This is a genomic window from Variovorax humicola (assembly GCF_037889915.1).
Lineage (GTDB): Bacteria > Pseudomonadota > Gammaproteobacteria > Burkholderiales > Burkholderiaceae_C > Variovorax > Variovorax humicola.
Map to the genome: position 1 here is coordinate 55,595 of NZ_JBBKZV010000027.1, position 41,105 is coordinate 96,699.

44 protein-coding genes and 7 pseudogenes (1 of these 51 cut by a window edge) are annotated in these 41,105 nt (G+C 66.3%); 24 read left to right on the forward strand and 27 right to left on the reverse strand.

Annotated elements, in window-relative coordinates; translation table 11 throughout:
- Nucleotides 1-207, forward strand: partial view of an alanine racemase gene (locus tag WKW80_RS28540; protein ID WP_340366966.1) — the final stretch only. It extends 867 nt beyond the left edge of the window; only the last 207 of its 1,074 coding nucleotides appear in the window; the start codon falls outside the window, past its left edge; the stop codon is at nucleotides 205-207.
- 94 nt (nucleotides 208-301) lie between these two features.
- Complete coding sequence (locus WKW80_RS28545) at nucleotides 302-1,051, forward strand: SDR family NAD(P)-dependent oxidoreductase (protein ID WP_340366967.1); 750 nt, start codon at nucleotides 302-304, stop codon at nucleotides 1,049-1,051.
- Between the two features lie 515 nt (nucleotides 1,052-1,566).
- Here WKW80_RS28545 and WKW80_RS28550 read toward each other — a convergent pair.
- The 8 genes from WKW80_RS28550 to WKW80_RS28585 all read right to left on the reverse strand — a co-directional run bounded on the left by WKW80_RS28550 (nucleotide 1,567) and on the right by WKW80_RS28585 (nucleotide 8,503).
- Nucleotides 1,567-1,692 (reverse strand): hypothetical protein, encoded by a 126-nt coding sequence (locus WKW80_RS28550; RefSeq protein ID WP_340366968.1) that lies wholly within the window; start codon nucleotides 1,690-1,692, stop codon nucleotides 1,567-1,569.
- Between the two features lie 117 nt (nucleotides 1,693-1,809).
- On the reverse strand, nucleotides 1,810-2,802 hold the full coding sequence (locus WKW80_RS28555) for an SMP-30/gluconolactonase/LRE family protein (RefSeq protein ID WP_340366969.1): 993 nt from the start codon (nucleotides 2,800-2,802) through the stop codon (nucleotides 1,810-1,812).
- 16 nt (nucleotides 2,803-2,818) lie between these two features.
- Nucleotides 2,819-3,712 (reverse strand): aldose epimerase family protein, encoded by an 894-nt coding sequence (locus WKW80_RS28560; RefSeq protein ID WP_340366970.1) that lies wholly within the window; start codon nucleotides 3,710-3,712, stop codon nucleotides 2,819-2,821.
- Nucleotides 3,709-4,539, reverse strand: a complete 831-nt coding sequence (locus tag WKW80_RS28565; RefSeq protein ID WP_340366972.1) for an NAD-dependent epimerase/dehydratase family protein — start codon at nucleotides 4,537-4,539, stop codon at nucleotides 3,709-3,711. The genes WKW80_RS28560 and WKW80_RS28565 overlap by 4 nt, the downstream gene beginning before the upstream one ends.
- On the reverse strand, nucleotides 4,536-5,378 hold the full coding sequence (locus WKW80_RS28570) for an ABC transporter permease (protein WP_340366973.1): 843 nt from the start codon (nucleotides 5,376-5,378) through the stop codon (nucleotides 4,536-4,538). The genes WKW80_RS28565 and WKW80_RS28570 overlap by 4 nt, the downstream gene beginning before the upstream one ends.
- Before the next feature lie 4 nt (nucleotides 5,379-5,382).
- Nucleotides 5,383-6,243: an ABC transporter permease gene (locus WKW80_RS28575; RefSeq protein ID WP_340366974.1), complete on the reverse strand. Its 861-nt coding sequence runs from the start codon at nucleotides 6,241-6,243 to the stop codon at nucleotides 5,383-5,385.
- A complete protein-coding gene (locus tag WKW80_RS28580) occupies nucleotides 6,240-7,301 on the reverse strand; it encodes an ABC transporter ATP-binding protein (RefSeq protein WP_422822980.1) in 1,062 nt (353 codons plus the stop codon). The genes WKW80_RS28575 and WKW80_RS28580 overlap by 4 nt, the downstream gene beginning before the upstream one ends.
- Nucleotides 7,298-8,503 (reverse strand): ABC transporter substrate-binding protein, encoded by a 1,206-nt coding sequence (locus tag WKW80_RS28585; protein WP_340366976.1) that lies wholly within the window; start codon nucleotides 8,501-8,503, stop codon nucleotides 7,298-7,300. The genes WKW80_RS28580 and WKW80_RS28585 overlap by 4 nt, the downstream gene beginning before the upstream one ends.
- A 117-nt stretch (nucleotides 8,504-8,620) precedes the next feature.
- On the opposite strand from WKW80_RS28585, the gene WKW80_RS28590 reads away from it, so the two are divergent.
- The 4 genes and pseudogenes from WKW80_RS28590 to WKW80_RS28605 all read left to right on the forward strand — a co-directional run.
- Entirely contained in the window at nucleotides 8,621-9,535 is a 915-nt protein-coding gene (locus tag WKW80_RS28590) for a LysR substrate-binding domain-containing protein (RefSeq protein WP_340366977.1), read from the forward strand.
- A 99-nt stretch (nucleotides 9,536-9,634) separates the two neighbouring features.
- Nucleotides 9,635-10,723 carry a mannonate dehydratase gene (locus WKW80_RS28595; protein WP_340366978.1) on the forward strand — a complete coding sequence of 363 codons (1,089 nt, stop codon included), beginning with the start codon at nucleotides 9,635-9,637 and terminating at the stop codon, nucleotides 10,721-10,723.
- A gap of 14 nt (nucleotides 10,724-10,737) precedes the next feature.
- Complete coding sequence (araD, locus tag WKW80_RS28600; protein ID WP_340366979.1) at nucleotides 10,738-12,468, forward strand: L-arabinonate dehydratase; 1,731 nt, start codon at nucleotides 10,738-10,740, stop codon at nucleotides 12,466-12,468.
- Nucleotides 12,469-12,659: 191 nt separating this feature from the next.
- Nucleotides 12,660-13,088: pseudogene (locus WKW80_RS28605) on the forward strand (MFS transporter); the annotation flags it as partial.
- A gap of 29 nt (nucleotides 13,089-13,117) precedes the next feature.
- Here WKW80_RS28605 and WKW80_RS28610 read toward each other — a convergent pair.
- On the reverse strand, nucleotides 13,118-14,161 hold the full coding sequence (locus WKW80_RS28610; RefSeq protein WP_340366980.1) for a LacI family DNA-binding transcriptional regulator: 1,044 nt from the start codon (nucleotides 14,159-14,161) through the stop codon (nucleotides 13,118-13,120).
- A 150-nt stretch (nucleotides 14,162-14,311) separates the two neighbouring features.
- On the opposite strand from WKW80_RS28610, the gene WKW80_RS28615 reads away from it, so the two are divergent.
- The 4 genes from WKW80_RS28615 to WKW80_RS28630 all read left to right on the forward strand — a co-directional run bounded on the left by WKW80_RS28615 (nucleotide 14,312) and on the right by WKW80_RS28630 (nucleotide 19,426).
- Entirely contained in the window at nucleotides 14,312-15,484 is a 1,173-nt protein-coding gene (locus WKW80_RS28615; RefSeq protein ID WP_340366981.1) for a UxaA family hydrolase, read from the forward strand.
- Between the two features lie 19 nt (nucleotides 15,485-15,503).
- Nucleotides 15,504-17,105, forward strand: a complete 1,602-nt coding sequence (locus WKW80_RS28620; protein WP_340366982.1) for a UxaA family hydrolase — start codon at nucleotides 15,504-15,506, stop codon at nucleotides 17,103-17,105.
- A gap of 119 nt (nucleotides 17,106-17,224) precedes the next feature.
- Nucleotides 17,225-18,196, forward strand: a complete 972-nt coding sequence (locus WKW80_RS28625) for a Bug family tripartite tricarboxylate transporter substrate binding protein (protein WP_340366983.1) — start codon at nucleotides 17,225-17,227, stop codon at nucleotides 18,194-18,196.
- A 33-nt stretch (nucleotides 18,197-18,229) separates the two neighbouring features.
- Nucleotides 18,230-19,426, forward strand: a complete 1,197-nt coding sequence (locus WKW80_RS28630; RefSeq protein WP_340366984.1) for an L-talarate/galactarate dehydratase — start codon at nucleotides 18,230-18,232, stop codon at nucleotides 19,424-19,426.
- Nucleotides 19,427-19,719: 293 nt separating this feature from the next.
- Here the strand turns inward: WKW80_RS28630 and WKW80_RS28635 are convergent.
- The 5 genes and pseudogenes from WKW80_RS28635 to WKW80_RS28655 all read right to left on the reverse strand — a co-directional run.
- Nucleotides 19,720-20,637 (reverse strand): annotated as a pseudogene (locus WKW80_RS28635) (Ldh family oxidoreductase); the annotation flags it as partial.
- Entirely contained in the window at nucleotides 20,634-20,930 is a 297-nt protein-coding gene (locus WKW80_RS28640) for a Dabb family protein (protein ID WP_340366985.1), read from the reverse strand. The pseudogene WKW80_RS28635 and the gene WKW80_RS28640, both read right to left, overlap by 4 nt.
- Nucleotides 20,927-22,402 (reverse strand): aldehyde dehydrogenase (NADP(+)), encoded by a 1,476-nt coding sequence (locus tag WKW80_RS28645; protein WP_340366986.1) that lies wholly within the window; start codon nucleotides 22,400-22,402, stop codon nucleotides 20,927-20,929. The genes WKW80_RS28640 and WKW80_RS28645 overlap by 4 nt, the downstream gene beginning before the upstream one ends.
- 6 nt (nucleotides 22,403-22,408) lie before the next feature.
- Nucleotides 22,409-22,864, reverse strand: coding sequence for a nuclear transport factor 2 family protein (locus WKW80_RS28650; protein ID WP_340366987.1), 456 nt, complete (start codon nucleotides 22,862-22,864; stop codon nucleotides 22,409-22,411).
- 27 nt (nucleotides 22,865-22,891) lie between these two features.
- Nucleotides 22,892-23,701 carry an RraA family protein gene (locus WKW80_RS28655; RefSeq protein ID WP_340366988.1) on the reverse strand — a complete coding sequence of 270 codons (810 nt, stop codon included), beginning with the start codon at nucleotides 23,699-23,701 and terminating at the stop codon, nucleotides 22,892-22,894.
- Between the two features lie 159 nt (nucleotides 23,702-23,860).
- On the opposite strand from WKW80_RS28655, the gene WKW80_RS28660 reads away from it, so the two are divergent.
- Entirely contained in the window at nucleotides 23,861-25,456 is a 1,596-nt protein-coding gene (locus WKW80_RS28660) for an IclR family transcriptional regulator domain-containing protein (RefSeq protein WP_340366989.1), read from the forward strand.
- 192 nt (nucleotides 25,457-25,648) lie between these two features.
- Here WKW80_RS28660 and WKW80_RS28665 read toward each other — a convergent pair whose 3' ends face one another.
- On the reverse strand, nucleotides 25,649-25,777 hold the full coding sequence (locus tag WKW80_RS28665; RefSeq protein ID WP_340366990.1) for a hypothetical protein: 129 nt from the start codon (nucleotides 25,775-25,777) through the stop codon (nucleotides 25,649-25,651).
- 333 nt (nucleotides 25,778-26,110) lie between these two features.
- On the opposite strand from WKW80_RS28665, the pseudogene WKW80_RS37455 reads away from it, so the two are divergent.
- The 4 genes and pseudogenes from WKW80_RS37455 to WKW80_RS28680 all read left to right on the forward strand — a co-directional run.
- Nucleotides 26,111-26,428, forward strand: a pseudogene (locus WKW80_RS37455) (tripartite tricarboxylate transporter substrate-binding protein); the annotation flags it as partial.
- Nucleotides 26,429-26,450: 22 nt separating this feature from the next.
- Nucleotides 26,451-26,708 (forward strand): tripartite tricarboxylate transporter substrate-binding protein, encoded by a 258-nt coding sequence (locus WKW80_RS28670; RefSeq protein ID WP_340366991.1) that lies wholly within the window; start codon nucleotides 26,451-26,453, stop codon nucleotides 26,706-26,708.
- A gap of 241 nt (nucleotides 26,709-26,949) precedes the next feature.
- Nucleotides 26,950-27,024 carry a hypothetical protein gene (locus WKW80_RS28675; protein WP_340367008.1) on the forward strand — a complete coding sequence of 25 codons (75 nt, stop codon included), beginning with the start codon at nucleotides 26,950-26,952 and terminating at the stop codon, nucleotides 27,022-27,024.
- A gap of 8 nt (nucleotides 27,025-27,032) precedes the next feature.
- A complete protein-coding gene (locus WKW80_RS28680) occupies nucleotides 27,033-27,695 on the forward strand; it encodes an NAD(P)-dependent oxidoreductase (RefSeq protein ID WP_340366992.1) in 663 nt (220 codons plus the stop codon).
- A gap of 15 nt (nucleotides 27,696-27,710) precedes the next feature.
- Here the strand turns inward: WKW80_RS28680 and WKW80_RS28685 are convergent, their stop codons facing one another.
- Nucleotides 27,711-28,874: an ATP-binding protein gene (locus WKW80_RS28685; protein ID WP_340366993.1), complete on the reverse strand. Its 1,164-nt coding sequence runs from the start codon at nucleotides 28,872-28,874 to the stop codon at nucleotides 27,711-27,713.
- Between the two features lie 203 nt (nucleotides 28,875-29,077).
- Between WKW80_RS28685 and WKW80_RS28690 the strand changes: the two are divergent.
- Nucleotides 29,078-29,455, forward strand: a pseudogene (locus WKW80_RS28690) (thiamine pyrophosphate-requiring protein); the annotation flags it as partial.
- On the opposite strand, the gene WKW80_RS37460 reads toward WKW80_RS28690, so the two are convergent.
- A complete protein-coding gene (locus tag WKW80_RS37460) occupies nucleotides 29,394-30,158 on the reverse strand; it encodes an integrase core domain-containing protein (RefSeq protein ID WP_422822981.1) in 765 nt (254 codons plus the stop codon). The pseudogene WKW80_RS28690 and the gene WKW80_RS37460 sit on opposite strands and share 62 nt — an antisense overlap.
- Between WKW80_RS37460 and WKW80_RS28695 the strand changes: the two genes are divergently transcribed.
- A complete protein-coding gene (locus tag WKW80_RS28695) occupies nucleotides 30,060-30,371 on the forward strand; it encodes a hypothetical protein (protein WP_340366994.1) in 312 nt (103 codons plus the stop codon). The genes WKW80_RS37460 and WKW80_RS28695 overlap by 99 nt on opposite strands.
- Nucleotides 30,372-30,574: 203 nt before the next feature.
- Here the strand turns inward: WKW80_RS28695 and WKW80_RS28700 are convergent, their stop codons facing one another.
- Nucleotides 30,575-30,760 (reverse strand): hypothetical protein, encoded by a 186-nt coding sequence (locus tag WKW80_RS28700; RefSeq protein WP_340367011.1) that lies wholly within the window; start codon nucleotides 30,758-30,760, stop codon nucleotides 30,575-30,577.
- A 121-nt stretch (nucleotides 30,761-30,881) separates the two neighbouring features.
- Here WKW80_RS28700 and WKW80_RS28705 point away from each other — a divergent pair.
- The 3 genes and pseudogenes from WKW80_RS28705 to WKW80_RS28715 all read left to right on the forward strand — a co-directional run.
- Nucleotides 30,882-31,447, forward strand: a pseudogene (locus WKW80_RS28705) (electron transfer flavoprotein subunit beta/FixA family protein).
- A gap of 2 nt (nucleotides 31,448-31,449) precedes the next feature.
- Complete coding sequence (locus WKW80_RS28710) at nucleotides 31,450-31,638, forward strand: adenine nucleotide alpha hydrolase family protein (RefSeq protein ID WP_340366995.1); 189 nt, start codon at nucleotides 31,450-31,452, stop codon at nucleotides 31,636-31,638.
- Nucleotides 31,605-31,760, forward strand: a pseudogene (locus WKW80_RS28715) (electron transfer flavoprotein subunit alpha/FixB family protein); the annotation flags it as partial. The gene WKW80_RS28710 and the pseudogene WKW80_RS28715, both read left to right, overlap by 34 nt.
- A 129-nt stretch (nucleotides 31,761-31,889) precedes the next feature.
- Here the strand turns inward: WKW80_RS28715 and WKW80_RS28720 are convergent.
- From WKW80_RS28720 to WKW80_RS28735, 4 genes and pseudogenes are all read right to left on the reverse strand, one after another.
- Nucleotides 31,890-32,156 (reverse strand): BrnA antitoxin family protein, encoded by a 267-nt coding sequence (locus WKW80_RS28720; RefSeq protein WP_340366996.1) that lies wholly within the window; start codon nucleotides 32,154-32,156, stop codon nucleotides 31,890-31,892.
- Nucleotides 32,140-32,439 (reverse strand): BrnT family toxin, encoded by a 300-nt coding sequence (locus WKW80_RS28725; RefSeq protein WP_340366997.1) that lies wholly within the window; start codon nucleotides 32,437-32,439, stop codon nucleotides 32,140-32,142. The genes WKW80_RS28720 and WKW80_RS28725 overlap by 17 nt, the downstream gene beginning before the upstream one ends.
- 61 nt (nucleotides 32,440-32,500) lie before the next feature.
- Nucleotides 32,501-33,127 (reverse strand): annotated as a pseudogene (locus tag WKW80_RS28730) (site-specific integrase); the annotation flags it as partial.
- A gap of 237 nt (nucleotides 33,128-33,364) precedes the next feature.
- Nucleotides 33,365-33,961 carry a response regulator transcription factor gene (locus WKW80_RS28735; protein WP_340366998.1) on the reverse strand — a complete coding sequence of 199 codons (597 nt, stop codon included), beginning with the start codon at nucleotides 33,959-33,961 and terminating at the stop codon, nucleotides 33,365-33,367.
- Between the two features lie 226 nt (nucleotides 33,962-34,187).
- Between WKW80_RS28735 and WKW80_RS28740 the strand changes: the two genes are divergently transcribed.
- Nucleotides 34,188-34,766, forward strand: coding sequence for a hypothetical protein (locus tag WKW80_RS28740; RefSeq protein WP_340366999.1), 579 nt, complete (start codon nucleotides 34,188-34,190; stop codon nucleotides 34,764-34,766).
- Between the two features lie 46 nt (nucleotides 34,767-34,812).
- Here WKW80_RS28740 and WKW80_RS28745 read toward each other — a convergent pair whose 3' ends face one another.
- The 5 genes from WKW80_RS28745 to WKW80_RS28765 all read right to left on the reverse strand — a co-directional run bounded on the left by WKW80_RS28745 (nucleotide 34,813) and on the right by WKW80_RS28765 (nucleotide 39,210).
- Entirely contained in the window at nucleotides 34,813-35,007 is a 195-nt protein-coding gene (locus WKW80_RS28745; RefSeq protein ID WP_340367012.1) for a hypothetical protein, read from the reverse strand.
- A gap of 657 nt (nucleotides 35,008-35,664) precedes the next feature.
- Complete coding sequence (locus WKW80_RS28750; RefSeq protein WP_340367000.1) at nucleotides 35,665-36,639, reverse strand: Bug family tripartite tricarboxylate transporter substrate binding protein; 975 nt, start codon at nucleotides 36,637-36,639, stop codon at nucleotides 35,665-35,667.
- Between the two features lie 90 nt (nucleotides 36,640-36,729).
- Nucleotides 36,730-37,494, reverse strand: coding sequence for an SDR family oxidoreductase (locus WKW80_RS28755; RefSeq protein WP_340367001.1), 765 nt, complete (start codon nucleotides 37,492-37,494; stop codon nucleotides 36,730-36,732).
- A 61-nt stretch (nucleotides 37,495-37,555) separates the two neighbouring features.
- On the reverse strand, nucleotides 37,556-38,251 hold the full coding sequence (locus WKW80_RS28760; RefSeq protein ID WP_340367009.1) for a fumarylacetoacetate hydrolase family protein: 696 nt from the start codon (nucleotides 38,249-38,251) through the stop codon (nucleotides 37,556-37,558).
- A gap of 5 nt (nucleotides 38,252-38,256) precedes the next feature.
- Nucleotides 38,257-39,210, reverse strand: a complete 954-nt coding sequence (locus tag WKW80_RS28765) for a 2-hydroxyacid dehydrogenase (protein WP_340367002.1) — start codon at nucleotides 39,208-39,210, stop codon at nucleotides 38,257-38,259.
- 137 nt (nucleotides 39,211-39,347) lie between these two features.
- Between WKW80_RS28765 and WKW80_RS28770 the strand changes: the two genes are divergently transcribed.
- The 3 genes from WKW80_RS28770 to WKW80_RS28780 form a co-directional block, all read left to right on the forward strand.
- Nucleotides 39,348-40,517 carry a citrate/2-methylcitrate synthase gene (locus WKW80_RS28770; RefSeq protein WP_340367003.1) on the forward strand — a complete coding sequence of 390 codons (1,170 nt, stop codon included), beginning with the start codon at nucleotides 39,348-39,350 and terminating at the stop codon, nucleotides 40,515-40,517.
- An 89-nt stretch (nucleotides 40,518-40,606) separates the two neighbouring features.
- Nucleotides 40,607-40,906, forward strand: coding sequence for a hypothetical protein (locus tag WKW80_RS28775; RefSeq protein WP_340367004.1), 300 nt, complete (start codon nucleotides 40,607-40,609; stop codon nucleotides 40,904-40,906).
- A gap of 29 nt (nucleotides 40,907-40,935) precedes the next feature.
- On the forward strand, nucleotides 40,936-41,105 hold a 170-nt coding region (locus WKW80_RS28780), incomplete at its 3' end, for a transposase (RefSeq protein WP_340367010.1).

Below are 41,105 nucleotides of genomic sequence, written 5' to 3' on the forward strand. Positions count from 1 at the left end.
CGTCGCTTCGTGAGCGCCGGCGTAAACAAGATCGTGAAGATGAACGAGGAACACACACTCGCGATCGCGCCTGGGCTGCACACGGGTGATCTGGTCGCTCTAGTGCCTCGCCACACCTGCACGACCGCGTACCTCTATCGCAAAGCGCTGGTGCTGACGGCAGGCGGCGAGTGGGAGTATCGAGATCAGCTCGGCTGCGAGCGATAGTCTGGACCTGAGCCGATCTCATGGACGCCGCCGCTACCATCGGCGGCAATTTCATTGTCATTTGGAGCGGCCGGACGGCCCTAAACAAGGAATCGTGAACGTATTCATCACAGGTGCGACGGCGGGCTTTGGCGCTGCCATGGCCAAGAAGTTCGCGAGTGCGGGGCACCGTGTCATCGCAGCGGGTCGGCGAGAGGACCGCCTGAAAGCTCTGGTTGCAGAATTGGAAGGCTTCCATGTCCATCCGGTTGTTCTAGACGTCCGCGATCGCAACGCGGTCACGGCAGCGGTAGCGTCTCTGCCGGCAGATTTCGCGGACATCGACCTGTTGATCAACAACGCGGGTCTTGCACTGGGTGTCGAGCCTGCTCAGAACGCGAACATTGAGAACTGGGAAAGCATGGTGGACACGAATATCAAGGGGCTGATGTACATGACCCACGCTGTGTTGCCTGGCATGGTGGCCCGAAATCGTGGACATGTGATCAACCTCGGCTCCACCGCGGGCGCCTACGCCTACCCGGGAGGCAACATCTACGGCGCTTCGAAGGCGTTCGTGCGTCAGTTTTCGTTGAACTTGCGTGCGGACCTGTTCGGCACCAGGGTCCGAGTCACGGACGTCGCGCCAGGGCTGGTGGGCGGGACTGAATTTTCTTCAGTCCGCCTCAGGGGCGACCAGGCTCGCGTAGATAAGGTCTACGAAGGCGCTGATGCGCTGACACCAGAAGATGTTTCAGACACCGTCTATTGGGCAGCAACGTTGCCGGCGCGCGTGAACATTAACTTCGTGGAACTGATGCCCGTCACGCAGTCGTTTGCCGGGCTCTCAGTCCATCGCTCCTGAAATTGAGCGGCAAGGAGGGATTGGGCAGTCCTGAAAGCCATGACCTCCACCATTGGGTTGCGCGACAGCCGGTGACACATTTCCTTCGAAGAACGCGAAGCAGATGTGTCGCTTCGCCTTTGCACGAAGCAAATCCGTCACTCTGTGGATGCGAAGTGCGCGGACCCAGCGCAACGTGTTGATGATTCGACTCTTCACCTTCCTGGTCGGCCAGCAGGAACTGCTGGCAGTCAAGATGGCCATGCAGCACGACAATTGCGCGCGATCCAGCGCGACGTTGTTCAGCGCCGCGTGCCGGAGGCCGAAGTCTGGGTGGACGGGCTGTTCACCAGAAAGCCGACAAGCGCTGCAACGCCGGGAACGATGGCCACCGAAAGGAATGACAGGATCATTGGGGAGACTCCATCAAGGCGAACAAGCCTCGCTGGTCGAGAACGGGGCGGCCGGTTAGTGGATGTTGTCCGATCGCGGTCCGCGCATGCTGGCGGGCAACGATGTAGAAGTGACCAGTGCCGTCAGCTCTTCGTCAAGGACACCGGCCTGGTGGCCTCGGCCGGGGAGAGCTGCGGTGCCCAGTGCCGTTGATGGACATTGCGCACCAGCGCTTCTGCGCGGCAGCCGATGCCGGGTTGGGCCTGCACGATGACAGCAGGGTGATCGAGACCTGGGGCTAAAGGCTAAAGCAGCGCGCAGTCCAGCCCTCCAGCGCGCCAACTGCGGGCGGGCCGTTGCCCGGTGTGTCCCATCGTGCGCGGCCGTCAGCGCCTTTCAGCGCCTCTCGTATTCACATACAACGCGTAGATCGAATGGCTGCTCGCCATGAAGAGCCGGTTGTTGTCCGCGCCTCCGAAGCAGAGATTCGCGCAGCGTTCCGGCAGCCGGACGTGGCCGATGGCGCGTCCTTCGGGGTTGAAGACCATCACGCCATCGAGCGCCTCGGCGTCTGCATCCGCCGAGCCGTTGCTGCCCCAGCCGGCCCAGATGTTGCCGTCTTCATCGCACTTGATGCCGTCGAATGCGCCGGGTCCCTGCGCGTCGATATGCAGCCTCCTGCCGCCCAGCGTTCCGTCGTCCATGACGGTGTAGGCCCACACGCGCCGGCTCGGCTCGGCCCGGCTTTCGACGACGTAGAGCGTGCGCTCGTCCGGTGAAAAGCACAGCCCGTTCGGACCGGTCAGGTCATCGATCACCCGCTGTAGTGCGCCGCCTTGCGGGTCGATCCGGTACACCGCATGGGGCAACTCCTGCGCGGCGATGCGCCCCTCGTAGTTGTTGCCGAGCTGGAAGGGCGGGTCGGTGAACCAGATCGCGCCATTCGACTGGCACACGATGTCGTTGGGCGAGTTCAGGCGCTTGCCTTCGAAGCGGTCGGCCAGGGTGACGATGCGGCCGTCGTGCTCGGTGCGGCTGATGCGTCGCGTGACTGCCGCTTCGCACGTGACGAGGCGGCCCATGCAGTCGCGTGTGTTGCCGTTGGCATAGTTGGACGACTCGCGGAACACGGATGCCGTGCCCGTGACCTCGTCCCAGCGGATGATGCGGTTGCTCGCCACATCGCTCGCCAGCAGGTAGCGCCCATCGCCGAACCACACCGGGCCTTCCATCCAGCGGAAGCCCGTGGCGAGGCGCTCGACACTGGCCGCGAACAGGCGGTACTTGAGGAATGAAGGGTCGAGCACGACCACGGCAGGGTCCGGGTAGCGCAACGTGGGCGCCCATCCGGTGCGTGCTTCGGCGGAGAGATCGTTCATCGGGTGCTGGTGGTGTTCATTCAAGGCTGAACCCGACCGTCGCCGACAGGCTCTGCCCGGGGGCGAGCGTGAGTGCGCCAGTGTCGGCGATGCCTTGGGTGGCCAGGTTGAAGGCATCGGCGGTATGGCTGACCGGTTCGATGCAAAGGTACGGCGCGTTGTCGGGGCGATGCAGGATGAGATGGTCCAGCGCACTCGATGCCGTGATGCGCAGTGCCGCACTGTCGCCATCGGAGAGCAACAGGTCCCCGTCCCAGCCGCCGTACGCGCGGGTGAAGCCAGCGCTGCCGACGGCCGGTGCCCGCTGCGAGGCATCGGGCGCATCGAGAGGGGTAGCCCGGATGCCGAGGAAGTCCGGCGTCATGGCCCAACTCTGACGCGCGGCGAACTTCAGTCGCGCGGACGCGGCACAGCGCAGGTACGGGTGCAATCCGATGCCCCCCGGCATGGGTTCGCGATCGGCATTCGTGAGCGCGATGTCGACGTGCAGCGACCGGGGGCCGAGCGTGACGCTCATCCTTGCTTCGTAGCGCCACGGCCAATGGGCGTCCGGGGCCTTGTCGAGCGACAGCGTCAGTCGCGTGCCTTGGTGATGCTCCACCTGCCAGGACGATTGATGGGCGGTGCCGTGCAGCGTGTGCGGCAATGCATCGGGGTGCGGGCAGAGCGCGATGGCTGCGCCGCCATGCTGCAATTGTGCATTCGAGATCCTCCCCCAGTAGGGGATCAGCGGATACAGCCCTCCCTTGCCCCAGTGGAGGAGGTCGGTGTGATGCTCGGGGTAGGGATGGAACACTTCGAGCGACCTGCCCTTCGCATCCGGCAGGCTGCAGCGCGTGATGCGTGCACCCAGTTCCGGCGCAACGCGCACGCAAGCCTCGCCAAGCCGCAACTCGATGATCGCGCTCATGGTCTCGTCGGAGACACGCCAAGCACGGAGACCAGCGGCGCAGCCGCATAGGCGCCACCGACATGGTCGCGACCGGATGTCAAAGGGTCCATCGCGTCGTGGTCCAGGAACGCATGCGCCACGAAGCTCGCCGCATCGTCCTGCGGCCGGTAGCCGAGCTGGCGTGCCCGCTTGTTCGCGAAAAGCGGACGCGGGCTGTCGGAGACACCGTAGACGATCTCGTTGACCACGTCCGGATGGTCCAGCCCGATGCGGATCAGCTGCGCCAGGTCGCGCGTGCTGACCCAGATGCGCAGGCGCCGCGCATCGCTGACCTGCGCGTCCGCATTGCCGATGCGAATCACGAAGGCCGCGGGCCCGCCGCGCAGTGCATAGCTTGCGCAGGCGGCTTCCCCGAACACCTTGCTCATGCCGTAGTAGCTGTCCGGCGCCGGGGGCAGATCGTCGAAGACCTCTGCCGCATCGGCGCGGTATTGCCCCAGCACGTGATGGCTGCTTGCGAACACGAAGCGCTGGACGCCATGGCATCGGGACGCTTCCAGCAGCTGGAGCGTGGCCCGGTAGTTCGGGCCCAGCATCGAATCGAAGGAAGCGGCAGGGCCATGGACACAAGCCAGATGCAGCACCGCATCGACACCGGCGACCGCCCGTTCGGCGAAGACCGGATCGCAGAGGTCCCCCGCCATGACTTCCTCGCCGGGCGCGGCGGCGATGGCATGGCGGTCCAGCAATCGCAGCCGGTAGTGTTCGCCCAGCAAGGGACGCAGGGCGGTGCCCACCAGCCCGGCCGCGCCGGTGACGAGCAGAAGTTTGGTGGCATGACTCATGATGATTTCTGTACGCGGACCTTGCCCACCATCTGGGTCGGGTCGATGAAGCGGAAGGCGATGAGCACCCACACCAGCGTGGTCAGCATGTAGATGACGGCCATGGCGTCTATGGACTGTGCCGAGCGGATGCCCGCCGCGAAGACTGCGTAGTAGAGCGCGACCACCAGTGTCTGGCTGTCGGCGCCGGCGGTGAGGAAGGTGAGCTCGAACATCGAGATCGTGCGCACCAGCACCAGCAGGGAGGCGGCCATGATCCCGGGCAGCAGCAAGGGCATCAGGATGCGCCGGAAGATGGTCAGCGTGCCCGCGCCGAAGACGCGCGCAGCCACTTCGACGCGCGTATCGATCTGCTCGATGAAGGGCGTCATCACCATCACCACGAAGGGCGCGCAGGGCACCAGGTTGGCCAGGATCACGCCCCACAGCGAGCCGCCCAGGTTGACCTGGTAGAGCACCGTGGCCAGCGGTATCCCGTAGGTCATCGGCGGCACCAGCAGGGGCAGCAGGAACAGCAGCGTGACGAGGCGCTTGCCGGGAAAGTCCACGCGTGCCAGCACGTAGGCGGCGGGTACGCCGATCAGCACCGACAACAGCACCACCGCGCCCACCGCCAGCGCGGTGGTCCACAGCACGTCGCCGAGTTGGAACTCCTTCCAGGCCCGGCTGTACCAGTTCGTCGTGAAGGCCTCGGGCAGCCAGCCGGTGAACCACTGCGTGCCAAAGGAGTTCACCGCCACCACGGCCACGATGGCCGCGACGTTGAGGATGATGAAGGCCATCAGCACGCCGAACGCGATGCGGATGGCGCCCTGGCCGAGATCACTCTTGTGCAGCATCGCGTCAACCCTTTCCGCCACTGGCCGGACCGCGGTAGGCCGCGCGGCGGATCGCCAGCGCCAGCAGCACGACGACCAGTTGCACCGCGCCCATGATGAGTGCGATGGACGATGCCATCGAGTAGTTGAAGTCTTCATAGGCGGCTTCGTACGCGGCCAATGAGATCACCCGCGTGGAACCCGCCGGCGAACCCAGCAGCACCGCGGACGGAAACACCGCGAAGGCCTGCACGAAGACCAGGCAGAAGGTGGTGACGAGTCCCGGCACCAGCAGCGGCAGGTAGACCCGCTTGAACTGCGCCGACGGGGACGCACCCAGCGTGGCAGCGGCGCGGCCGAGCGAGGGGTCAATGCCGGTCACGTAGGACAGCAACATCAGGAACGCGAACGGAAACCCCGTGATCACCAGCGACAGGATCACCGCCAGCGGGCCATGCAGCAGTTGCAGCGGTTGCGCGATCAGGCCGAGCGCCAGCAGCGTGCGGTTGAACCAGCCGTTGGGCGACAGGTAGGTCAGCATGCCCTGCGCGACCAGCACGGTGCCGAGCGTCATCGGGATCACCAGCGCGGCGGCAATGAGGCGTTGCTTCGTGCTGGGCACGCGCAGCAGGTAGGCCATCGGCAACGCGATCAGCAGGTTGAACACCGTCACCGGCAGCGAGATCAGCAGCGTGGTGCCGATGGTCTGGTACAGCCGCGGCTCCGAGAAGAAACGCGCGTAGTTGGCCACCCAACCGCCCTCGGCCGGCCTGAGCGACAGCAGCACGCCATAGCCGAAGGGGTAGATGAACAGCATCAGCACCGCCAGCACGGCGGGAATCAGCAGCAGCACGCGCAGGTCGCGCCCCGCGACGGCCCCGTTCATCCCGCCTCCGGCACGAAGGCATCGGCGAACAGGCGGATGCGATCCGGCGCCACGCGGAACTGCACGCGATCGCCCATCGCGACGCGCTCCTGCGTTTCCATGGTGACGTGGGTGCCGTCGGCGGTGCGAAGGTCGACCAGCCACAACTGGCCGCAGTACTCGACCTGCGCGACCTCTGCGGGAATGCCGATGTCCGCGAGCTTGACGTCGTCGGGCCGGAAGGCGAGCGACTGCGCGCTGCCGCCCGCGGGCAGCCTCAATCCCTCGAAGCGCATCGCGCCGATGCCTTCGCCGACGACCGCTGCGGCGCCGTCCACCCGTGTGGGGAAGGCATTGCGATAGCCCATGAAGCGCGCGACGTAGAGGTTGTCGGGCGCGTTGTAGAGCGCCTCGGGCGTGCCCTGCTGCTGGATGCGGCCGTCGCGCATCACCACGATGCGGTCCGACAGCGACAGCGCCTCGTCCTGGTCGTGCGTGACGTAGATGGTGGTCAATCCGAGCGCGTGGTGCAACCGCTTGATCTCGTGGCGCAGTTCCAGGCGCAGCTTTGCATCGAGGTTGGACAGGGGCTCGTCCATCAGCACCAGCGGCGGTTCGATGGCAACGGCGCGCGCGATGGCCACGCGCTGCTGCTGGCCGCCGGAGAGCTGGCCCGGCAGCTTGTCGATCTGGTTGGCAAGCCGCACGGTGGCCAATGCACGCTCGACGCGCTGGTCGACCTCGGCCTTGGGCACCTTGCGCATCTCCAGGCCGAAGGCCACGTTGCGCCGCACGCTCAGGTGCGGGAACAGGGCGTAGTTCTGGAACACCATGCCGAAGCCGCGGCGCTCCGGCGGCAGCACGTCGATGCGCTTGTCGTCGAGCGTGATGGTGCCCGACGAGATCTGCAGCAAGCCCGACAGGCAATTGAGCGCGGTCGACTTGCCGCAGCCCGACGGCCCGAGCAGCGAGACGAACTCGCCCGCGCGGATCGTCAGGGAGAAATCGTCGAGCGCCTTGAAGCCGCCGAAGCGCAGCGCCACGCGGTCGAGTTGCAGGGACTGGAACTTGGCCATCAGGTCTTCACCTTCTGGCCGCCGATCTGCTCGTCCCATGCGCGGAACATCGCGATCAGGGGCTTGGGTTCCAGCGGCGGCTTGACCGGCGTCGAGGCCAGCAGGGGCTCGTAGTACGAGAGCCGGCCGAACTCGTTGAGCACCTTCTGGCTCTCCGCGGGCGCCTGCGCCAGCGTGATGCCCTTGCGCGCCGGGCCGGGGTACAGGTAGCCGTCGGCATAGACCATCGCCTGCTGCGGCGGCTGGAGCATGAACTTGAGGACATCCAGCGCTGCGGCCAGACGGTCTTCCGGCAGGCCCTTGGGAATGGCCACGAACTGGCCGTCTGCCACGAAGGTGGGCTTGTCGAAGGCCGTCACCGCCGTGTCCTTGGGCACGATGCCCTGCACGCGCGGGTAGATGTCCCAGCCCATGGTCGAGATGATCAGGTCGCGCGAGCCCTGCGCGAGCTCGCGCATCGTCGGCGTGGTGCCCGAAGGGTAGTACTCGACGTTCTGGTTCAGCGCCTTGAGGTAGGCCCAGGTCTTGTCCCAGCCCTTGACCGGGTCGAGCGGGTCCTTGTCGCCGAGCATGTACGGCAGGGCCATCACGAAGGTGCGGCCGGGGCCGGAGTTGGCCGGGCGTGCGTAGAAGAACTTGTTGGGATTCGCCTTGGTCCAGGCCAGCAGGTCGTCCAGCGTCTTGGGCGGCTTGGCCACGCGCGCCGGTGCGTACTCGAGCAGCGGTCCTTGCGGCGAGTAGGCGATCAGCATGCCGTTGCCACCGGCCTGTTTCTGGATTGCCGCGGCGCCGCCTTCGTAGAGCTCGGCCGGACTGCCGATCTGCGCGTAGTAGGGCGACAGGTCCTGCCACACGCCTTGTTCGATGCCCGCGGCAATGCCGTCGAGCCCGGTCAGGACCATGTGCAGCTCGACGCGGTTGGCTGCCTGCATCGCGCGGATCTTGCCGGCGAGTTCGGGCGCCGGGGAGCGGGTGAAGGTGAAGCGCGAGACGCGCTCCTTGTTGGCCGCGCCATAGGCATCGAAGACCTTCTGCGTGAGCGCGAGATTGCCGGCGACGTCGATGACGCCGAGCGGCACCGGAGCCGATCCGAATTTCGGCAGGCCTTGGGCCCTGGCGCCCGGCAGCGCGGCGGCCATGGCGGCACCGAGCGTCGTGCGAAGCACCGCGCGTCGCGAGAGGGCGGAAGGGGCGGAAGTATTCATGGCTTGTCTCCTGTTGTTGGGCGCATTTGCGCGGCGAGAGCGAAGTCTTGGCCTTTTACTTCTTAAGGTCCATTGCTGAATTAGCAGCAGTCGATACCTGAAAGTTAAGATGTAACCATGGACCTTCGCCAGTTGAACTACTTCATCGCGGTGGCAGAAGAAAAGCACATCGGCCGCGCGGCCGAGCGCCTGCACGTCTCGCAGCCGCCGCTGACCCGCCACATCCAGGCGCTGGAGGCTGAGCTGGGCGCCACGCTCTTCAGGCGCACGCCGCAAGGCATGCTGCCGACGCAGGCCGGGCAGATCCTGCTGAAGGAGGCGCTGGGTGTGCGTGCCTCGCTCGCGCAGGCGGCCGAGCGCGTGAGGCAGGCGGCCCTGGGGCAGGCCGGCCAGATCGGCGTGGGCATCTACGGCTCATCGGTGTTCGGCGTCATCGCGCAGCTCATCGCGCAGTTCACTTCCACCCATCCGGATGTGGTGGTGGTCCTCAACCATGCGCAGACGGCGGACCAGGTGGCCGCGCTGCGGCAAGGCCGCGTGCAGATCGTCTTCGAGCGATGGCTGCCGGATGAGCCGGACATCCGCGGCAGCTTCCTGACGCATGAGCGCTTGTTCCTTGCACTCGGCGAGCGACATCCCCTGGCGCAAAGGGAGGTCGTCGAGTTGGAAGCCCTGCAAGGCGAGACGCTGATCACCGGTGCCGCGCCCAACCTCATCGCCGGTGCGCTGGAGATCTGCCGCAATCATGGCTTCGAGCCGAAGTTCGCCGAGCCGGTCCACGATGTCGTGACGGCGACGCTGTCGGTGATCACCGGGCGCGCGCTGTCACTGGTGCCGGAGTCGATGCTGAACGTGCATTTCCCGGGAATTGTCTACCGGCCGCTGAAGGCGCGCACGCCGGCGTCCATGGACCTGCATTTCTATCGCCTCAAGGACGAGTCGTCGCCGCTGCTCGATGCGATGCTGCGGACCATCGACGATTTCAAGCGCGCCCGAAACGCCGCGGATATCGCGCCGAATCCCGCCATTTGAGACGGATAGGTCGCTGGCCGACCTGGGCTTCCCTCTGTCGAGCTCGAATGAACACGTGTTCATCAAGAATCGACGCTCTGAAAACAAGAGGCAAGGCACATGTACATCAGCGAACAGCTTCTCAACCCCGACGAGCGCCGGCTGCGCCTGTCGACACAGCTTGGCGTGCAGAGCGTGGTGCTCGACAACCGCGGCACCGAACTGGTCTCGGCTTCCGGTGGCGTCAGCGAATGGGACGCCGCCAGGCTGCGCGAATACCGCCAGTGGGTCGAAGGCTTCGGCCTCAAGCTCGACGTGTTCGCGCTCGACGTCGGCTCGATCCTGCTCGATTCGCTGACCGACATCGAGGGCGCGAGGAAGCAGCGGGCGATGTTGGCGCAGAACATCCAGAAGGCAGCCGACGCGGGCATCACGTGCCTCAAGTACAACGTGCAGATGGTCGGCATCACGCGCACCGGTCTCAAGCGGGGGCGGGGCGGGGCGCAGAACTCGGGCTTCGTCTACGCGGAGTACTCGGCCGCGGACGACCGGAAGCATTCGTACTGGGGTGTCGGCTACCCGAGCAACCAGGAAGAGGGCGGCTCCGCATCGGCGATGCTCTGCGGCCAGAAGATGGCGCGCGAGGTGCCGCCCGTGATCGAGAAGGCCGGTTGGGACGCGATCGAGTTCCTGGTCGAGGGCCTGGTGCCTGCGGCCGACAAGGCAGGCGTGCGCCTGGCCTGCCATCCGCACGACCCGGCCTATCCGGTCGGTGGCCTCAACGGCATCGAGCATGTGGTCGGCTCGGCCGATGGCATCCGCAGGTTCCTGGCGCTGTCGCCGAGCCCGAACCATGGCCTGAACTTCTGCCAGGGCACGGTGGCCGAGATGTTCAAGGAGCCAGGCAAGGCGATGATCCCGGTGATCGAGGAGTTCGCGGCGACGGGCCGCATCTTCATGGTCCACTTCCGCAACATCCGCGGCGGCTACCTCGACTTCCAGGAGGTGTTCCCGGACGAGGGCGATGTCGATATGTTCGAGGCCATCAAGGCCTACCAGCGCGGCGGCTACACCGGCCCGCTCTGTCCGGACCACGTGCCGGTGTCGGAGATCGACGAAGGCCGCGAGCGCTTCATGTCCTTTGCGCTGGGCTACACGCGCGGCCTGCTGCAAGCCGCGGGTGTGTGGTCGACACAGCCGCGAAACTGACGTACACCGCCTGCATGGCCGAACTCAGAAGACTGCGCAGCGAGCGTTGGCTCGCCAACAACGACTTTCGCACCTTCAACCACCGCAGCCGCATCATGCAGATGGGCTACGACCGCAAGGAGTGGGAAGGCAAGCCGCTCGTCGCGATCATGAACAGCTGGTCGGACTACAACCCCTGCCACATGCACTTCCGCCAGCGCGTGGACGACGTCAAGCGCGGCGTGCTGCAGGCAGGCGGCTTTCCGCTGGAGATGCCCACGATCTCGCTGAACGACTCGATCGTGAAGCCCTCGGCGCTGCTCTACCGCAACCTGATGGCGATGGAAGTGGAGGAGATGATCCGCTGCTATCCGGTCGATGCCGTGGTGCTGATGGGTGGCTGCGACAAGACCGGGCCCGCCATGCTGCTCGGCGCCACCAGCGCCGACGTGCCCGCGATCTTCCTGCCGGCCGGCCCGATGCTGCGCGGCAACTCGCGCGGCATGACACTGGGCTCCGGCTCCGATGCCTTCAAGTTCTGGGACGAGCGGCGCGCAGGCCTCATCACCGAGCCCGAGTGGGACAGCATCATCAGCGGCATCGCGCGCAGCCCCGGCACCTGCATGACCATGGGCACGGCCAGCACCATGACGGCCATTGCCGAGGCGCTGGGCATGGCCTTGCCCGGATCGTCGAGCGTGCCGGCGGTCGAGGCCGGCTACCAGCGCATGTCGGCGCAGGCCGGACGCCGCATCGTCGAGATGGTCCATGAAGACCTGCGGCCCTCGCGCATCCAGGGCCGCAACGCCTTCCTCAACGCCATCACGGTGGCGATGGCGATGGGCTGTTCGACCAACGCGATCATCCATGTCATCGCGATGGCGCGGCGCGCGAAGGCCGACATCGGGCTGGACGACTTCGACGCGATCAGCCGCAAGGTGCCGGTGATCGCGAACGTGCGGCCCAGCGGCACCAGCCAGTACCTGATGGAAGACTTCTATTTCGCCGGTGGCCTGCCCGCGCTGATGAAGCGCATCGAGGTCCACCTGCATCTCGACGCGCCCACCGTCACCGGCAAGACGGTTGGCGAGAACATCGAGGGCGCGCGGGTCTGGAACGACGACGTGATCCGCACGCTGGACAACCCCGTGTACACCGAGGGCGCACTGGCGCACCTCAAGGGCAACCTGGCGCCCGACGGCTGCGTCATCAAGCCGAGCGCCATGAGCGCGAAGTTCCTGAACCACAGCGGTCCGGCCGTGGTGTTCGACGACTATCCGTCGCTCAAGAAGATGCTCGACGACGAGAACGCCGACATCACCGAGGACCACGTGATCGTGCTGCGCAACGCGGGACCCAAGGGCGGTCCGGGCATGCCGGAATGGGGCATGGTGCCGATCCCGGTCAAGCTCCTCAAGCTGGGGGTGCGCGACATGCTGCGCGTGAGCGATGCGCGCATGAGCGGGACCAGCTACGGCGCCTGCGCGCTGCATGTCGCGCCCGAGGCTTATATCGGCGGCAACCTGGCGCTGGTGCGCACGGGCGACATCATCAGCATCGACGTGCCGAACCGCACGCTCGACATGCAGGTCAGCGACGAGGAACTCGCGCGCCGCCGCGCCGAGTGGAAAGCCCCGCCGCCGCGCTTCGGCCGTGGCTACGGATGGATGTTCACCGAGCACATCCTGCAAGCCGACCAAGGCTGCGACATGGACTTCCTGCAGACGCAGTTCGGCGAGTCGGCGGGAGAGCCCGACATCTTCTGAGCCGCAGGGGCGTGCCCGGCCCCGCCACCCGGGGGGATCGAGTCGAGTTGGCAAAGCGTATCGACCTGAGAACCGCCCCGCCGACGTCCGATGTCGTGGGCAGCCGGGTACGCGATTCCACGTATGCATGCCGTTCCTTCCGCCATTTGGGAGCGGAAGGGCAATTGCGTGCGCCACCCTCGGCCTTGGTCATCCTCGCGGCGGGCTTCGTCGCGTCGATCCCGGCCATCGCCGGCTTCATCGGCGGCGTGAGCACCGGTTTCGTCTCGGACTGGCTGCTCAAGCGCACGGGGTCCCTGACCATCGCCCGCAAGGTGCCCATCACGATCGGGCTCCTGCTCACGGCCGCGATGATCGGCTGCAACCATGTGCACAGTGACGAGTTCGTCATCGCGCTGATGTCGCTGGCCTTCTTCGGCAAGGGTTTCGGATCCCTCGGCTGGACCGTGGTCGCGGACACGGCCCCGAAACAGCTGATCGGCCTCACCGGCGGCGTGTTCAACGCGATCGGCAACATGGCGGGCATTACCACGCCCGTGGTGATCGGCTACATCCTCGGCGCGACAGGCTCCTTCCAGGGCGCGCTGGTGTTCGTGGGACTGCACGGCCTCGTGGCGGTGGCTGATCGGGCCGAGCACCTTGCCCTGCTTCATGTGCTGGCGCGTGCGACGACCTCGAAGCCGATGTCGATGAGCGTCGGGCCGTCCGTCTCGCCGGACAAGCGTGCCAGCAGCATCTGCCCCGCACGCTCGCCCATCTCGGCACGGCGGATCTGCACGGTCGAAAGCCGCGGCGATGCGGCGCGTGCCACCGCCAGGTCGCCGAAACCCATCACCGCGATGCGCCCGGGCACCGGCCAGCCGCGCTGCGTGCATTCGAAAAGCACGCCGGCCGCGAGCAGGTCGTTGTTGCAGAAGACGGCCGTGACCTCGGGCCGTCGCGCCAAGATCTGCGCCAGGCGCGGCCCCGCATCGTCGATCAACGCGGGCGGACGGATCAGCTCCGCCTGCACGTCGTCGATGCCGCGTGCCGCCGCTGCTGCCCTGAATCCTTCGAGCCGCAGGCGCGAGCGGTCTTCCTCGGCACCGATGAAGGCCAGCGCGCGATGGCCGCGGTCCAGCAGATGCTCGGCCGCCGCGCGACCGGCGTCGAGATTGGAAAAGCCGACCAGCATGTCGATCGGCTGGTTCGGCGGCGTCGGCAGGTCCCAGGTCTGCACCACCGGCACGCCGGCGCGCTTGAGCTTGGCGCGCAAGGCCGGTGTCTGCGCGTTGCCGGTGAGCACGAGCCCATCGACCCGCCGCCCGAGGAATGTATCGACGAGCGCCATCTCGTCGCCGGCGCGATAGCCGCTCTGGCCCAGCAGCAGCTGGTAGCCGCCATCGGCCAGCGTCTGCGCCAGCGCCTCGATGGTTTCGGAGAACACCAGGTTCGAGATGGTCGGCACGATCGCCGCGACGATGCGCGAGCGGCTCGACGCCAGGCTGCCGGCCGTGAGGTTGGGCACATAGCCGAGTTGTTCGATGGCCGCGCGCACGGCGGCCAGCGTGTCGGGCGAGACCTTGTCGGGCTCGTTGATGGCGCGCGAGACGGTCACCAGCGACACGCCGGCTGTGGCGGCAACGTCGCTCATGCGCGCGCGGCCCGGCGCAGGGGATGCGGCGTCCCCGGAACGGTTGGATTTTCGATTCACGAGCGGGGTTATACCGTGCCCCTTGCGCTAATGGAAGCGTTTCCATAAAATTGCGCCATCGCGCCGATCGCGCGGCCAACAACGAAGGGCATTTCGCCCTTTTTGTTGATTTGAAAATGGAAGCGCTTCCATCAAGGAGACAGACCCGCAATGAACGCTACCTTCGAAGGCTACCTGCGCCCGGATGGCCGTGTCGGCACGCGCAACCACATCGGCGTGTTCGTGGTCGGCAATTGCGGCGCCACCGCCGCACGCCGCGTCGCAGACCATTTCACCGGAAAGCGCCTGGCCGCATTTCCCAACGTCGACGGCGTGCTGCCCTTCGTGCACGAGATCGGCTGCGGCATGGAAGCGACCGGCGAGCCGATGAACCTGCTGCGCCGGACCATCGCCGGCACGATCCGCAATCCGAACATCGTGGGTGCCGTGGTGATCGCGCTGGGCTGCGAACGCAACAACATCCGCGCCTTCTTCGAGCAGGAACAACTCGTGCCCGGCCCGATGCTGCACATGCTGGTGATGCAGGAAATCGGCGGCACGGCCAACACCATCGAGGCAGGGATCGCGGCAGTGCAGTCGATGCTGCCCGCGGCGAATGCCCACGTCCGCGAGACCGTTCCGGTGTCGCAGCTCGTGGTGGGGCTGCAAACGGCCGCCGCCGATGGCGACACGGCGATCTCCGCCAACCCCGCGCTGGGCGCTGCGATCGACTTGCTGGTCGGGCAGGGTGGAACGGCCATCCTCTCTGGCACGAGCGAGCTGGCATCCGCGGCGTCGTCGTCCATGGCGCCCCGGGCCGCCAGCGCCGAAGTCGGTGCGCAACTGGAACAGCGCATCCAGTGGTGGAAGGGCTATACCGCGGGCCGCGACACGCAGATGACGCGTGTGAGCCTCGTCGACACCGCGAGCATGCGCCGTGCCGGCAGCACGCCGGTGCAGGCGGTCTACGAGTACGCGCATCCGGTTGCCCAGCCTGGCCTGGTCTTCATGGACGCGCCGGCGTATGCCGCGGTGTCTGCCACCGGACAGGTCGCCGGCGGCGCCACGATGGTGTGCCTGACGACCGGCAGCGGTTCCGGCTTCGGCGCCGCGCCCGTGCCCACGCTCAAGCTTGCCAGCAATTCCGCGGTCTTTGCCCGGATGGAAGACGACCTCGACATCGACTGCGGTGCGGTGCTGGCAGGCGACACGAGTGTCGCGCAGATGGGCCAGCGGATCTTCGAACGCATGCTGGCGCACGCCTCCGGCGAACCCACCAAGAGCGAAGAACTGGGCGTCGGGCGCGACGAATTCGTGCCGTGGCCCATCGGCGTGCTGGCTTGAAGACGAGGAGACACACGACATGAACGCCAGCACTCTCAACGCCACCACCGCCGCCATCGTCCCCACGATCGCTTCCACCGTGAAGCCTTCCGAGGCCGTCCGGCTCAACCCCTTCATCCGCCTCGACCCGAAGGACAACGTCGTCGTCGCGCGCATCGAAGTGCCGGCTGGCACCGAGGTCGCCAGCGAAGGCGTGACCACGCTGCAACCCGTGCCCGCGGGCCACAAGCTCGCCGCGCGCTTCATCGCCAAGGGCGAGCCGGTGCTCAAGTACAACACCGTAATCGGCTTTGCGTCCGAAGACCTGCCGCCCGGCACCTGGATGCACAGCCACAACATCGCGTTCGGCGATCTGGTCAAGGACTACCGCCACGGCCTCGACTACGTGCCGACGCGGCTGCTGCCGCCGGCGCAGCGCGCCCGGTTCCAGGGCATCGTGCGCGCCGATGGCCGCGTCGCGACGCGCAACTACGTCGGCGTGTTCATCGTGAGCCACGGCGCCGCCACGGTGGCACGCAAGATCGCGAGCTTCTTCGACGAAGACGAACTCGCCGCCTTCCCGAACATCGACGGCGTGGTGCCCTATGTGCACGAGCAGGGCGCGGGCATGGAGCGCAGCGGCGAGCCGATGGAACTGCTGCGCCGGACCATCGGCGGCTACATCCGGCATCCGAACACCGCGGGCGCGCTGGTCATTGCGCTGGGCGAGGAGCACAACCCGCTCGACGAATTCCTCGCGCACCAGAAACTGGTGGCTGGCCCGATGCTGCAGACGCTGGTGATCCAGCAGGCGGGCGGCACGAAGAAGGCGATTGCCGCAGGCATCGAACAGGTGCGCAGCATGCTCGCCGCGGCCAACGCCGTGCAGCGCGAGGCGGTCTCGGCCGAGCACATCAGCATCGGCTTGCAGTGCGGCGGCTCCGACGGCTTCTCGGGTCTCTCGGCCAACCCGGCGCTCGGTCGCGCGATGGAGATCCTCATCGAGCACGGCGGCACCGCGATGCTCTCGGAAACCTCGGAGATCTTCGGCGTCGAGCACACGCTCACGGCGCGCGCGGTGACGCCGGAGGTCGGCAAGAAGCTGGTGGCGCGCATCGACTGGTGGCTGCGCTACAACGAAGGCCGCGACACGCAGATCAACGGCCGCGTGAGCCCCGGCAACAACGCCGGCGGCCTGGCCAACGTGCTGGAGAAGTCGCTCGGCGGCGCGAAGAAAGGCGGCAATGCCCCGTTGATGGCGGTCTACGAATACGCCGAGCCAGTGACGCAGCACGGGCTCGTCTTCATGGACACGCCCGGCTACGACCCGGTCTCGGCCACCGGCCAGATCGCGGGTGGCGCCAACCTGATCTGCTTCACCACGGGTCGGGGCTCGTGCTTTGGGTCCGTGCCCGCACCGACGGTCAAGCTCGCGAGCAATACGCCGATGTACGCGCGCATGGCCAACGACATGGACATCAACTGCGGCGTGGTGATCGACGGCGAGGCCACGATCGACCAGATGGGCCGCGCCATCTTCGAGCAGATCCTGCGCCATGCGTCCGGCGAACCCACGAAGAGCGAGGCGCTGGGCGTGGGACTGAACGAGTTCGTGCCCTGGCCGCTCGGCGTATCCGACTGAGACCGGCCGACTTCGTCCCATAAGGCGGGACGCGACGCACACACCAAGGGTCACCCTGCATGGTCCGCACGGGCCGATGCCGGTTCAATGAAGCACACACATCCAAGGACACGAGCACCATGAACAAGAGACAACTTCTGACTGCCGCGCTGGCACTTGCCGCGGCCTTGCCCTTTGGCGCATCGGCGCAGGAGGACTACCCGAGCAAGCCGGTGAAGCTCATCGTGCCGTTCCCGGCGGGCGGGACCAGCGACATCATGGGGCGCCTGATCGCCGAGGGCCTGAGCAAGCAACTCAAGCGGCCCTTCGTGGTCGACAACCGCGGCGGGGCGGGCGGCGCGATCGGCACCGACGCGGTGGCCAAGGCAGCGCCGGATGGCTACACGCTGCTGCTCACCGGCATCGGCAGCAACGCCATCATCCACGGCTTCACGCCGAAGCCGCCCTACGATTCGACGCGCGATTTCGTGCACATCTCGGAACTCGCGGCGGGGCCGAACGTGCTGGTCGTGAACCCGGAATTCCCGGCCAAGACCTTCAAGGAGTTCATCGCCTGGGTCAAGGCCAATCCCGGCAAGTTCAGCTATGGGCAGGTCAATGCCTCGTCGGGCCATGTCACCACCGAATACCTCAAGCAGGTGGCCGGGCTGGACATGATCGGCATCCCGTACAAGGGCGGCGCACCGGCGCTCAACGACGTACTGGCCAACCAGATCCCGGGCATGTTCACCAACCAGGACGCGGTCGCGCCCTTCGTCAAGGCCGGCAAGCTGCGCCCGCTGGTGGTGACCAGCGCGCAGCGCAACCCGCTCTACCCGGACGTGCCGACGGTGGCCGAATCGGGCTACCCCGGCTTCACCGCCGTGTCCTGGACGGGACTTTCGGCGCCCAAGGGCACGCCCAAGCCGATCGTCGACAAGCTCGAAGCGGCGATGGTCGCCGCCTTCAACGACCCCGCGGTGCGCGCCAAGCTGGAGGCCAACGGCTTCGTCGTGATCGCCTCGAAGTCGCCCGACTTCACCAAGTTCGTATCGGACGAGGTCGCGCGCTGGACCAAGGTCGTGCAGACCGCCGGCATCAAGCTGGACTGAACACGTTGTCATCACCACTGGAGTATTCAAGAAATGGGTGCCGTTGAATCCAACATCGTTTCCTATGCCAAGGTCGCAGCGGACGCGCGCACGGCCGCCGACGCCGGCGACCGTATCGCGCACATCAAGCTGTCGCTGGTCTACCTGCCGCTCGCAACGCCGGTCAGCGACGCCAAGGTGCTGACCGGCCGGCAGAAGCCGCTGACCGAGATCGCCTTCATCTTTGCGGAGATCGCGACCCGCGACGGGCATTCCGGCATCGGCTTCGGCTATTCGAAGCGCGCTGGCGGCCCGGGCATGTACGCGCATGCGAAGGAGCTCGCGCCCAACCTGATCGGCGAAGACCCGAACGACATCTCGCGCCTTTTCACCAAGCTGCTGTGGGCGGGCGCGAGCATGGGTCGCAGCGGACTCACCACGCAGGCGATCGCACCCTTCGACATCGCGTTGTGGGACCTGAAGGCCAGGCGCGCCAAGCTGCCGCTGGCCAAGTTGCTGGGAGCCGAGCGCGACTCGGTGCAGTGCTACAACACCTCGGGTGGCTACTTGCACACGCCCCTCGACCAGGTGCTGAAGAACGTCGAGATCTCGCAGCAGAGCGGCATCGGCGGCATCAAGCTCAAGGTGGGGCAGCCGGACCTGGCCATCGACATCGAGCGCGTCGCCGCGGTGCGCAAGCAGCTGGGCAATTCTTTCCCGCTGATGGTCGATGCCAACCAGCAGTGGGACCGCCAGAAAGCCACGCGCGCGTGCCGCGCCTTCGAGGACTTCGACCTCACCTGGATCGAGGAGCCGTTGGACGCCTATGACTTCGAAGGCCACGCCCAGCTTGCGGAGCGCTTCGACACGGCCATCGCCACCGGCGAGATGCTGACCAGCTTTGGTGAGCATGCGCAGCTGATCATGGGCGAGGGCAGCGACTTCATCCAGCCCGACGCACCGCGCGTCGGTGGCATCACGCCCTTCCTCCAGATCATGTCGCTCGGCGCCTTCAAGGGCCGCAAGCTGGCACCGCACTTCGCCATGGAGATCCACCTGCACCTGGCTGCGGCGTACCCGATCGAGCCCTGGCTCGAACACTTCGAATGGCTGGGCCCGATGTTCAACGAGCAGATGCAATTGAAGGACGGCCGCATGCACGTATCGGACCGCCCGGGGCTGGGCTTCAGCCTGAGCGAGCAGGCGCTGTCGTGGACGGCCGAAACGCAGGAGTTTGGCAAGCGGCCCTGATGGAGCAGGCGCACCGCGATGATGTGATCGCGGTGCGTGCAGGTCGGTGTCGGCGGCGATCGACATGCATCGCGGCCCATCGGCCTTTCAGTTGAAGTCGACGCTCTGACCCAGTAGGCGGCCTCGCCCGCCGGTGTCAGGCGCTGGCCGCGGACAGTTCCAGTCCGCGCCGCGCCATGCATGCAGCGAGCGCATCCACCACGGTGCGCGCCAGCGGGACGCCGAGCTCGCGCGCTTGCGCGTTCGGATGACATCGCGTGTTCGCCCGGCACGCGCACCTGCTTCACGCCTGGCCGCGGCGGGTTGGAGCCGCATGCCTCGGCGAGCCATGTGCTTTCCTGTTCGAAGGCGTGCCGGCCGCCGAATGCATCGGGGTCGATCACCTGGAGGAACACGTTCATCAGCGTGCCGGTGGGATGCGTGTTCCGACCCAGGCCGGACAGTCCCTGCGTCAGCGCTTCGACGAGCAGCGCCAGGCCGTAGCCCTTGTGGCCATGGTCGAGGCCTCCGATGGGCAGCAGGCTGCCGCCCCCGGACACGGCCACGTTGGGATCGTCGGTGGCATGGCCCTGTGCATCCAGGACCCATGCGGCGGGGAAGCGTTGTCCTGCGCTTGCGAGCTGCCGGGCCCGGTTGTTGGTGGTGATCGATGCGCTGATGTCCAGCAGGATGGGGTCGGCCGCCGTCGGAATGCCCGCGGCGATGGGGTTCGGCGTGAAGAGGCCGCGGGTGCCGCCGAATGGCGCGACACCCGCGGCAGCCGGTCCCGAGCAGGTGAGGATGGGCAGCAGGCCGTGTTCGGTCAGCCGCGGCAGGTAGGTGGCCAGCGCGCCGGTGTGATGGCTGCCGGCAATGGTGATGGTGACGACGCCGTGGGCCGCGATGCGCTCGAGCGCAAGATCGATGGCGCGCTCGACCAGCCAGGCGCCGGGCAGCCGGTGACCTTTCCAGGCAATGCACGCGCCGCGATCGGAGATGACTTCCGGCTCGCCGTCACGTGCCATGTCGCCGGATTCGATCGAGGCCACATAGCCGGGTGCCAGTGCGAGACCGTGGGTGACGTGGCCCATCATGTCGGCCAGGACCAGTGTCTGCGCGACGCACCTGGCCTTGTCGTCTGCCAGCCCGGCGCTGGCAAGGGGGCGGGTGACGTCACGCTCCAACGCCTCGCGCGGGAAGCGCGTGACATCGCTGGCCGTGCTGCTGCTCATGCGGTGTAGTCCGCCGCCGCCCACTCGAAATACGGTTTCAGGTCGGCCACCAGGGCCTGGTGCAACGGGTGGAAAAGATACTCGTCGAGCGCCTTCGCATCGGCGACTTCGGCTTCGAGCACGTAGTCCCAGCAGATCGGGCGCGCCAGTTCGTTGGCGGCGAACTTCCAGCCCTGGATGACCGGGATCCGGGCGCCCAGCGCGGCCATGCGCTCGGCGAGCGCCGCTTCCAGTGCGGCATCCTTGGCGGTGTCCAGCTTGCGGCGGAAGAGGACGATGTGGCGCATGGTCATGCGGGAACTCCTTGTCGATCCAGAAGCCACGCCGGCGCATCCTGCAGCGCGACCGGGCGCAGGAAGCGGTCCATCGCGGCATAGCCGACCGAGGTGGTGAATGGTTGCGTCGAGGCGGGGAAGGGGCCGCCGTGATGCTGGGCCGCGGTCACTGCCACGCCGGTGGGCACGCCGCTGAAGAGCACCCGGCCGGCCACCTGCATGGCGGTGCGGACCAGCCGGCGCGTCGGCTCCGCGTCCTGGTCCGCACCCCACAGCGTGACGGTGAGCGACCCGCCGATGGCCTTCAGCACCTCGACGGCTTCGTCGATCGACGCCACGCGCACGACCAGTGCGGCGCAACCGAACACTTCCTCATGCAGCGCGTGATCGTCGATGAAGTCGGCGGCCAGCGTCTCCGCCAGGAATGGGCGTGGAGCCGCGGCGGAGGCATCGCCTGCGTCATCGACGAGCGGCTTCAGCCGTGACGCATTGCGCCATTGCGCAACCCCGCGCTCGAAGGTGGCACGGATGGTGGCCGACAGCATTGCGTGCGGCTTCAGGTCGCGAAGCGCGGCGGCAAGCGCCTGGACGAACGCATCGCCGGCGGCATCCTGCAGCACGAGGATGACGCCGGGACTGGTGCAGAACTGCCCCGCACCGACGCAGATCGACTGGGCCAGCGTGCCGGCCAGCTCGACGCCGTTCTTCTCCAGCGCCGCGGGCAGCACGACCAGCGGATTGACGGACCCCAGTTCGCCAAAGAAAGGGATCGGACGCGCCCGCTCGCCCGCAATGCGCGCCAGCGCCGTCCCGCCCTTGAACGACCCGGTGAATGCCACGGCCGCGATGGCCGTCGCCTTCACGAGCGCAACACCGACGTCGATCGAGCCGCCCTGCACGAACTGGAAGACGCCGACCGGCAACCCCTGCGCGGCAATGACCCGCAGCGCCAATGCCGCCGTGCGCCGCGACAGTTCGGGATGCGCGGGATGTGCCTTGACCACCACCGGGCATCCCGCACCGAGCGCCGATGCGGTGTCCCCGCCCAGCACCGAGAAGGCAAAGGGGAAGTTGCTGGCCGAGAACATCGCGACCGGGCCCAGCGGCACTCGCACCCGCGTGAGGCGAGGGCGGCCGGACGGCGGTGCACCGGCAACGGCCTTGTCGTCGATGACCGTGTGCGCGCCGCCGCCCTCCAGCACGTCGGCAAAGCCGCGCAACTGGAACGTCGATCGGTCGAGCTCGCCATTCAGGCGCGGCAGGCCCAGCCCGGTTTCGCGATCGGCCAGTGCGACGAGGCTTTCGCGTTCAGCCTCCAGTACCGAAGCCAATCCACGCAGCAGCCCGGCACGCCGGCTCGCTGAAGTGGCGGCAAAGGCATCGGCCGCCGAGGCCGCGGCAGCAACCGCCGCGTCGATCTCCGACGGCGTCGACTCCGCCCAGCGCTCGCCCACCGCGTTGCCGGTGCGCGCTTCAATGGATTGCAGCATCGGCACTCACTTGCTCTTGAGGGGGTAGCCGCGCCCGGCGTAGTCGAAGGCGACGAGCTCGTTGATCCGGACCTCCTTGTCGGCCGGCGCGGCGTAGTAGGCGCGGATCTCCTTGATCTTGCCGGTCTCGGGGTCGAAGTCGTACCACTCGGCGCCGCGCAGCGCGGTGCCGCTCTTGTTCTTCCAGTGGGTCCACTCGATCATCGCCTCGGGCGTGTCGTGGCTGACGATGAGCTTGTCGATCGTCCATTGGGAGCCCAGCGTCTCGACGCACCATTGCCACTTCTTCGCGATGGTGTCGGCGCTGCGCCAGGGGATCTCGGGCAGGCCCGCGGGAAAGTAGTGCACTGCGTCCGGCGTGAAGCAGTCGACCAGCGCGTCGTAGTCGGCGGCATTGCAGGCATCGAAGTAGCGGCGGATGAGGGCGGCGTGGTCTTCGGGGGTGAACTTTGAATCGGCCATGGTGTTCTTCTGTTGTGTTGACGGTGATCAGCGGCTGCCGGCCGGCTTGGAAGGGGCGATCGCAGGGCGGCCGTCCGCGACCCACTGCTTGTGCTGTGCGCGCGTGGCATCGCTCGGCGGATACAGGCCCCACAACGCCTCGCCGGCCTGCACGCGCAGGGCGAGGTAGGCCTCGATGTCGTCGCGCTTCTCGCACAAGTTGGCCATCTCTTCGGCCAGGTGCGCGGGAATCACGGTGATGTTGTCGCCGTCGCCGTGGATCACGTCGCCGGGGTAGACCGCCACGCCGGCGCAGCCGATCGGAACCTGCAAGTCCGCCACGTGGTGGTACGACAGGCGCGTGGTCGCCGTGACGCCGGTGCACCAGATCGGAAACTCCATCTGGCTCAGCTCGGTGCCGTCGCGGAAGGTGCCGTCGGTGATCACGCCACGCGCGCCGCGCATCATCATCCGCGTGATCAGCATGTTGCCCATGGAGGCGGCGCGGCCGTCCTTGTTGCTGTCGATCACGAGCACATGGCCGGGCTCGATCTGCTCGACGCCGACCCATTGGAGGTTGTCGGCGCTGGGTTCGGTCGTGAGGTTGCCGTAGACATCGACATCCTCGCGCGCGGGGATGAAGCGCATCGTGTACGCCCGGCCGGCGAAGGGCACCATCTTCTTGTTCAGTGGTGTGAGGCCATGCAGCACGGGTTGCCGGAAGCCCTTGATGTAGAGCTGGGTGGTGAGCGATCCGCTCGTGCATTTGGCGAGGCGGTCGAGCACTTCGTCGGGCACGTGCGGGGCGCGGGCGCGCTGGGGGATCGATGCGAGTGGCGCAGGAACTTGGGTCGTCATGGTCTGTCTCAAATAGTGGGAAGTCGGATGGCGGTTGATGCCGCCGGCGAAGCAGGATCGATCCTAGGGAAAGTGCCCGAAAAATAGAATGGGAGCAGGGCGCCCCGCAACACGCGGCACCCAGCCCGGTACCACCATTTGAGACAAACCAAGCACACCATGGCCAACACTTCCGGCGAGGGCACCGGCGCCCTCGAAAAAGCGCTCGACGTACTGGATGCCATTGGCGCCGCGCCCAACGGTCTCGGGCAAAGCGAGCTGGCGGAACGTCTCGCGCTGCCGCGCACCACGGTCTACCGGCTGCTGGCCACGCTGGTGGCACGCGGGCTGGTGCGTCGCGACCCCCTGCGCAGGGTGTATTGCCTGGGCTTTCGCTGCTTCGAGATGGCGCGGCAGGCCTACGCGATGCCTGACCTCGTCGCGGCTGCGGCGTTGGAACTGCGAGCGTTGCGTGACCTCACCGGTGAGACCAGCTATCTCGCCACGCTCGACGGCCGCGAAGTCATCTCGCTGGAGCGCTGCGACGGCGCGCACAGCCAGCGCTCGGCCGCCGCGCTCGGCGAGCGCAAGCCGGTGCACTGCACCAGCCAGGGCAAGGCCATCCTGTCGGCACTGCCGGACGAGGAACGAGATGCCATCGTTCGCGACGTCGTGCTCAAGCCGCTCACGCCGCTCACCATCACGGACCGGCGCCGCCTGCAGGCCGAGTTGCGCATCACCAAGGCGCGCGGCTATTCGATCGACGACGAGGAAATCGTGCTCGGCGTGCGCTGCGTCGGCGCGCCGGTGATCGACAGCGCGGGACAAGTGCGGGGCGCGATCAGCGTGGCTGGCCCGGCGTACCGGCTGACCCGCGCGCGCCTGGACCTGCTGGGCCCCGAGTTGGTCGATTCGGCGCGGCGCATCGGCGCGCAGTTGCATCCGGCTGGCGCCGACGTGACGCCGGGCACCGAGGCGTCGGTGTCGGCACTGCCGGGCCACTGGGCTTTTCACGGCGCGCATCCGCTGTGGTCGGCGGACGGTCGCAGGCTCTGGTGGGCCGATGTGCTGGCCCCTTCGGTCCACGTGATGGAGGAGGGTGTCGATCGCGAGCTTTGCGCCATCGAATCCCCTATCGTCGGCTTGCTGCGTGCGGGTGAGGACGTGATTGCCGTGCATGAGCGCGGGGCCGCGCGTGTTGGCGCGGATGGTCAAACCTCAGCCCACACGCCGTGGCTGCAAGGCCAGGTGCTGGCCGTTTGCAACGGTGCGGAGCAGGAAATCTGGGCTGCGGTTGCGCTGCCGGAAGCTGGCACAGCCATTGGCCGGGTCCGCGACAACGCAACGCTGGACGTGCAATGGCGCATCGGCGAGCCCGTGCATGGCCTGGGCTGGCATGCGGATGCAGGCGCGCTCTACGCCACCGCGCAGGGCTCGGGGGCGATCCTCGTCATGCAACCCGGGCAGGCCGCGGTGCGCCGGCTGGCGTCGGTGCCCAAGGGCTCGGGACGCGTCTGCGGGCTGGCCTTCGATTCACATGGCGGCATCTGGACGGCGTTGTGTGATGGCTGGTCCATCGCGAGGTTCACGCCGGACGGTCAACTGGATCGCGTCGTGGGATTGCCTGTGCCTTGCGCCACCGATCTTGTCTTGTCGCCCGCTGCGGACGGAGAGGGCCGCGAGTCGTTGACGATCACGACGGCCCGCCACAGCGTGGCGCTGGACATGCTTGCAAGCGCGCCGCTGTCCGGGCGGTTGTTGTCGATGGTGACGTGAGCAAGGCGTATTCCAGTCACACGGTTCGAAGTAGTCGATGGGACTTGAAGTGGGCCCCCTCGAACTTCTCCCTTACTTTCCGAGCTCGTCCAGCGGCACGTTGAAAGTCTCTCGCATCGAGTAGATCGACACTGCCGAGATCAGGCAGACAAGCACCGCGAAGGCCGCGGGCAGCACCCAGGGATCCGTGCCCTACTTGTCCATCGGTGCGGATTCGATGAGCGGCGCAAAGCCCGCGACTGCGAAGCCGAATTGCGTGCCCACGGCCATGCCCGACAGTCGCACCTGCGTCGGGAAGCGCTCGGCATAGGTGGCCGGCACACCGCATTCGTGATGCTGTAGAACACGCCGCCCAGGATCACGCCTGCAATGAAGACCAGTGTCTCGTTGCCGCTCGGAATCGCCCACAGAAAGAAGACGACGGAGATGGCGCACAGGATGTTGCCGGCGATGAAGACCGGCCGGCGACCGATCCGGTCGGAGAGAGCAGGCGGGAACATCGGTGCCGACAGCGTGGCCAAGGCGCTCGCCCACGGCTACACGCTGGTGTTGGGCCGGTCGGCACGCACGCCATCAACAGCAGCCTCTACAAGAAGATGCCGTTCGACATCCAGCGCGACTTCGCGCCGGTGACGATGATGGCATCTGTTCCCAATGTGCTGGTGGTGCATCCGAGCCTGCCGGCGCACAGCGTGCAGGAACTCATTTGCGTATGGCAAGAAGAATCCCGGCCGGCTGGACTTCGCGTCATCGGGCCCAGGGAGCTCGATCCACCTGTCGGGCGAGATGTTCAAGTCGATGACGGGCGTCGAGATGTCGCATGTCGGGTACAAGGGAAGCGCCCCCGCATTGAACGACCTGCTCGCCGGCCAGGTGCAGCTCATGTTCGGCAACCTGCCCACCTCGCTGCCGTTCATCAAGGCCGGCAGGCTGCGTGCCCTGGCGGTGACCAGCCTGCAGCGCTCGCCGGTCCTGCCGGACGTTCCCACGAGGGGTGGAAGCCGGCGTTCCCGGATTCGAGGCAGGTTCATGGTTCGGCATCCTCGCGCCTGCCCATACGCCCAAGGATGTCGTGGCGCGGCTCGACCGCGACATCGAGGCGGCGCTGCGCACGCCCGACATGCAGGCACGCCTGATCGAGCGCGGATTCCAGCCGGCCATCAAGGGCCCCGAGGCATTTTCGAAGTACATCGGCGAAGAGGTGCGCAAGTGGGACCGCATCGTCAAGCAATCGGGAGCGACCGCGGAATGATGGATCAAAGGAGCAGCCGGATGAAGAGGACCGTGATCCAGCATGGACGGCTCGTGCCCGCCGTGGAATCGAGGCTCGCGGAGGAGTTCGACGTCGTGCCGCTCTGGCAGCAGGAAGACCCGGCCGCCTGGCTGCAGGCCAACGCAGCCGGGCACACGGCGCTGGTCGGGTCTGCGCGCGTCGGCGTCGATGCCGGCATCATCGAGGCGTTGCCACGCTGCGCGTCATCGCCAGCTTCGGGGTGGGCTATGACAGCATCGATGTCGCCGCGGCGAGGCGCCGCAGCGTTGCCGTGAGCTACACGCCGTCGTCCTGAATGACTGCGTGTCCGACCTTGCGTGGGGCGCGATGCTGGACATCTCGCGCGGCCTCAGCGAAGCGGACCGATTCATGCGACGCGGGGACTGGATGCAGCGGCCATTCCGCCTGGCCACGCGCCTGAGTCGGAAGAAGCTCGGCGTCGTCGGACTCGGGCGCATCGGCCGCGCCATCGCGCGCCGGGGCCAGGGCTTCGACATGGAGATCCGCTATCACAACCGCAGGCCCGTCGAGGGCGTCGAGTACCGCTACATGGACGACCTCAAGGCGCTGGCGCGATGGTCGGACTTCCTGATGATCGCGGTCGCGGGTGGTGCGGACACCCAGCACCTGGTGTCTGCCGATGTCATTGCCGAGTTGGGCGCCGGCGGCTACCTGATCAATGTGGCCCGAGGAAGCGCCGTGGATGGCGAGGCGCTGACCCGTGCGCTGGAATTCCGTGCCATCGCAGGCGCGGCGCTCGACGTCTTTGCGACCGAGCCCTGCTTCCCCGAGGAACTGTGCGCCCTGGAGAACGTCGTCCTGCTGCCGCACATCGGGACCGCCACCCATGAGACGCGCGCCGCCATGGGGGAACTCGTCATCGACAACCTTCATTCATTCTTCGACACCGGGCGGCTCCTCACACCGGTGCCGGAAGCAGCCCATGCAGGACCGGCGGCAGGCTGAGCCGACCGCGCAGGCTCACCGTTGCGGCGGATGCTGCAGGCGTTGCCAGCCGATCACCGGCCAGTCGCTTCGTGCCTGGTCGGTTTCGCCGCCGTAGACTACGCTGCCGCCTTCCAGCGCATCGGGGAAGGCTGCCGTGAAACTGCGGAGGCCGCGGAAATAATCGGCGTTGACTGTCGCGCCAGCCTTGATTTCCACGGCGCGGAGCTTGCGTCCCGAGGGGATCAGCAGATCGACTTCGTTGCCTGTGGCATCGCGGAAGAAATACATTTCCGCCGACTCGCCCTGATTGAATCGGGTCTTGAGGGCTTCGATGATCACCAGGTTCTCGAACAAGCTGCCGAAAAGCGGGTCGCGCACCACCTGTTCGGCGCTGCGCAAGCCCAGCAGCCAGCACGCCAAGCCCACGTCGTGGAAGTACAGCTTCGGGCTCTTCACGAGCCGCTTCGAGGTGTTGGTGAACCAGGGCGGCAGCACGTGCACGATGTAGCTGGTCTGGAGCAAATCAAGCCAGGCCCGGGCGGTGGCGTGCGAAACGCCGGCATCGTTGCCCAGACTCGTGAGGTTCACGAGCTGGCCGACGCGCCCGGCGCACAGTCGCACGAAGCGACCGAAGCGCTGCAGGTCATGTACAGCGGCCAACTGGCGCAGGTCACGCTCCACGTAGGTCGTGAAGTAGTCGCCGAGCGCTTGCGAGGGGTCGAGGTCTCGGTCATGAATGCGCGGATAGAAGCCCGTGAGCAGCGTTTGCGCCAGCGGCGGCAGCGGATGCAACCGAGCAACTTCGGCGAGCGAGAACGGCAGCAGGCGCAGCACTGCAGTGCGCCCGGCAAGTGACTGACTCACTTGGGACATGAGTTCAAACTGCTGGCTGCCCGTCAAGATGAAGCGCCCCGGCGTCGGGTCGGCATCGACTATCGCCTGAAGGTAGGAGGGTATCTCCGGCGCGCGCTGGATCTCGTCGACGATGGCGCCGCCTTCGATGCCCTTCAGGAAGCCGCGCGGGTCTTCTTCGGCGAAACGCCGCGTGTCGGGGTCTTCCAGCGTGAGGTAGGGCTTGTCGGGAAACAGGCTGCGGCAGAGCGTGGTCTTGCCGCTCTGGCGCGGTCCGGTCAGCGTCAGGACCGGATAGCGGCGCGCCAGTTCGGCGGCGAGCGGTGCGATGTCGCGGGTGATCATGGGGCCATTCCAGCGAGTTCTTGCAAATTGAAGATTTTATCTTGCATTTGCAGAGCTTGGCTCGCGCGCCGCAGGCCTTGCCCGCCGCCCGGCGCCTTGGTTGACGCGCCGAGACTGGCAATTCCTACTCTTCCTGCCGGCGCGAATGCCGATCGTTTCCTTTTCCAACGCCTGGCCTTGACGGCGCCCGCATCGCGCTGGACGACGTGCAGCTGCTCGACTACCACGAGCCGCCGATGGCGCACGGTTCCACGCACACCGGCGTTGGGCACGCAGGCCCGGCGCAGCTGCCGGATGCGCAGCTGCTGCAGAAGGCCGCCGACGTCCTCAATGCGGGGCAGAAGGTGGCGATCCTGGTGGGTGCCGGCGCGAAGAACGCGACCGACGAGGTGGTCGCCGTGGCCGACCGCCTGCAGGCCGGCGCGGCCAAGGCCCTGCTGGGCAAGTCGGTGCTGCCGGACGACCTGCCCTGGGTCACCGGCTCGCTGGGCCTGCTCGGCACCGAACCCAGCTGGAACCTCATGCAGGACTGCGACACGCTGCTGATGGTGGGATGGGCCTTCCCCTACAGCGAGTTCCTGGGGAGCGGCGCTGCCGCAGTGCCTCAATACGGTTTCGCATGACATGAAACGACCCGACGGCCGGCAGCGCGTGGTGGCCCTGGGCGCTCACGTCTTCTGACCCGCTTGCGCCCACCGGAAGCCGGCCCTGTGCTCCGCAAAATCTCGCCTCTATCAGCTGACTTGGGCGTTCGGCAGACCTCGGAGACGGTTCGTCGGACCTCGGATAGCGGCTACAAGGGCGCCGCCAACTGAGCCAACGAATACTCGTGGTGCAATCCGCCCAGCACGGGCTTTGCGCGCACGCGCGCGCCCGGCACCCATCGATGCCGAGCTTCGGCTTTGGATCGCCGCACCGAGCCACGAGGAGGGCCCGGCACGCCCGGGCCCAACGCGCTGTGAGGGGGCGTCCGCCGTTGTAGTGCGAGACCCACTCGTGAAGGATCGATCTCAAGTGCGGCCCCGATAGAGGGATCACCCAGTCCAGGCACTCGCGACGAATCGTTCCGATGACCCGCTCACAGATGGAGTTCGCCTTCGGACTTGCGAATGGGGAGCGCAAGACTGCCAGGCCCAACGCCCGGATCGAATCGTCCAGGTGTTTCGCAAAGATGCTGTCCCGGTCATGAAGCAGATACCCGTAGCCGTCGGTGTCCGCGATCACTTCTCTCATCTGCTGCAGCGTCCAGGCCGCGCTCGGATGCGCGGTGACATTCACGTGCATCAGTCGGCGGTTGCCGTGCTCGATGACGACGAACACGTAGAGCAGTCGAAACGTCGCGGTGACGGTCACGAAGAAGTCGCACGCCAGAATCGCCTTCGCGTGGTTCTGCAGGAATGTCGAGCAGCGTTCATCGCCGCGAGGCTGACCGGGAGGTCGCTTCGGCAGGTACTTGCGGACCGTCCGCGGCGAGACCCGCACACCCAGCTTGAGTAGCAACTCGTTGGCAATGCGCTCTTCGCCCCACAGCGGGTTCTCCTGTCCCATCCGCCGAATCAGCAGGCGTAGTTCGCGAGGGATCGGCGGACGACCCGGCCGCGACTTCATTCGCCAAAAGAGCCTCCATCCAGCGCGATGCCAGCGCACGATCGTGGCCAGTTTCACGATCACCACCGCGTTGCGCCAGTAGAACAGACGCGTCAGAACGGCCAGACTGACTCGGGTGCGGCATCCACGCGACGAGGCTGAATACCTCGCTCGACGAACATGGCCAGTTGGCGACGCAGCACAAGATTCTCGGAGCGGACAGTCTCGTCCGCGCGCGCCAGCAGCACCAGCCACCGCAAGGCGTCTTCAATCAGGCGGAGCACGATCTGCAAGAGCATCCCCATGGCCTCATCGTGCCACGGCGTTCGGCCCGAGCCAACCACTCATCGGTGAGACAGGTGAGACGACGGACGGAATTTTTGCGGACCACACCGGTGTGGAGACATCGCCAACGTAAAAATGAGCATGAACCCGTTCGACGAGATTGCCGTCGAAGAGGCTGCGCGCCTGAAGGAGAAGAGCGTGGCCACGGAGTTCATCGCTGTATCCTGCGGCGATGCGAAGTCCCAGGAGACCCTGCGAACCGCAATGGCGATTGGCGCCGATCGCGGCATCCTGGTCGAGACGACCGAAGAGCTGTGCCGTCGCCAAGCTGCTGAAGGCGCTGGTGGACAGGGAACAGCCCCAGTTGGTCATCCTCGGCAAGCAGGCCATCGATGACGGGCGACAAGGCCAATGTGACCTGTGAAGTCGATGGCGGCCTGGAGACCATCTCCCTGACCTTCCCAGCGGTCATCACCACCGACCTGCGTCTGAACGAGCCACGCTACGTGACCTTGCCCAACATCATGAAGGCCAAGAAGAAGCAGCTCCATACGGTGAAGCCCGAGGATTTGGCCGTGGACGTCAAGCCCCGCCTGAAGACGCTCAAGGTCTCCGAGCCGCCGAAGCGCAATGCAGGCATCAAAGTGCCGGATGTCGCCACACTGGTGGACAAGCTGAAGTACGAAGCCAAGGTGATCTGATCATGACCGTACTTGTTATTGCCGAACACGACCACGCCACGCTCAAGCCGGCGACCCTGAACTCCGTTACCGCAGGCATCGCCTGCCAAAGCGGCGATGTCCACGTGATGGTTGCTGGCGCGAACGCCGCCGAAGCCGGCAAGGCCGCTGCACAAGCATCTCAGGCGCCATCCAGCACCTGGCCGGCATGAAGAACTCCAAGGTGATTGTGGCGATCAACAAAGACGAGGAAGCGCCTATCTTCTCGGTGGCCGACTACGGCCTTGTGGCTGACCTGTTCACGGCGGTGCCGGAACTGGTAGAGGCGCTCTGAGGGACGCGCCTCGATGGCAAGGCACTGGGCCTGCTCGGCGCAATCCGTCGCCAAAAGTTGGCGGTATGAACCCTCGTACCCCGGTCGTGACCACGCCTCGACGCATTGGGCACCGGAGCCGAAACTCGCTCAACGCGCGCGAAGCTTCTCCTGCAGCCAGACCTTGATCAGTGACTGGTATGGCACATCGCGGGCGTTGGCCGCGACCTTGATCGAGTCCAGCAAGTGCTGAGGCAAGCGCAGCGAGATCGTCTTCGTCGTCGGCTTCAAATTGGGCAGGGTGACCTTGGCAGCCTTCGACCAGTCCAAGTGATCCGATGAGTCATGCTTCTCCCAGTACGCACGCTCTTGCTCTTCGGTGGCGAACTTCGGGATGGCTTTAGTCTGCTTGCTCATAAATAGCGCGCTCCTTGCGGTGCATGTCCCTTGCTGAGATGACGCGAATCAACTGATTCGATTGGCGCAACGTGAATGTGATATGCAATGCTCTCGCGTCGTCGGTCTTCCCCAATGCGTGGAACCGAGGTTCTTGATGGCCATGGGCCACGTCTTCCAAGAGCAGCAATGGCGCGTTGAAGAAGAGTTGCTCGGCTTCGGCCGTCGACACTCCGTGCTTTTCGTTCTTGCGCGCATTGCCCTTATCCCACTCAAACCCGATGACGGGGGTCAGGTCAATCATTCCTGTATATTACCATCATGTACAAAATGCGCGGCGTGCTCCCGGCATTCACGCACCGCATTCAATCCTCATCGAGCATCCGGCTGGCCTTGCTGTTGAGCGAACTCTCGGCGCGGAAGTACCCCATGACGGTGGCCACGCTGTGGTGTCCTGTCATCGCCATGGTCTCGGGCAGCGACATGGCCTGCTATCCCGCTTCCGTCACAAAGCCCGCCCGCAGCGAGTGCGCAGAATATTCTCCCTCGACACCCGCGAGCGCACAGCGTTCCTTGACGATGTCGCGCACCGCCGCGGGCGCCAGCGGTTCGCCCAGATGCCCGCCCTTGCGGATGCGACGGAAGAGGGCGCCTTCCTTGATGCCGCTGGCGGCGAGCCACCCCTGCATGGCCAGCGCCGCGCTGCCCACGAGCGGCTTGACGTCCTCGGGGCGTTCCTCTCCGGACTGATTGGTCTTGGAATGCGTGAGCGTGTAGACATACGACTTGGCATCCACACGTCGCAGGTTTTCCAGGGTGGCCCCGGCCACCTCCGAACGGCGCCGGCCGCCCGTGGCCCAGGCAATGAGCAGCAGGGCGCGATCGCGCTTGCCGCGCAGCGTTTCGTCGCAGGTGGCCAGCACGAGCTGCAAGGGGCCTTGGGGTGAGCGTCCTTTTGATGAAATTTGATACGGTCTGGGCAAAAAAGCCTTTGTGCGACAACCACTTACGAATGGCCATTCTCTGCGCGTGAGACCTCGTACGCAAGCTGTTGATTTTCAAAGGGAAATCTCCCGCGACCGTATCAATTCGCAAGGAAGTACGATTACCCCTGAAGCCGAATCTGGCGAAGCAGTTGCGTGGAGCCCGAGGGGCATCGCAATGCTTGTGCAGCAAGTGCATCACAGTTTGCAGCGGGAGGTGTGGCACACCCTGCGCGCAGATCAACCTTACTGGGCAGTCGCCGTGCCAATCGCGTTGAGCCACTCCTCGCTGGAGAACGGCTTTCGTAGCAATGCGCATGCGCCGCTCGCGAGCGCGCAGCGGTCAAGTGCCGCGTCATCGCTCGCCGTGGCAAGGATCACCGGCACCTTGAGATTCCGGGCGCGGATACGCGACTGCACGTCGAATCCCGACAGGCCGGGCATGTGCACATCCACGATGGCGCAATGCGGAAGCTGGGCGGTCAGCGAAGCCAAAAAAGCTTCTCCGCTTGCGTATTCATGTACCTGGTAGTTCGCCAGTCGCAGCAACCGGCCAAGCATCAGCCGCACGGGCTCGTCGTCCTCCACCACGGCAATAAGCGACTCGTCGTTCATCCCGACGAACGCTACGCCGGTCCGGGGCGCATTGGGGACTGGACCTTGGTCTAGTTGACGATGGCACCAGGGAGCAGGTCGATCCAATCGATCATCTGTGCGCGACGGATGCAATGCCATTGACACGTGGATCGACTGGCTGTGGTCGATTTGTCGCCGCAGTTGGTGCGGGAGTTCCTCAGTGACGTCGAGACGCATCGCGGGTGCGGCATCGCCACGCGCAATCAAGGGTCTACTCGTTTTCGGTGCAATAAGTGACGGTTGCCAAGTCCAGCAACCATGCGGGTGGCGTCACGTACGCCCTTGAGTTTGTTGAGTTTCCTGTTCGCTCTCTGGTTCAGGTTTTGGGGCGGCAATGCGAGGTCGATATCCGCGCGCCGCGCTCTGAAAAGTTAATGCGCCGTCGCGCTGGTCGAGGGCGAGACGCGCCCGAGGAGAAGGTGACCTACCACAATTGGCAGTTACCTTCGATGCCTGTTCTCGCTTCAATCGCTGCATGCGATTCGGCATCCTCCCCCGCGCCGTGATGCAGGTCTACCTGTCGGAAGGCGTTCTGACCGCCTGCGAACTCACCCACGCGTGGGCCATGTCCACGGTGACACGCAAGGCTCGCTTTGTGTTCGGGGACGGCCCACGCGCCAATGCGATGGACGAACTCGCCTCCTGGATCGCCGAAGCGCCGGCGCGACGCTCGATCATCTGGAATGTGGGCCCGATCGAAGCGATGTACTTCATGCTGCCGTGGTCACCCGCCAATATCGATCATGCGTTTCGTGACGCGTATGCACGCGAGCGATTCGAACAACTCTACCTAAGTGAAGCGTCGCGCTACCAGTTTTGCTTTGCAGGGCCATGCGACGGGGGCGGCCAACTGGTCTCGTGCATTTCGAACGAGCTCTATGCCGAATTGGTAATGCATACAGAACGGATGGGGTGCAAGCTCGCGGGCATCGAGCCTTCGATCCCGGCCGAATGGGATCGCTTTAGTGATGTTGTCCAGGCCAAGGAGCGCGCGCTGGGTGTCCTCGATTGAAGCGGCGGCCGATCGGGCGTCACAACGGGGCCCAGACCCAGGAGGTTCAGGCCAGGCCACCGGCGCGCCCCACACAGCCGATCTCGTGCGACGGGGTGCTGCGATGCTCGATCTGCCTTCGGCTCATGCCAAGCCGCTCCGCGGCCTGGCCTGATCCGCAGCGGTCGACCACCGCCTGAATCGTCTTGAGTCGATCGACTTCGCGCATCGTCATGGTGATAGTTGCCGTGGGTGTTGCCATCGCTGTACCACGGTGCTCGGGGCAGCCAACTTTGCGACATTTGAACTTTGCTCGAACGCGACATTACAACTTTGCTCCCACATCGCCATCCAGATCGATGCGGGTTACGTCAAGTCGACGTCAGGGTCGATGGACGACGGTGGTTCGCCTGCATCGCCTCGAAGATTGTTCATGCCGAGGCGGGTCGAAATCTCGCGCACGCATACACGGGCTATGACCCAAGGGCAGGGCTTCGACAGCAGGCGTTTCTTGGCTCCGCCGGCATTTCCCCCAAGCAGTCAGTCGTCGTCCTGTCCGACGGCGGAGAAGATGTCGGATTGGCATGCACATCGGGATGCGCTTCCAGCATCTGCGCACCTCGGTTCAAGGCCTTCGGGGCGTCAGCGTGCAGACGATAGCGTCGATCAAGCGACGCGTTGAGGGCGCCAAGTGGCTGCTCTGGCACGGTCAGCGCGACAGGTGCTTGCGGCGCCTGGCAGCGATTGGCCGCGCAACGGGCTGGGTCGGCGCAAACAAGACACTTGCTCGCCTGGTTCGGTACCTCCCATACCTGCGCAAAATATCTGATCAACTACGCGCAGCGCTCCTGCTACGCCGATGGCGGTCGCAAGATGGCTTTTCAACGACCCGGCCCCGACCAGAACTACGTTGTGGGCCTCACTCCGACGGAATCCCCGCCTCCTTGACGACCTTGCCCCACTTGGCGAGGTCGGACTTGATCAGCGCCGCGTACTCCTGCGGCGTTCCGCCCTGGATCTCGATGCCCGCGGCCTCCAGTTTGGCGCGCACATCGGGGAGCTCCAACGCCTTGTTGATCTCGGCATTGAGCTTGTCGATGATCGCCTTGGGCGTGCCGGCAGGCGCGAGGAAGCCGCCGTTGGTGTTGGCGTCGTAGCCCTTGAACCCCTGCTCCTCGACTGTTGGCACGTCAGGCAGGGACTTGGCCCGTTTGCGGGTCGACACTGCAATGGCACGCACGTTGCCGGCCTTCACCTGCGCCTGGATGGCGGTGATCGTGTCGATGTAGAGCGCGGTGCGGCCGGCCAACAGGTCCGGCTGCGCCGCAGAGGAGCCTTTGTAGGGCACCAGCAGCATCTGGACACCGCTTTGCATGCGGAACATCTCGGCCGCCATTTCCTGCGCACTGCCGCGGCCCGATGTGGCAACCTTGGCTTGCTCCGGATTCGCCTTCATCCACGCGACGAATTCGGGCAGCGTCTTTGCCGGGATCTGCGGGTAGATGGCAAACACCAGCGGAACCTCGTGGGTGTAGATGATGGGCTCGAAGCTCTTCTCCGGATCCCAGCCCAGGTTCCTGAAGAGGAATTTATTGATGTTGTGGCTGCCGCCCACGATGCCGATCGTGTAGCCGTCGGGCGCCGACTTGGCCAGGAGGTCGGTGCCGAGGTTGTTGGATGCCCCGGGCTTGTTGTCGACGATCACCGCCTGGCCCATCGAGGCCCCGATCTTGTCGCCGACCACGCGGGCCAGCGTGTCGATCGCGCCGCCCGGCGGCGCGGGCACGATGATCCGGATCGCACGGGTCGGGTAGGCCTGGGCCAATGCCAGGGCCGGCACCAAGGCCAGGGAGGCCGAGACGGCAAGTGCCGTGAACAGGGATGTGAATTGCATGGGAGTCTCCTTGAGCGAATGGATCGAAAGGTCATGAGGCGCAAGCGCGGTTTGTGGAGCCCGGCGGCGCCGCGTTCCCGGGCCTCTCTGCTAGCCGCGCCCGACGAAGGGCATGGCGCTGGCCATGATGGTCATGTTCAGCACGTTGGCGTCCAGCGGCAGCGCCGCGATGTGGCGCACCGCATTGGCCACGTGGGCCGCGTCCATCATGGGTTCGGGCGCGACCGTGCCGTTGGCCTGCAGGACGCCGCGCGTCATGCGCTCGGACAGTTCGGTCAGCGCATTGCCGATGTCGATCTGGCTGGCCACGATGCCGAAGGCGCGGCCATCGAGCGCCAGCGCCTTGGTCAGTCCCGACACCGCGTGCTTGCTGGCGGTGTAGGGCGCGGTGAATGGGCGGGGAGTGTGCGCCGAGATCGAGCCGTTGTTGACGATGCGACCGCCCTGCGGCGACTGGCGGCGCATGAGGCCGAAAGCCGCGCGCGCACACAGGAACACGCCGGTGACGTTCGTATTGAGCACGCTGAACCATTTGTCCAGCGGCAATTCGTCCATCGGCACCGCGGGGGCGTTGACGCCGGCATTGTTGAACAGCAGGTCCAGGCGGCCGAACCTGCGCTCGATGGCGCCGAACAGCGCCTCCACGCTGGCCGGGTCGGTCACGTCGGCGGGCACGGCGAGAACCGCCTGTCCGCGCGCTTCGGCTTCGGCCGCCAAGGCCTGCAGTGGCTCGGCCCGCCGGCCTGCGAGCACGACAGTCCAGCCGTCGTTCAGCAGCGCGAGCGCCGTGGCACGACCGACGCCGCTGCCAGCGCCGGTGACCAGCGCGATCTTCGTTGAGGTGGGGGCATTCAAAAGGGAATCTCCTGGTGTTGATCCGTGGGGCGTGAGGGAGGCAGGGAATGCGTGCGCGGGTTCATGCGCGAGCGCCCACAGTCATGGAGAAGCGGCCGATGTCGGCCACGCCGCCGCTCACGACATCGCCCGGTTGCAGCGAGCCCACGCCCGCGGGAGTGCCGGTGAAGACCAGATCCCCCGGCGCAAGCGTGACCGACCTGGACAGCATGGCCACCAGTTCGCGCACCGGGTGCATGAGATCGGACACGTCGGCGCGCTGGCGTTCTTCGCCATTGACCGCGAGCCACACCGCGCCATGCCGGGGATGGCCGCAGACTGAAGCGGGAACCAGCGGCGTGCAGGGGGCCGAGCGGTCGAAGGCCTTGGCGGCCTCCCATGGGCCGCCCGCGCGCTTGGCCTGCTGCTGCAGGTCGCGCCGCGTGAGATCCAGTCCTGCGGCATAACCCCAGATGTGTTGCGACTCCACCTCGGCTGGATCGATGTCCCGGCCGCCGTGGCCGATGGCCACGACCAGTTCGATCTCGTGGCAGAAGTCTTCCGTGGCCGGAGGGTAGGGCAGCAGGCCGTGCGCCTGCACCACCGCGTTGGCTGGCTTCATGAACCAGTCCGGCATCGACTGCGCCGCCATCTGCTCGTCGCGGCTCCACCTGTAGTTGCGGCCGATGCAGTACACGCGGCCTACGGGGAAGGCCGCTGCGCTGCCCGCCACCGGCAGGAGGGTCGGCGCGGGCGCGGGGAATGCGAGTTCCATCATCATGTTCAGGTGGTCAGGCTCATGGCGGGGCGTTCGCCTGCCAGGGCCTGGGCGATGCTTTCGAGCACCATCTCGCCCATGGCGGTGCGCGTCTCCCAGGTGGCGCTGGCGCGGTGGGCCTGCAGGATCGCGCGGTCGGACTGGCGCAGGGCGAGCGGGACGCGAGGCTCGTCGACGAACACGTCCAGGCCGGCACCGGCAATGCGCCCCGCGCTCAGTGCCTGCGTCAGGTCGGCCTCGTTGACCAGGCGCCCACGCGCGACATTGACCAGGAAGCCGTTCGGGCCGAGCGCTTCGAGCACGGCCGCATCGACGATCCCTTCGGCCTTGTCCGCGGCCGCGCACAGCACGAGCGCGTCGGAGTCCTGCGCGAGATCGACCAGGCCAGGCACGAAACGATGGGCGACGTCCTCCATGACGCGCAGGTCGGTGTAGCTGACGGGGCAGCCGAAGGCCGCGGCCCGCACTGCGACCGCGCGCCCGACGCGCCCCATCCCGACGATGCCGACGCGCATGCCGCTGAACCGGCGCGCCAGCGGAATGGCGCTGGGCTGGGGAAAGCGTTCCCACTGGCCGTCGCGCACGAAGCGGTCGCCGGCGCACAGGTTGCGGCAGGCGGCAATGAGCAAGCCGATGGCCAGGTCGGCCACGTCCTCCGTCAGCGCGCCCAGTGTTGCGGTGACGGGCAGTCCCTGGCCGCGGCAGTAGGCCAGGTCCACCGCGTCGGTGCCGACGCCGTTGACGGCCACGACCTTGAGGCCGGGCAGCTGTTCGAGCATCGCGCGCGAGATGCCGGTGTGCCCTCCGGTGATCACGGCATCGATCGATGCGCCATGTTCATGCAGCCAGGCTTGCGGATCGGTGGTCTCGAAATACTTGTGGACCGTATAGCGCGATGCGAGCTTGTCGTTGATCGCGGGGATCAGGATCGGGTTGAGTTGCAGGACCTGGGGCTTCATGTCGGTGCGCGGGCCGGCGTGGCCCTGGTTGGAAGTGGCTTTTTGGGGGAGACGGAGCGTATGTTGTTGACGATTGATCTATACGTCAATATTGATGTATAAAATCAATATAAATAACTCCGCCGAGCATCCGACCCATGGCTTCCTGGATTTCGATTGACGAGGCGTGCCGGCTCCTCGGGGTGCGGCCCCAGACGCTCTATGCCTACGCCAGCCGCGGCAAGCTGGAAGTGACGCCCGACCCGGCCGATACGCGCCGTAGCCTCTACCGTGCCGAGGACATCGCTGGCCTTGCCAGGCGCAAGCAGGCCGGCCGCAAGCACGAGACCCTGGCGACCAACACGCTGTTCGGCGCCGAACCCAGCATTCCGACGGCCCTATGTGCGATTTCCCGCGGTCGCCTGTACTACCGGGGCCAGGACGCCATTGGTCTGGCCGGCACCGCCAGCCTTGAAGAGGTGGCCCAGCTGTTGTGGGAGGCCGAGCAACCCGTCGACTTTTCTTGCGCCACGTCGCTGCGTTCCGGCGAGCCGGGACGCAGCGCTGCCTTCACTGCGCTGGCGAGGCTCGCCGCCGAAGGGCATTCCACGCGGGGGCGCCTGACCCGAGTGCTGCACGGCGAGGGGCAGGCCCTGGTGGGCAAGGTGGCCAACGGATTCGGCGCCAAGCCCGGCCGCGAACCGCTGCACCTGCGCTTTGCGCAGGGATGGAAGCAGCCGGCCCGGGTGGCCGATCTGCTGCGCTTCGCCATGGTCCTCCTGGTCGACCACGAACTGACCAGCTCGGCCTTCGTCGCACGCATCACCGCCTCGACCGGCGCGTCTTTGCCGGCCTGCCTCCTGGCCGGATTGACCACGCTCTCGGGACCGTTGCATGGCGATGCCTCGGGCCGCGTCCAGGCGCTGTTCGGCGAAGTGGAGCGGCTGGGCGAGGACCAGGTCCTGGCCCACTACCTGTCGACCGGTTTGCCGCTGGCGGGCTTCGGCCACCACCTCTATCCCGACGGCGACCCGCGCGCGGCTGCCTTGCTCGCCCAGTTCGAGCCGCCGGAAGCCATCGCGCGCTTCATCGGCAAGGCCACCCGGCTGACCGGCTTGCAGCCCAACATCGACGTGGCCCTGACCGCCCTGGTCGTCCACCATCAACTGCCGGCCGATGCGGCCTTCGGGCTCTTCGCGACGGCGCGCAGCATTGGCCTGCTGGCGCATGGCCTGGAACAACTGGGCGTCGCGCAGGTGATCCGACCGCGCGGGCGCTATGTGGGGCCGATGCCGGACGCGCCTGCGGGCGGCAGGGCGTCGTCCTGATCGGCGGAAGCGGCCAAAAACGGAGGCGACGCTTCGAGGCGCCACGGTGCGACGATCACTATCTTCGAAACTGTCTCGCGGAGCTGCGCATGCGAATCACGATCCAGGCGGTGGTAGACCGTCAAGATGGCCTTCCACCGGAGACGTTGGAGTTGGGCGCGGTGCAGCGAGAGCAAGACTGCGACCCGTCATCCGGACTTGGCCTGTTCATTCGCGAAACGCACGACATGTTGGAGCGCCTGCAGTCCATCTTGCTGAAGGAACAGACGGCACTCTTTCTCAAGTCGGCGGTCCGTTGCCAAGGATGCGGCGAGCGCCTCGCAACGAAGACCACGAGATCGCTGGTTTACCGCACTGACCTTGCCCTCGAAAAACGTATCCCTTGCTGAGTGTTTCAATGCAAGCAAGGAGAACGGTAATGACGAAGACGATTAGAGCGCGCTACACGCTGGAGTTCAAGAAGGAGGCCGTGCGGCGGGTCGAAGGTGGCCAGAGCATCGCGGCGGCGGCGCGCACGTTGGGCGTGGTCGAGCAGACCCTGTTCAACTGGGTCAAGGCCCAGCGCCAAGGCAAGCTCACCGGGGCTGA

Bases quoted from the DNA above. Each gene is read 5' to 3' on its own strand.
- WKW80_RS28555 (WP_340366969.1), bottom strand. From the start codon at position 2,802: ATGAACGATCTCTCCGCCGAAGCACGCACCGGATGGGCGCCCACGTTG.
- WKW80_RS28560 (WP_340366970.1), bottom strand. From the start codon at position 3,712: ATGAGCGCGATCATCGAGTTGCGGCTTGGCGAGGCTTGCGTGCGCGTT.
- WKW80_RS28565 (WP_340366972.1), bottom strand. From the start codon at position 4,539: ATGAGTCATGCCACCAAACTTCTGCTCGTCACCGGCGCGGCCGGGCTG.
- WKW80_RS28570 (WP_340366973.1), bottom strand. From the start codon at position 5,378: ATGCTGCACAAGAGTGATCTCGGCCAGGGCGCCATCCGCATCGCGTTC.
- WKW80_RS28575 (WP_340366974.1), bottom strand. From the start codon at position 6,243: ATGAACGGGGCCGTCGCGGGGCGCGACCTGCGCGTGCTGCTGCTGATT.
- WKW80_RS28585 (WP_340366976.1), bottom strand. From the start codon at position 8,503: ATGAATACTTCCGCCCCTTCCGCCCTCTCGCGACGCGCGGTGCTTCGC.
- WKW80_RS28590 (WP_340366977.1), top strand. From the start codon at position 8,621: ATGGACCTTCGCCAGTTGAACTACTTCATCGCGGTGGCAGAAGAAAAG.
- WKW80_RS28595 (WP_340366978.1), top strand. From the start codon at position 9,635: ATGTACATCAGCGAACAGCTTCTCAACCCCGACGAGCGCCGGCTGCGC.
- araD (WP_340366979.1), top strand. From the start codon at position 10,738: ATGGCCGAACTCAGAAGACTGCGCAGCGAGCGTTGGCTCGCCAACAAC.
- WKW80_RS28615 (WP_340366981.1), top strand. From the start codon at position 14,312: ATGAACGCTACCTTCGAAGGCTACCTGCGCCCGGATGGCCGTGTCGGC.
- WKW80_RS28620 (WP_340366982.1), top strand. From the start codon at position 15,504: ATGAACGCCAGCACTCTCAACGCCACCACCGCCGCCATCGTCCCCACG.
- WKW80_RS28625 (WP_340366983.1), top strand. From the start codon at position 17,225: ATGAACAAGAGACAACTTCTGACTGCCGCGCTGGCACTTGCCGCGGCC.
- WKW80_RS28630 (WP_340366984.1), top strand. From the start codon at position 18,230: ATGGGTGCCGTTGAATCCAACATCGTTTCCTATGCCAAGGTCGCAGCG.
- WKW80_RS28640 (WP_340366985.1), bottom strand. From the start codon at position 20,930: ATGACCATGCGCCACATCGTCCTCTTCCGCCGCAAGCTGGACACCGCC.
- WKW80_RS28645 (WP_340366986.1), bottom strand. From the start codon at position 22,402: ATGCTGCAATCCATTGAAGCGCGCACCGGCAACGCGGTGGGCGAGCGC.
- WKW80_RS28650 (WP_340366987.1), bottom strand. From the start codon at position 22,864: ATGGCCGATTCAAAGTTCACCCCCGAAGACCACGCCGCCCTCATCCGC.
- WKW80_RS28655 (WP_340366988.1), bottom strand. From the start codon at position 23,701: ATGACGACCCAAGTTCCTGCGCCACTCGCATCGATCCCCCAGCGCGCC.
- WKW80_RS28660 (WP_340366989.1), top strand. From the start codon at position 23,861: ATGGCCAACACTTCCGGCGAGGGCACCGGCGCCCTCGAAAAAGCGCTC.
- WKW80_RS28685 (WP_340366993.1), bottom strand. From the start codon at position 28,874: ATGATCACCCGCGACATCGCACCGCTCGCCGCCGAACTGGCGCGCCGC.
- WKW80_RS28695 (WP_340366994.1), top strand. From the start codon at position 30,060: ATGAAGCAGATACCCGTAGCCGTCGGTGTCCGCGATCACTTCTCTCAT.
- WKW80_RS37460 (WP_422822981.1), bottom strand. From the start codon at position 30,158: ATGCACGTGAATGTCACCGCGCATCCGAGCGCGGCCTGGACGCTGCAG.
- WKW80_RS28700 (WP_340367011.1), bottom strand. From the start codon at position 30,760: ATGCTCTTGCAGATCGTGCTCCGCCTGATTGAAGACGCCTTGCGGTGG.
- WKW80_RS28710 (WP_340366995.1), top strand. From the start codon at position 31,450: ATGACCGTACTTGTTATTGCCGAACACGACCACGCCACGCTCAAGCCG.
- WKW80_RS28720 (WP_340366996.1), bottom strand. From the start codon at position 32,156: ATGAGCAAGCAGACTAAAGCCATCCCGAAGTTCGCCACCGAAGAGCAA.
- WKW80_RS28725 (WP_340366997.1), bottom strand. From the start codon at position 32,439: ATGATTGACCTGACCCCCGTCATCGGGTTTGAGTGGGATAAGGGCAAT.
- WKW80_RS28745 (WP_340367012.1), bottom strand. From the start codon at position 35,007: ATGGCAACACCCACGGCAACTATCACCATGACGATGCGCGAAGTCGAT.
- WKW80_RS28750 (WP_340367000.1), bottom strand. From the start codon at position 36,639: ATGCAATTCACATCCCTGTTCACGGCACTTGCCGTCTCGGCCTCCCTG.
- WKW80_RS28760 (WP_340367009.1), bottom strand. From the start codon at position 38,251: ATGATGGAACTCGCATTCCCCGCGCCCGCGCCGACCCTCCTGCCGGTG.
- WKW80_RS28765 (WP_340367002.1), bottom strand. From the start codon at position 39,210: ATGAAGCCCCAGGTCCTGCAACTCAACCCGATCCTGATCCCCGCGATC.
- WKW80_RS28770 (WP_340367003.1), top strand. From the start codon at position 39,348: ATGGCTTCCTGGATTTCGATTGACGAGGCGTGCCGGCTCCTCGGGGTG.
- WKW80_RS28775 (WP_340367004.1), top strand. From the start codon at position 40,607: ATGCGAATCACGATCCAGGCGGTGGTAGACCGTCAAGATGGCCTTCCA.